General features: G+C 44.1%; 53 protein-coding genes, 3 pseudogenes and 1 riboswitch (2 of these 57 cut by a window edge). Of the genes and pseudogenes, 9 read left to right on the forward strand and 47 right to left on the reverse strand.

Features of this window, described 5'->3' with window-relative positions:
• The 26 genes from HMPREF9960_RS05090 to yycF form a co-directional block, all read right to left on the reverse strand.
• A protein-coding gene (locus tag HMPREF9960_RS05090) for a metallophosphoesterase (RefSeq protein ID WP_005589524.1) crosses the window boundary here: on the reverse strand, positions 1–724 show its 5' portion. Its footprint begins 5 nt before the window's first position; only the first 724 of its 729 coding nucleotides appear in the window; its start codon is at positions 722–724; its stop codon lies off the left edge, out of view.
• Positions 725–776: 52 nt separating this feature from the next.
• A complete protein-coding gene (gene recN / locus HMPREF9960_RS05095) occupies positions 777–2,435 on the reverse strand; it encodes a DNA repair protein RecN (protein WP_005589523.1) in 1,659 nt (552 codons plus the stop codon).
• An 8-nt stretch (positions 2,436–2,443) separates the two neighbouring features.
• A complete protein-coding gene (locus tag HMPREF9960_RS05100) occupies positions 2,444–2,875 on the reverse strand; it encodes an arginine repressor (RefSeq protein WP_005589521.1) in 432 nt (143 codons plus the stop codon).
• Positions 2,859–3,683 carry a TlyA family RNA methyltransferase gene (locus HMPREF9960_RS05105; protein ID WP_005589519.1) on the reverse strand — a complete coding sequence of 275 codons (825 nt, stop codon included), beginning with the start codon at positions 3,681–3,683 and terminating at the stop codon, positions 2,859–2,861. Before HMPREF9960_RS05105 ends, HMPREF9960_RS05100 begins: the two co-directional genes overlap by 17 nt.
• Positions 3,676–4,551: a polyprenyl synthetase family protein gene (locus tag HMPREF9960_RS05110; protein ID WP_005589517.1), complete on the reverse strand. Its 876-nt coding sequence runs from the start codon at positions 4,549–4,551 to the stop codon at positions 3,676–3,678. The genes HMPREF9960_RS05105 and HMPREF9960_RS05110 overlap by 8 nt, the downstream gene beginning before the upstream one ends.
• Complete coding sequence (locus HMPREF9960_RS05115) at positions 4,548–4,760, reverse strand: exodeoxyribonuclease VII small subunit (RefSeq protein WP_005589516.1); 213 nt, start codon at positions 4,758–4,760, stop codon at positions 4,548–4,550. Before HMPREF9960_RS05115 ends, HMPREF9960_RS05110 begins: the two co-directional genes overlap by 4 nt.
• Complete coding sequence (gene xseA, locus HMPREF9960_RS05120) at positions 4,738–6,078, reverse strand: exodeoxyribonuclease VII large subunit (protein ID WP_005589515.1); 1,341 nt, start codon at positions 6,076–6,078, stop codon at positions 4,738–4,740. The genes HMPREF9960_RS05115 and xseA overlap by 23 nt, the downstream gene beginning before the upstream one ends.
• 101 nt (positions 6,079–6,179) lie before the next feature.
• The gene (locus HMPREF9960_RS05125; protein WP_005589514.1) at positions 6,180–6,404 is read right to left on the reverse strand and encodes a helix-turn-helix domain-containing protein; all 225 of its coding nucleotides are present in this window, start codon (positions 6,402–6,404) and stop codon (positions 6,180–6,182) included.
• A 221-nt stretch (positions 6,405–6,625) separates the two neighbouring features.
• Positions 6,626–7,468, reverse strand: a complete 843-nt coding sequence (locus HMPREF9960_RS05130) for an NAD(P)H-hydrate dehydratase (protein WP_005589513.1) — start codon at positions 7,466–7,468, stop codon at positions 6,626–6,628.
• A gap of 701 nt (positions 7,469–8,169) precedes the next feature.
• Positions 8,170–8,880 (reverse strand): ABC transporter ATP-binding protein, encoded by a 711-nt coding sequence (locus tag HMPREF9960_RS05135; RefSeq protein WP_005589511.1) that lies wholly within the window; start codon positions 8,878–8,880, stop codon positions 8,170–8,172.
• Positions 8,880–9,644 carry an ABC transporter ATP-binding protein gene (locus HMPREF9960_RS05140; RefSeq protein WP_005589509.1) on the reverse strand — a complete coding sequence of 255 codons (765 nt, stop codon included), beginning with the start codon at positions 9,642–9,644 and terminating at the stop codon, positions 8,880–8,882. Before HMPREF9960_RS05140 ends, HMPREF9960_RS05135 begins: the two co-directional genes overlap by 1 nt.
• Complete coding sequence (locus HMPREF9960_RS05145) at positions 9,644–10,597, reverse strand: branched-chain amino acid ABC transporter permease (protein WP_005589507.1); 954 nt, start codon at positions 10,595–10,597, stop codon at positions 9,644–9,646. Before HMPREF9960_RS05145 ends, HMPREF9960_RS05140 begins: the two co-directional genes overlap by 1 nt.
• Positions 10,598–10,600: 3 nt before the next feature.
• A complete protein-coding gene (locus tag HMPREF9960_RS05150; RefSeq protein WP_005589506.1) occupies positions 10,601–11,482 on the reverse strand; it encodes a branched-chain amino acid ABC transporter permease in 882 nt (293 codons plus the stop codon).
• 139 nt (positions 11,483–11,621) lie between these two features.
• Entirely contained in the window at positions 11,622–12,782 is a 1,161-nt protein-coding gene (locus tag HMPREF9960_RS05155; protein ID WP_005589505.1) for an ABC transporter substrate-binding protein, read from the reverse strand.
• A gap of 99 nt (positions 12,783–12,881) precedes the next feature.
• Positions 12,882–13,151 (reverse strand): DUF2129 domain-containing protein, encoded by a 270-nt coding sequence (locus HMPREF9960_RS05160; RefSeq protein WP_005589504.1) that lies wholly within the window; start codon positions 13,149–13,151, stop codon positions 12,882–12,884.
• An 86-nt stretch (positions 13,152–13,237) separates the two neighbouring features.
• Positions 13,238–13,828 (reverse strand): ATP-dependent Clp protease proteolytic subunit, encoded by a 591-nt coding sequence (locus HMPREF9960_RS05165; protein WP_005592197.1) that lies wholly within the window; start codon positions 13,826–13,828, stop codon positions 13,238–13,240.
• Positions 13,829–13,999: 171 nt separating this feature from the next.
• A complete protein-coding gene (gene upp / locus HMPREF9960_RS05170; RefSeq protein WP_015605186.1) occupies positions 14,000–14,629 on the reverse strand; it encodes a uracil phosphoribosyltransferase in 630 nt (209 codons plus the stop codon).
• A 144-nt stretch (positions 14,630–14,773) separates the two neighbouring features.
• A complete protein-coding gene (gene ftsY / locus HMPREF9960_RS05175; RefSeq protein WP_005589501.1) occupies positions 14,774–16,270 on the reverse strand; it encodes a signal recognition particle-docking protein FtsY in 1,497 nt (498 codons plus the stop codon).
• A gap of 3 nt (positions 16,271–16,273) precedes the next feature.
• Complete coding sequence (locus HMPREF9960_RS05180; protein WP_005589500.1) at positions 16,274–17,092, reverse strand: Cof-type HAD-IIB family hydrolase; 819 nt, start codon at positions 17,090–17,092, stop codon at positions 16,274–16,276.
• Complete coding sequence (locus HMPREF9960_RS05185; protein ID WP_005589497.1) at positions 17,092–17,886, reverse strand: Cof-type HAD-IIB family hydrolase; 795 nt, start codon at positions 17,884–17,886, stop codon at positions 17,092–17,094. The genes HMPREF9960_RS05180 and HMPREF9960_RS05185 overlap by 1 nt, the downstream gene beginning before the upstream one ends.
• Position 17,887: 1 nt before the next feature.
• Positions 17,888–21,424, reverse strand: coding sequence for a chromosome segregation protein SMC (gene smc / locus HMPREF9960_RS05190; RefSeq protein ID WP_005589495.1), 3,537 nt, complete (start codon positions 21,422–21,424; stop codon positions 17,888–17,890).
• Complete coding sequence (rnc, locus tag HMPREF9960_RS05195; protein WP_005589493.1) at positions 21,424–22,113, reverse strand: ribonuclease III; 690 nt, start codon at positions 22,111–22,113, stop codon at positions 21,424–21,426. Before rnc ends, smc begins: the two co-directional genes overlap by 1 nt.
• Before the next feature lie 145 nt (positions 22,114–22,258).
• Positions 22,259–22,618, reverse strand: coding sequence for a YbaN family protein (locus HMPREF9960_RS05200; protein ID WP_005589492.1), 360 nt, complete (start codon positions 22,616–22,618; stop codon positions 22,259–22,261).
• Between the two features lie 312 nt (positions 22,619–22,930).
• Positions 22,931–23,731 carry an exodeoxyribonuclease WalJ gene (locus tag HMPREF9960_RS05205; RefSeq protein ID WP_037586201.1) on the reverse strand — a complete coding sequence of 267 codons (801 nt, stop codon included), beginning with the start codon at positions 23,729–23,731 and terminating at the stop codon, positions 22,931–22,933.
• Positions 23,724–25,088: a cell wall metabolism sensor histidine kinase VicK gene (vicK, locus tag HMPREF9960_RS05210; protein ID WP_005589490.1), complete on the reverse strand. Its 1,365-nt coding sequence runs from the start codon at positions 25,086–25,088 to the stop codon at positions 23,724–23,726. The genes HMPREF9960_RS05205 and vicK overlap by 8 nt, the downstream gene beginning before the upstream one ends.
• Positions 25,081–25,794 carry a response regulator YycF gene (yycF, locus tag HMPREF9960_RS05215; RefSeq protein ID WP_005592222.1) on the reverse strand — a complete coding sequence of 238 codons (714 nt, stop codon included), beginning with the start codon at positions 25,792–25,794 and terminating at the stop codon, positions 25,081–25,083. The genes vicK and yycF overlap by 8 nt, the downstream gene beginning before the upstream one ends.
• Positions 25,795–26,043: 249 nt before the next feature.
• On the opposite strand from yycF, the gene HMPREF9960_RS05220 reads away from it, so the two are divergent.
• A complete protein-coding gene (locus tag HMPREF9960_RS05220; RefSeq protein WP_005589486.1) occupies positions 26,044–27,126 on the forward strand; it encodes a M24 family metallopeptidase in 1,083 nt (360 codons plus the stop codon).
• A 51-nt stretch (positions 27,127–27,177) separates the two neighbouring features.
• On the opposite strand, the pseudogene HMPREF9960_RS10055 reads toward HMPREF9960_RS05220, so the two are convergent.
• The 6 genes and pseudogenes from HMPREF9960_RS10055 to HMPREF9960_RS05255 all read right to left on the reverse strand — a co-directional run bounded on the left by HMPREF9960_RS10055 (position 27,178) and on the right by HMPREF9960_RS05255 (position 33,680).
• A pseudogene (locus HMPREF9960_RS10055) lies at positions 27,178–27,685 on the reverse strand (methylated-DNA--[protein]-cysteine S-methyltransferase).
• Between the two features lie 35 nt (positions 27,686–27,720).
• Entirely contained in the window at positions 27,721–28,578 is an 858-nt protein-coding gene (locus HMPREF9960_RS05235) for a VOC family protein (protein WP_005589479.1), read from the reverse strand.
• A 229-nt stretch (positions 28,579–28,807) separates the two neighbouring features.
• Positions 28,808–29,256 (reverse strand): annotated as a pseudogene (locus HMPREF9960_RS05240) (Rrf2 family transcriptional regulator).
• A 55-nt stretch (positions 29,257–29,311) separates the two neighbouring features.
• Positions 29,312–30,160 carry a metallophosphoesterase family protein gene (locus HMPREF9960_RS05245; protein WP_005589476.1) on the reverse strand — a complete coding sequence of 283 codons (849 nt, stop codon included), beginning with the start codon at positions 30,158–30,160 and terminating at the stop codon, positions 29,312–29,314.
• A 93-nt stretch (positions 30,161–30,253) separates the two neighbouring features.
• A complete protein-coding gene (locus HMPREF9960_RS05250) occupies positions 30,254–32,977 on the reverse strand; it encodes an FtsX-like permease family protein (protein WP_005589474.1) in 2,724 nt (907 codons plus the stop codon).
• A gap of 1 nt (position 32,978) precedes the next feature.
• Entirely contained in the window at positions 32,979–33,680 is a 702-nt protein-coding gene (locus HMPREF9960_RS05255) for an ABC transporter ATP-binding protein (protein ID WP_005589472.1), read from the reverse strand.
• Between the two features lie 143 nt (positions 33,681–33,823).
• On the opposite strand from HMPREF9960_RS05255, the gene HMPREF9960_RS05260 reads away from it, so the two are divergent.
• Complete coding sequence (locus HMPREF9960_RS05260) at positions 33,824–34,387, forward strand: TetR/AcrR family transcriptional regulator (RefSeq protein WP_005589470.1); 564 nt, start codon at positions 33,824–33,826, stop codon at positions 34,385–34,387.
• A gap of 130 nt (positions 34,388–34,517) precedes the next feature.
• On the opposite strand, the gene HMPREF9960_RS05265 is transcribed toward HMPREF9960_RS05260, so the two are convergent.
• Entirely contained in the window at positions 34,518–35,447 is a 930-nt protein-coding gene (locus HMPREF9960_RS05265) for a peptidase U32 family protein (RefSeq protein ID WP_005589468.1), read from the reverse strand.
• Positions 35,448–35,576: 129 nt separating this feature from the next.
• Here HMPREF9960_RS05265 and HMPREF9960_RS05270 point away from each other — a divergent pair, with 129 nt between their 5' ends.
• Positions 35,577–35,864: a DUF3270 family protein gene (locus HMPREF9960_RS05270; RefSeq protein WP_005589467.1), complete on the forward strand. Its 288-nt coding sequence runs from the start codon at positions 35,577–35,579 to the stop codon at positions 35,862–35,864.
• A 52-nt stretch (positions 35,865–35,916) separates the two neighbouring features.
• On the opposite strand, the gene HMPREF9960_RS05275 is transcribed toward HMPREF9960_RS05270, so the two are convergent.
• The 9 genes from HMPREF9960_RS05275 to HMPREF9960_RS05315 form a co-directional block, all read right to left on the reverse strand.
• Entirely contained in the window at positions 35,917–36,759 is an 843-nt protein-coding gene (locus HMPREF9960_RS05275; protein ID WP_005589466.1) for a C39 family peptidase, read from the reverse strand.
• A 182-nt stretch (positions 36,760–36,941) separates the two neighbouring features.
• Positions 36,942–37,373 carry a YtxH domain-containing protein gene (locus tag HMPREF9960_RS05280; protein ID WP_005589465.1) on the reverse strand — a complete coding sequence of 144 codons (432 nt, stop codon included), beginning with the start codon at positions 37,371–37,373 and terminating at the stop codon, positions 36,942–36,944.
• A gap of 15 nt (positions 37,374–37,388) precedes the next feature.
• On the reverse strand, positions 37,389–37,784 hold the full coding sequence (locus tag HMPREF9960_RS05285; RefSeq protein WP_005589464.1) for a DUF948 domain-containing protein: 396 nt from the start codon (positions 37,782–37,784) through the stop codon (positions 37,389–37,391).
• The gene (gene lgt, locus HMPREF9960_RS05290; protein ID WP_005592186.1) at positions 37,760–38,575 is read right to left on the reverse strand and encodes a prolipoprotein diacylglyceryl transferase; all 816 of its coding nucleotides are present in this window, start codon (positions 38,573–38,575) and stop codon (positions 37,760–37,762) included. The genes HMPREF9960_RS05285 and lgt overlap by 25 nt, the downstream gene beginning before the upstream one ends.
• The gene (gene hprK / locus HMPREF9960_RS05295) at positions 38,568–39,503 is read right to left on the reverse strand and encodes an HPr(Ser) kinase/phosphatase (protein WP_005589460.1); all 936 of its coding nucleotides are present in this window, start codon (positions 39,501–39,503) and stop codon (positions 38,568–38,570) included. The genes lgt and hprK overlap by 8 nt, the downstream gene beginning before the upstream one ends.
• Positions 39,504–39,646: 143 nt before the next feature.
• Positions 39,647–40,138 (reverse strand): NUDIX hydrolase, encoded by a 492-nt coding sequence (locus HMPREF9960_RS05300; protein ID WP_005592248.1) that lies wholly within the window; start codon positions 40,136–40,138, stop codon positions 39,647–39,649.
• Positions 40,139–40,286: 148 nt separating this feature from the next.
• Positions 40,287–40,559 carry a PspC domain-containing protein gene (locus tag HMPREF9960_RS05305; protein ID WP_037586216.1) on the reverse strand — a complete coding sequence of 91 codons (273 nt, stop codon included), beginning with the start codon at positions 40,557–40,559 and terminating at the stop codon, positions 40,287–40,289.
• A gap of 102 nt (positions 40,560–40,661) precedes the next feature.
• A complete protein-coding gene (locus tag HMPREF9960_RS05310) occupies positions 40,662–41,111 on the reverse strand; it encodes a SprT family protein (protein WP_005589455.1) in 450 nt (149 codons plus the stop codon).
• On the reverse strand, positions 41,098–43,230 hold the full coding sequence (locus tag HMPREF9960_RS05315; protein WP_005589454.1) for a Tex family protein: 2,133 nt from the start codon (positions 43,228–43,230) through the stop codon (positions 41,098–41,100). The genes HMPREF9960_RS05310 and HMPREF9960_RS05315 overlap by 14 nt, the downstream gene beginning before the upstream one ends.
• 171 nt (positions 43,231–43,401) lie before the next feature.
• On the opposite strand from HMPREF9960_RS05315, the pseudogene HMPREF9960_RS10805 reads away from it, so the two are divergent.
• The 5 genes and pseudogenes from HMPREF9960_RS10805 to zwf all read left to right on the forward strand — a co-directional run.
• Positions 43,402–43,533: pseudogene (locus HMPREF9960_RS10805) on the forward strand (SPJ_0845 family protein); the annotation flags it as partial.
• A gap of 1 nt (position 43,534) precedes the next feature.
• On the forward strand, positions 43,535–44,440 hold the full coding sequence (locus HMPREF9960_RS05320; protein ID WP_005589452.1) for a permease: 906 nt from the start codon (positions 43,535–43,537) through the stop codon (positions 44,438–44,440).
• A complete protein-coding gene (locus tag HMPREF9960_RS05325) occupies positions 44,437–45,252 on the forward strand; it encodes a TIGR03943 family putative permease subunit (RefSeq protein ID WP_005589451.1) in 816 nt (271 codons plus the stop codon). Before HMPREF9960_RS05320 ends, HMPREF9960_RS05325 begins: the two co-directional genes overlap by 4 nt.
• 195 nt (positions 45,253–45,447) lie before the next feature.
• Positions 45,448–46,812 carry an MFS transporter gene (locus tag HMPREF9960_RS05330; protein WP_005589450.1) on the forward strand — a complete coding sequence of 455 codons (1,365 nt, stop codon included), beginning with the start codon at positions 45,448–45,450 and terminating at the stop codon, positions 46,810–46,812.
• Positions 46,813–46,933: 121 nt separating this feature from the next.
• On the forward strand, positions 46,934–48,397 hold the full coding sequence (gene zwf / locus HMPREF9960_RS05335; RefSeq protein ID WP_005589449.1) for a glucose-6-phosphate dehydrogenase: 1,464 nt from the start codon (positions 46,934–46,936) through the stop codon (positions 48,395–48,397).
• Positions 48,398–48,465: 68 nt separating this feature from the next.
• Here the strand turns inward: zwf and mgtA are convergent, their stop codons facing one another.
• The 5 genes from mgtA to HMPREF9960_RS05360 form a co-directional block, all read right to left on the reverse strand.
• Positions 48,466–51,126, reverse strand: a complete 2,661-nt coding sequence (gene mgtA, locus HMPREF9960_RS05340; RefSeq protein ID WP_005589447.1) for a magnesium-translocating P-type ATPase — start codon at positions 51,124–51,126, stop codon at positions 48,466–48,468.
• Between the two features lie 157 nt (positions 51,127–51,283).
• On the reverse strand, positions 51,284–51,895 hold the full coding sequence (locus tag HMPREF9960_RS05345) for a glutathione S-transferase family protein (RefSeq protein ID WP_005592160.1): 612 nt from the start codon (positions 51,893–51,895) through the stop codon (positions 51,284–51,286).
• Between the two features lie 146 nt (positions 51,896–52,041).
• A riboswitch (M-box (ykoK) riboswitch) is annotated at positions 52,042–52,197 on the reverse strand.
• 52 nt (positions 52,198–52,249) lie between these two features.
• Positions 52,250–53,416 (reverse strand): MalY/PatB family protein, encoded by a 1,167-nt coding sequence (locus tag HMPREF9960_RS05350; protein ID WP_005589443.1) that lies wholly within the window; start codon positions 53,414–53,416, stop codon positions 52,250–52,252.
• 1 nt (position 53,417) lies between these two features.
• The gene (locus tag HMPREF9960_RS05355) at positions 53,418–54,512 is read right to left on the reverse strand and encodes a cystathionine gamma-synthase (protein ID WP_005589441.1); all 1,095 of its coding nucleotides are present in this window, start codon (positions 54,510–54,512) and stop codon (positions 53,418–53,420) included.
• A gap of 151 nt (positions 54,513–54,663) precedes the next feature.
• A complete protein-coding gene (locus HMPREF9960_RS05360; protein WP_005589439.1) occupies positions 54,664–56,292 on the reverse strand; it encodes a putative polysaccharide biosynthesis protein in 1,629 nt (542 codons plus the stop codon).
• Positions 56,293–56,378: 86 nt separating this feature from the next.
• Here HMPREF9960_RS05360 and HMPREF9960_RS05365 point away from each other — a divergent pair, with 86 nt between their 5' ends.
• A protein-coding gene (locus tag HMPREF9960_RS05365) for a UDP-N-acetylmuramoyl-L-alanyl-D-glutamate--L-lysine ligase (protein WP_005589437.1) crosses the window boundary here: on the forward strand, positions 56,379–57,671 show its 5' portion. Its footprint extends 153 nt past the window's final position; the window shows 1,293 of its 1,446 coding nt (coding positions 1–1,293); its start codon is at positions 56,379–56,381; its stop codon lies off the right edge, out of view.

Here is a 57,671-nt window from a genome sequence, read left to right on the forward strand (position 1 = left end):
CCTCCGCCGCAAAACCATCTTTTTTGATGGCATACTGCTCTATGATGCCATTATGGCCAAAGAGAACTCCGTGGAGGACTCCGCCATAAACAGCTCCGCCATCCATGCCAATCTTGCCATCCTCAGTCATCCATAGCTGGTCAGTTCCCGGTGCCTCATGCAAGAGGTAAAATGTCGGTGTATGACCAAAGACAATCGTTTTGCCAGTCTGATTGCTGCCTTCATGAAATGGCGCGCGAATCCAAACTTTTTGATAATCACTAGTCTCTCGCCAGTCTTTCAGTTCCAAATCTAGGCCAGCATGGACAAAAATGTACTGCTCCGTCTCCAACAGGAAAGGCATCTGACGAATAAAATCTACCAAATCGGTCGCCTCCGTCTTGACGCCTTCCGCATCTGCTAGTCCATCGACAGTAGCATTGAGTGGTCGGCCTAAAAGCGAATTAATCGTCGTATCTCCACCGTTACGCCGGTAGTGGTCATAGGACTTCTCAGGATTGTCCAGCCAACTCAGAAACATATACTCATGATTGCCAGAAAGACAGACAGCTCCTTCTTGCTCCACCAGAGCTTTGACCCGCTCCAAAACTGCTCGGCTGTCCTCGCCACGATCGATCAAGTCGCCTAGAAAAACAAGTTGGCTACGACCGTCCCAATGCTGGAGCAGCTCATCAAGCATACCAGCCTTGCCATGGACATCACCGATTGCAAAATATTTTGTCATAGTCGCCACTTTCTAAAGAAGACCGAAACACTAGTGTCTCAGCCTCGCTTGTTTATTTTTTTAATAATTCTCTAGCCTGCGTCAAAGCAGCCTCTGTCACATCTTCGCCAGCCAGCATCTTAGCGACTTCCTGAACACGCTCGTCAGCCGTCAGCAGACGAACCGTTGAGACGGTCGAATTCTCATCCGAAATCTTCTCAATAAAGAACTGATAATCGGCAATCGCAATGACCTGCGGCAAGTGGGAAATAGCTAAGACTTGGCCGTTGGAGCCAATCTTGTAAATCTTCTGAGCGATGGCTTGAGCCACACGACCAGAAACACCCGTATCCACTTCGTCAAAGACAATGCTGGTCTTGCCTTCCTTACGAGAAAAGGCAGACTTGATAGCCAACATGAGACGGGAGAGCTCCCCGCCAGACGCAACTTTCACCAAAGGTTTGAAATCCTCGCCCGGATTTGCCGAGATGTAGAATTCTACTTGTTCATTGCCTTCACGGTTGAACTTGCCCTTACTGAACTGCACTTTAAAGCGCGCCTTTTCCATGTAGAGATCCTGCAGCTCTTGCTTGATTTCTGCTTCCAGCTGGGCTGCTAGGCCATGACGAGCCTGACTCAGCTCCTGGGCCAGCTCTACCAGCTCTCTCTCCAAGGCTTTCAGCTCTCGGTCCATATCCTCTGAGGACAAGTTGCTGCCAGTTAAAAGGCTGTATTCTTTGGAAATCTGCGCAAAGTATTCCAGCACATCATCTACTTGGCCACCGTATTTACGTGTGATGCTGTTAATCAAGTCTAAGCGACTCTCCACCTGCAGCAGCCGATCTCCGTCAAAATCCAGTCCATCTAAAATGTCTTCTAGGCGCTTGCTGACATCCTCTAAAACATAATAAGTCTCTGACAAGCTGCCTGAAAGCTCCTTGTAGGCTGGATCGTAATCCTCGATAGACTCAAGGTCATTCATAGCTGAGCGGACATTGGTCAGACTGGAAAAATCTTCATTATCCAGCATGGTATAGGCGTTGGTCAGCGTATCGGCAATGAGCTTGTGGTTGAGCAATCGATCCCGCTCCTGATGCAGGGCAATATCTTCACCGCTTTTGAGGGCTGCGCTCTCAATCTCCGCCATCTGAAACTCCAGCATCTCAATTCTGGCCTTATGCTCCTGCTGGTTTTTCTGCAAAGTCAGGACTTGCTTGCGCAGGCTTCGATAGCGGTCAAAGGTTTCCTGATAGCGGCCTTTGAGATGCAAAAAGTCTGCTGATCCAAACTCATCTAGCATGGCAATATGAAGCTGAGATCTCATCAGCTCTTCTTGATCGTGCTGACCATGAATATCCACCAAATGCTGACCGACAGCCTTTAGAACAGATAAATTGATCATCTGACCATTGATACGGCTGACACTGCGGCCGTTTTGTAGAATTTCCCGACGGATAATCAACTCATCGGTCAGCTCCCAGCCTTGCTCCTCAAAAATCTCTCGCAAAGCTCTGCTATTTTCTAGCGAAAAAAGTCCCTCTATCTCAGCTTTAGGTGCCCCATGACGAATAACATCCGTCGTAGCACGGCTGCCCAGCATCATATTCATCGCATCAATAATAATAGACTTGCCAGCTCCAGTTTCCCCGGTCAAAACCGTCATACCTTGCTCAAAATTAAGGGAAATCTCCTCAATAATGGCAAAATTTTTAATCGAAATTTCTAATAACATAGGCTTTCCTACCAATTATTGATTTCAGCCGTGACTTTTTGGGCTGCACTTTCACTCACTGCAACGATTAGGATACTGTCGTTATCCGCAATGATGCTGAAAATTTCCTCAGCAAATTCTTTACTCAGATGACGCTTGACTACCGCCGCACTTCCTGGTATTAGGTTAAGATTGAGCATATTTCCTAGATTTTGACATGCCAAAATATTATTTTCAGCCAACTTCAGACTATTACTAGCTGTTTTAGGAAGCTCATAGATATAGGTATTATCTTTAAAAGGGATTTTTACAATCCCTAGCTCCTTGATATCTCGTGAAACCGTTGCCTGTGTCGCTGTAATACCAGACTCCCTGAGATGTTCTACAATTTCCTCTTGGGTGCCAATCTCAAACTCGCTGACAAATCGTCTGATTTTCTCTAATCTATCCTTCTTCTTCATCTTTAAATTCCTTGTGGGCTGCCTCTACGACAGCAACTAAGTCTTGCTCCAGCTCATTTTTCGGCTGTTCACTTTTCTCCAGAAAGGCTAGAAATTCAACATTGCCATGTCCGCCTTGAATCGGAGAAAAATCCAAACCTTTGACTGAAAAACCTGCTTCCAGCATAAAGGTTGTCACGGTTTCCAACACCGCCAAATGAACTTTCTTGTCCTTGATAATTCCCTTCTTGCCAATCTGCTCGCGGCCAGCCTCAAACTGAGGCTTGATCAAAGCCACGACCTGACCGCCCTCTTCTAAAATCTGATAGAGGGCCGGCAAAATCAAGCTGAGCGAGATAAAGCTAACGTCAATGCTGGCAAAGCTGGGCCGAAAGTCAAAATCAGCTGGCTCCGCATAACGAAAATTGAACTGCTCCATGCTGATAACCCGTTCATCTTGGCGAAGTTTCCATGCCAACTGGTTAGTCCCGACATCAACAGCATAGACCAGCTTAGCTCCATTCTGCAACATAACATCGGTAAAGCCACCGGTCGAAGCACCGATATCCAAGGCCACTCGGTCTACCACTGAAAGGTCAAACACTTGCAAAGCCTTTTCTAATTTCAGGCCGCCCCGACTGACATACTTGAGCTTTTCTCCCTTGAGCTTGAGCTCTGTTGCATCATCGATTTTTTCACCTGGTTTGTCAAAACGCTCTCCATTCGCAAGTGACACAACCAGACCAGCCATTACTCCACGCTTGGCCTGTTCTCGAGTCTCAAAGAGCCCTTGTCGATAGGCCAATACATCCACTCTTTCCTTAGCCATCCAGTCTCAAACTTTCTATTATTTTTTGAATTTCTTTAGCTGAAAAATCACTTTCTTTTTCTAGTTGCTCCAGTAGACTTTTCGCTTGTTCCAGTGTTTCATCGAAAAAGGCTCTGGCTCCATCCAAGCCTAGCAAGGCTGGATAGGTTGATTTCTCAGCCGCCAGATCCTTCTGCGGTGTCTTACCGATCTGATCAAAACTGGCTGTCACATCTAAAATATCATCCCGCACCTGAAAAGCCAAACCCAAGAGCTCTCCCGCTTGACGGAGCTTCCCTAGGACTGATTGACTAGTCTGAGCAATGATCCCCGCTGCTACAAAAGGATAGGCCAAGAGCTTGCCTGTCTTATTGGCATGGATAGTCTGGAGCTGGTCCATGGTCAACTTGCGGCCTTCTCCCTGCATATCCAAAACCTGCCCAGCCACCATACCAAAGGAACCAGCCGCCAAAGACAGCTCTGCTATCAGATCCACCTTGACCTGACTAGGGAGCTCTACCATTGCCACTAAACCATAAGGATCCAAAAAGAGAGAATCTCCCGCCAAAATGGCCATATCCTCCCCGAATTTCTTGTGGCTGGTCAGACGGCCTCGGCGGTAGTCATCATTATCCATAGCTGGCAAATCATCATGGATCAGGCTACCGGTGTGAATCATCTCTAGAGCTGCTGCCACCTGAAAATGAGCAGGAGTTAATTCCAGACCAAAACCTTCCAGCAATTCCAAAAGCAAGAGAGGGCGGATCCGCTTGCCACCAGCCTCGACAGAATAGAGGATGGTCTCAGTCAAATCCGCTGACACTTCCTTGCTCTGATAAAATTCTTGAATCGTCAGACCAATTTGCCTGATTTTATTCTCTCTTGTCATTCCATATCCGTTTCTGTGCCATCCGCCTGCATGACCTTGACCAAGGTCTTTTCTGCCTGATCTAACGTCTTTTGCAAGTCTTTAGACAACTGCATGCCCTTCTGGAATTCAGCGATAGCCTCTTCCAAGGCCACGTCTCCATTTTCCAGCTTCTGGACAATAGCTTCCAAATCAGCTAAGTTTTCTTCAAATTTCTTGTCTTTTGACATCTTTTACCTCAACTTGGACCTGACCATCCCGCATGAGAATGGTCAGCTGGTCCTTCTTCTTGATATCCTGACTGGACTCGATTACTGTTTCATTTTTTTGGATAATAGCATAGCCCCGCGCCACAATGCGACTGGTATCCAGCATGAGTAGCGCATCTGACAATCGCTTGGCTTCAGCCACCTTATGGTCATAGATCACCGCCATATTGCTACGCAACAAGCGCTCCTGCTGGTGCACCTGCTCCTGATAGCGCTGCACCTGCCGCAGAGGTGACAGAGATTCCAAGCGATGTTGGAGAATATTGACCTGCTGGACTTCTTCATTATAATATTCGCGAATTTTTTGCTTTAATCGTAGATTGAGCTGGTCTAACTTTTGCAGATAGCCATCATAAAGCCGTTCTGGCTGCCGAAAAATAACAGAGGAAGCCAGCTTGTGCAATCGTTCCCGCTGGTAAGCCAGACGATTTGAAGCTGCATTAGACAGACGATTTTGCTGCTGACTCAAATGCCCCAGAAGATCCAGCTTGGTGACTGGCGTCGCCAATTCCGCTGCTGCTGTAGGGGTTGCTGCTCGTCGATCTGCCACAAAGTCAGCCAGAGTCGTGTCCGTTTCGTGCCCCACACTGGAAATAATCGGAATCTGAGACTCAAATATGGCTCGCACGACGATTTCCTCATTAAAAGCCCAAAGATCCTCGATGGAACCGCCGCCCCGACCAATAATCAAAACATCCAAATCTTCTCGCTCATTGGCTCGACGGATATTAGCCGCCACCTCGGCGGCAGCTCCTTCGCCCTGAACCTTGGTCGGATAAAGCAGGATGTCCACGCCTGGGAAACGGCGGCTGACTGTCGTGATAATATCTCGAATGACAGCCCCGCTAGGACTGGTCACTACCCCAATCTTCTTAGGAAACTGAGGCAGGGCTTGTTTAAACTTATCTTGGAAAAGACCTTCTTCTCCCAGTTTTTTCTTGAGCTGCTCAAACTGAACAGCCAAGGCACCAATGCCGTCTGGCTCGGCCTTTTCAATGACAATCGAATAGGACCCACTTGGCTCATAGAGCTGCACACGGCCAATGACATTGACCTTCATGCCCTCTTCTAGTTCAAAACCAAGCTTTTTATAAACACCTGACCAGATAGTTGCCTGAATAACTGCCTTCTCATCCTTGAGGGAAAAATACTGGTGATTGGGGCGCTTGCGAAAATTGGAGACCTGACCTGTCAGATAAACCCGTTCCAAATAAGGATCACGGTCAAACTTCATCTTCAGATAACGGGTCAAAGTAGAAACCGATAAATAATCTGGCATGTCGCTCCCTTTCTATTTTCTAGTATTTGCGTAACTTTTATTATACCAAAAAATGTAGGAAGTCAGTGCTTCCAAGTTCCCAATTTTCATGATAAAAATCACTAAGATTTTGTACTTTCCTTGATAATTTGATACATTTCAATGCGCAACTGTTGCGCAATGAATTCTAAGGTTAGCAAACTAGGAATCGAATCGCCTGCCTCAATACGAGCAAGCTGTCTGACTGTCAAACGAGTCTCATCCTCACACAGCAATTCCCTTGTCATTTTACGTTGTTCCCGCAGTTCTCGAATTTTTTTCCCAATTGCTACTTTTAGCTCTGACATGGCACTTTCCGCACTTATCCTTTTCTACTAGTTTTTATACTTTTAACTCTCATACTTTATTTTTATTATAGCACAAAAAAGTTTTCTATCGTATTAACTTTTTTCTATAAATTAAAAAAGTAATTATGTGAGAAAGTTGGTGAATCTTAGACTTTTCCTAACTAAGACAAGATTTCCTAATCCACAAAAAGAGGCTCGGATTTTTCCAAGCCTCCCAAGATTTATTGACTAAAATTTTTCATCCAAGTTGGAATTCGTTGACTCAATTCTGTCGGTAATACCACATAAACCTCTTTGGCTAATTCATCCGCAATAGCTGAATGCAAGTAGGTCGCAGCTGTCACTCTTTCAAAAAGTGAAACCTGCTGAAATTGACCTGCAAAGCCAGCAATCATCCCTGCCAAGGTATCTCCCATACCACCAGTTGCTTGATAGGGACCACCAACCTGCAACTGATAAATATCCTTTTCTCCACTCTGAAAAACTCGCGTTCCATTCCTTTTCTGTACAACTAGAGTTCCCTTAGGAAATTGGTCAACAGCCTTTTGGCTAGATTTTTCGTCCTGCGACTCGATGGGCAAGCCAGACAAGCTTTCCCATTCTTTCTGGTGAGGGGTAAAAATTGTCTGGGAGTTCGGAAAAGGCAGAGCTTGCTTGGCAAAAAGCGAGATAGCGCCCCCATCCATAATCAAGATTTGTTGCTTGTTTACAAGCTGTAAAACCAACTGCAGCAACGATTTCTCTAAAGAATTTTCAGCCAAACCCGGTCCGATTAAAATAACAGTAGCCTTGCGGATCTGCTCCATCAGTCGCTCTTGCTCCCACAAATCAAAGGCCATAGCCTCTGGCAAATGAGCATGGAGGGCGAAAATATTTTCCCGTTCAGTTGCAACTGTCACCAGACCAGCTCCGCTCCTTACTGCGGCCAAGGCAGCCATGATAATGGCCCCGCCATAGGGATAAGTCCCGCCAATCAATAGCAGGCGACCATAGTCGCCTTTATGGCTGTCTGGCGATCGATTTATAATAACCTTTTTCAAAAGCCTGTCACTGACTAGTTTCATATTTCATCCTCTATAATTATTTAAATGTTTTCAAAAACTAATATTACCCGCTCAAGCACATCAAACAAAGAAACTCGACTGCCATTTTCTATCCCTGATAGGCATATCTCTATTGAATTCTAGTTGCGTAAGAGAATTGTGTAGAGACGAACAGAAAAAAGCTTCTTTCTTCACTTCAAAATCAAAAGCTAAACTTACTCTCCATCTCGCCAGTTACCACCAATAAGCAAATCCTATACTTTGATAAATTATTTCCGAAATTTCCAATCTTTATTTCGACCCGAGCAATTTTCTTCTCCCATATTTTACCATATTTTCGCTCGATATTTAAAATGAAGAAATAAATTCAGAGAAAGGGCCGTGTGAAATTATTACATCGCTTACTACCACAGCACCTAAAAAATGGAGACTTTCATCAAAGAAAACTCTACCACGAAACCCTAGCCTCATCTAAAAAAGCCCCAGCGAATTTTTTTTAAAAAATATGCAGTTGCCAATACAACTCTTTGCTTGTAAGCAAAAACAGCTATCGGCTCATCCAAACAAATAAATTTATCTTGAAAACAAAAAAGGTCCATTGGACCTTAATAAGCGAAAACTCGCTGCCGCGAGTTCCCATCTGCAACCTGAAACAATCTCCCAGATCTTGACGAAAACTCTGTTTTCTTTATCTGCAACTTAAAAAGGTCCACTGGACCTTTTTAACCACCTAGATATGCTTTGCGGACTTCGTCAGAAGCGAGAAGCTCTTGACCTGTTCCAGATAGAACAATTTTTCCTGTTTCAAGAACATAACCACGGTCTGCGATAGATAGTGCTTTATTGGCATTTTGCTCAATCAAAAGCACAGTTGTACCCTGCTTTTGGATATCTTGAATGATATCAAAGATTTCTTGAATGAAGATTGGCGCTAGCCCCATTGATGGCTCATCCAAGAGCAAGAGCTTAGGAGTAGACATGAGCGCTCGACCCATAGCCAACATCTGCTGCTCACCACCTGAAAGAGTTGCAGCATCTTGGTTTTTACGCTCTTCCAAGCGTGGGAAACGAGAGAAGACCTTTTTGAGATTTGCTTGATTTTCTTCACGATTTTTCTTAAGAAAAGCTCCCATTTCAAGGTTCTCCAAGACAGTCAAACCTGGGAAAATATGGCGCCCTTCTGGAACCTGTGAAAGCCCCGCAGCCACAATCTTTTGAGCAGGCACTTTTTGAATTTCATTACCTAAAAATTCAATCTTCCCAGCACTTGGGCGAACCAAACCAGAGATCGTGCGGAGGATGGTCGTTTTACCAGCACCATTGGCACCGATAAGGGAAACTACTTCTCCTTCGTTGACTTCAAAGCTGACATCACGGACAGCCTGAATCATGCCATAGTGGACAGATAGATTTTCAACTTTGAGCATGGACATTAGGCTTCACCTCCTAGATAAGCTTCAATAACGCGTTTGTCATTCTTAATCTCATCTGGTGTGCCGTGGGCAATCAAGCGACCGTACTCTAGTACGTAGATGCGCTCAGTTACTTCCATAACCAGACTCATATCATGCTCAATCAGCATGATAGTAATGTTAAATTCATTTTTAATCCGACGGATCAGGGCAGTCAGCTCAGCTGTTTCCTGTGGATTCATCCCAGCAGCTGGCTCATCCAAGAAGAGAATCTTTGGCTCTGTAGCAAGCGCTCGGACAATCTCCAGACGACGCTGTTGACCATAAGCCAAATTTTTAGCCAAGGTTTCTGCTTCCTTATCCAAGTCAAAGATAGCCAGCAATTCCAGAGCCTTTGCTTTCAATTCCTCTTCATTTTTATAAAATGCTGGAAGACGGAAGAAAGAGGCCAACACGTGAGGTTTATGGTGATTCCCGAAAGCAATCAATACATTGTCCAACACAGTCAAATCTTTAAAAAGGCGGATATTTTGGAAAGTCCGGCTGAGACCCAGAGTTGCAATCTTGTAAGGTGTTTTACCATTCAGCAAATGGCCATCCAAAGTAACCGTTCCCTCACTCGGTTCATAAACACCCGTCAAAAGGTTGAAAAGAGTTGTCTTTCCAGCACCGTTAGGACCGATAAGACCGACCAGTTCCCCTTCGTTCAATTCCAGAGTCACGTCACTAACAGCTGTTAGTCCTCCAAAATTTTTGGTTAATTTTTTTACATCAAGAAGTGCCATTATTCTTTGACCTCCTTATTCTTTTTAAAGAGCTTAGCCAAGCTAAATTCCCAAGTACCAAGCAAGCCGCCTGGACGGAAAATCATCACCAAGATTAGGGCAAGCGAATAAACAATCATCCGAACACTTGAGATATCTTGTAAAAGCATATTGAGGATACCCAATACCACTGCCGCAACGATTGCTCCAGTCATTGATCCCAGACCGCCAAAAACGACGATAATCAAGACATTGATTGTATTGATAAAGGAATAGTCTTTTGGTACAACAGAACCGACAAATCCAGCCTGCAAAGAACCTGCAATAGAAGCTGTAATGGCTCCAAAAACGAAAGCAATGACTTTAATTTTTGTTGTATTGACACCGACAGACTCTGCCGCAATCTCGTCCTCGCGAACAGACAAGGTGCTGCGTCCGATAGGACTGCGGAGGAAGTTAAGAGTCAAAATAGTTGTAATTACGACAAAAACATAAACCAATTGCCAAGAGGTAAAGTTAGGAATGGATAGGATACCTGCCGCACCATTAGTCAGGTCGCCTCCATTTACAATCAAAATCCGGATAATTTCAGAAACACCCAGCGTCGCAATTGCCAAATAGTCTCCCTTTAAGCGCAAGGTCGGAATACCAACAAGCAGAGCTACTGCACCTGCAATCACAGCGCCAACCAACATAGCAATAAAGAAAGTCCCATAGTTTGGAGATTTAGAGCCCATGATAGCTACTGCATAGGCACCAATGGCCATAAAGCCAGCATGCCCAAGCGAGAATTGCCCAGAAAAACCAACGATAAGATTGAGGCCAACAGCCAAGATAATATTAATCCCAATCTGCTCAAAGATTTGCAGATAGAAAGGATTGAGAATACCTGTGCTAGCAAGCACTGTCATCAATAGATAGCCAAAGAGGATCAGAGCAAGCCATAACGCATTTACTTTTAAATTATTTTTCATACATTACACCTTCTCTTTCACATTTTTACCTAGAATACCAGCTGGACGGACCAATAGAATGATAATCAAGATCGCATACACAATCGCATCACGGAAATCTGACAGTCCAACTGCTGTTGCAAAAGTTTCCAAGAGGCCGATTACAAAACCACCCAAAGCTGCCCCTGGGATGATACCAATTCCTCCCAAAACTGCCGCAACAAAGGACTTGATACCTGGTGTCATTCCCATCAGTGGCTCAAGCGAGTTGTAGTAAAGGGCAATCAGTACCCCTGCTGCTCCTGCCAAGGCTGAACCCAAAGCAAAAGTAAAACTGATCGTACGATTGACATTAATCCCCATCAGCTGGGCAGCATCACTATCCACGGAAACAGCCCGCATGGCTTTACCCATTTTCGTCTTTTGCACAATAAACTGCAAACCAACCATGAGTAAAATAGAAATTCCCAAAATCATCAGTTGAATATTGGAAATCGAAATTGGCCCAAGCGTATAACGCACTGTTTTAATCACTTGAGGGAAGGAACGAGTATTGGCACCTACAAAGAAGACCATCCCGTACTCCAAGAGGAAAGAAACCCCAATTGCTGTGATCAAGGCTGCAATCCGCGTTGAATTGCGCAAAGGGCGATAGGCTAAGAACTCAATCACTACACCAAGGATCGCTGTTCCAACCATAGATAAAATAAGGGCTACAAAGAAGTTTAGGTGAAGGGTGTTAATCAGGTAATATCCCATAAAAGCACCAATCATATAAATGTCTCCATGCGCGAAATTAATCAGTTTGATAATTCCATAAACCATGGTATAACCCAAGGCCAGAAGCGCATAAACACTCCCCAAAATCAATCCATTAGCCAATTGCTGAAGAAATTGTTCGAGCATTCCACACCACTCTTTCTAATATAAAATAAGAGCAGAAACAACAATCTCAGACGAAGCCTTGTCTTGCCGTCTCTACTCAAACATCATAAGCAAGTAAGAAACAAGTCAAAGACTGGGTTTGTCCCCAGCCTCAGACCCTTTATTCAGGTTTAACTGTTTCAACAGTTTCTACTTTACCATCTTTCAAACCAATCATCAAGGCTGTCTTCACAGGATTGTGATCTTTATCGATGGTAATAGATCCAGTAACTCCTTCAAAGTCTTTTAACTTAGCAAGGTTATCTTTAATATCTACAGATGTTTTTGCACCCTTAGATGCTTCTGCTGCCATATAAACTGCATCATATGAAAGGGCTGCAAACATTGAAGGTTCTTCGTTATATTTAGCTTTGTAAGCTGCAACGAATTTCTTCGCTTTATCTGTCATGTCACCTGAAGTTGAGAAACCAGATACATAATAAACATTAGTTGCTGCTGCTGGAGTTGCTTGCTCAACGAACTTGGCATCGCTAAATCCATCAGGTCCAACGATTGTTTGGCTAATTCCCATACCACGCGCTTGGTTCACCAATTTACCAGCTTCTGTGTAGTAACCTAGTACAACCAGTGAATCAAATTCTTTGCCTTTGATCTTTGTCAAAGCAGCTTGGAAATCTGAGTCACCAGAAGCAAAGGTTTCTGTCGTAACGATTTCACCCTTGTATTCTTTCTTGAAGGCTTCGGCCATTCCTTTAGCATAGTCGCTTGAGTTGTCATAATAGAGTACAACTTTCTTAGCTTTCAAGTTTTCTGTTACATATTTAGAGATGACTTTACCTTGGTAACTATCAGTAAAGGTTGCACGATACAGATAGTCTTGATTTTTTGTCAAATCATCCTGTGTAGCACTTGGTGTTACCAAAGGCACACCAGCTTTACCTGCATTGGCAATTGCAGCCGCAACCCCACCTGAAGTCGCAGGACCGATGATTGTATTCACCTTATCTTGAGTCGCCAAGCTTGTAGAAATAGTAGCTGCTTCTGCTGTTTCTGATTTGTTGTCTTTATCAGTTACTTCGATCTTCTTGCCGTCTACACCACCAGCTGCGTTGATTTCATCAACAGCAAGTTGAGCACCGTGTTGTTCTGCAGTACCGTAAGCCGCTACAGCGCCAGTTTCTTCAAAGTTGAAACCGAACTTAAGTGTTTTACCGATTTCTGTTCCAGTAGCAGATGAGTTGTTTGTAGAAACTTCTCCACAGGCTGCTAGAAGCGCAGCACTAGCAAAAGCTACAAGCGAAAGTGCAAATTTTTTCTTCATGAATAATCTCCTCTATTTTGTTTTTTGCTTTGTTTGCAAATGATATAGTAAGAATATACCGAATTATCTGACAATTGTCAACCCAAAGAAGCTATTTTTTTAAATAATAGCGTTTTCTTGGTTTCTAAATAAACTTCCAACAAAATTCGTATCCAGATTTTGAATCTCGCAAGTCTGGATTTTTTTGATATAGGACTCTTTTGACAGGCTCTCCTTCAGAGAATCCACCTGATCTTTTGCCACATAAAGCTGCAAATAACGGTGTTTTTTAGAATGATAAATAATATCTCCAACATGAGCCAGCTTCTTTGCATCTCGATTATAGTATAGATGAATAATGAAGCCCATTCGTTCCTCTTTTTTAAACATGACAATCCTCTCTGGTCATTTGTACTCTATTGATTATATCAAAAAAAGCCCGCAAATGGGGCATTTTTCCTAGTTATAAATGAAAACTAGCTAAGATTATTATTAGCCATGATTTCATCGATAAAACCATATTCCAAGGTTTCTTGGGCACTCATCCAGTAATCACGTTCTGCATCTGCGTGAATCTGCTCAACCGATTTACCAGAATTGTCGGCAAGAATTTGCTCCAAGGTCCTACGAGTCTTAAGCAAATGCTCTGCTGCAATGGCCATATCTGTTTGCTGAGTACCGCCACCAGTACCACCCATCGGCTGGTGAATCATATACTCTGCATTTGGAAGCATGAATCGTTTGCCCTTAGCACCGCTAGAAGCAATGATAGTTCCCATGCTAGCTGCCATTCCCATGACAATCGTCTGCACATCAGACTTAATAAAGTTCATGGTATCTACAATCGCCAATCCCGCTGACACAGAGCCACCAGGAGTATTAACATAAAGATAGATGTCCTTGGTGCTGTCTTGTGCATCTAGGAAAAGCAGTTGCGCAATAACAGAATTAGCCATATTGTCCTCAACAGGACCCGTCAGCATGATAATACGGTCTTTTAAAAGGCGTGAGTAAATGTCATAAGAACGCTCACCACGGCTGGTTTGTTCAATAACTACAGGAATCATGAATATTTTCTCCTTCATTCGATCTATTCATTATTATATCTTTTTGGTCAAAAAAGGTCAAATATTTGCTTTCTCTGTCGGATGACAGAAAGCAGCGCTGAGATTATCTTTGGTTTAGAAAGCACAAATCCACCGATTTAGCAGAACTTTCCTTTTTACAGTTTCTAGCTATTATTTTGTACCAAAGAGGCGGTCACCAGCATCTCCGAGACCTGGAACGATGTAGCCGTGCTCATTAAGATGATCATCAAGGGCAGCAGTGAAGATATCTACATCAGGATGAGCATCCTGCAAGGCTTTGACACCTTCTGGAGCAGACACTAAGCAGACAAAGGTGATGTTGCTTGCACCACGTTTTTTAAGTGAATCTACAGCCAAAATAGCAGATCCACCCGTAGCCAACATTGGATCGACAACAAAGATTTGACGTTGGTCAATGTCTTCTGGCAATTTTACCAAATATTCAACTGGCTTCAAGGTCTCTTCATCACGGTACATTCCGATGTGGCCGACTTTAGCAGCAGGAACCAAGCTCAGGAGACCATCCACCATACCGATACCAGCCCGCAAGATTGGGACAATAGCCAATTTTTTCCCTGCAATCTGCTTTTGAACTGTTTTCGTAATTGGTGTTTCAATTTCTACATCTTCAAGTGGTAAATCGCGCAAAACTTCGTATCCCATCAGCATTGCGATTTCATCTACCAATTCACGAAAAGCTTTAGTAGAGGTATCTGTACGACGCAAGATAGATAATTTATGCTGAATGAGTGGATGAGCGATAACTTCAAGTTTTCCCATGATTGGATTTCCTTCTTTCAATTTATTCTTCTTATTATATCAAAAAAGAAGAAAAAAGGCTTGCAACAAGCAAACCTTTTCATCTATTTTGATTACTTTTTGATAGAAGAGTTTGATTTCAATTTAGGCTTTATTGATAGACTATTACACCAAACCTTCTAAGAGGCCTCTCATAAAGTTCTCAGAATTAAACTCGCCGATGTCGTCAATTTTCTCGCCAAAACCAATCAGTTTCACTGGAATATCCAGTTCCTGACGAATGGCAAGAACAACCCCACCGCGCGCAGTTCCGTCAATCTTAGTCAGGACAATACCTGTCACAGGTGTGATTTTTGAAAATTCCTTGGCTTGAACCAGCGCATTTTGACCCGTAGAGGCATCCAAGGCCAAGAAAGTTTCATGTGGCGCTGCTGGATCTACCCGCTTGATAATGCGACCGATTTTTTCCAGCTCTGCCATGAGATTGTCTTTATTTTGCAAGCGACCAGCTGTATCGATCATGAGAATATCAACATTTTCAGCCTTGGCTCTTTCCAAACCGTCAAACACGACACTGGCAGGATCGCTCTTTTCTGGACCAGTCACAACGGGCACATCGACTCGACGCCCCCACTCAGCCAACTGGGCAACAGCTCCAGCCCGGAAGGTATCTGCTGCCACCAGCATCACTTTTTTACCTTCTTGCTTGTATTTATAGGCCAATTTGCCTATTGAGGTCGTCTTCCCTACTCCATTTACACCGACAAAGAGCATGACAGTCAAACCGTTTTGGAAATTGATTTTTTCATTAAAGCGGCCATCTTTCTCATAAATGTCCACCAATTTTTCAATAATCAGCTGGCGCAAGGCGTCTGGTTTCTTAGCATTTTCTAGACGTGCTTCATAGCGCAAGTCCTCAGTTAGGTTGGAAGCTACCTGCACACCGACATCACTGGTAATCAGCAGTTCTTCCAAGTCTTCAAAGAAATCTTCGTCAACTGAGCGGAAATTTGCAAAGAAGGCATTGAGACGAGCACCAAATCCAGTCCGCGTCTTTTTGAGACTGCGGTCATACTTTTCTTGGACGCTCTCTTCCTGGTATTCAGCCGTTTCTGCTTGAGGTAGTTCTTCCTCTGCCTCTTCTCCATACTCGGTCGAAGCTACTTGTGACGAAGCGCTTGCTTCCTGCTCACTTGATACTTCTTGCTCTGGTTCGTGGCTGATTTGCTCTCTAGCTGCAGCCAAACGCTCCTGCAATTCTTGGTAATAATCTCTGCTTTCAGTCGCCGCTTCTGATTCGCTATTACTTTCCAAAGCTTGATTTTCTGAAGTTTCAGACTGCTCTTCTGCTTCAGCCAAAACTTGTTCAGGAATTTCCTGATCTTCAAGCACTGGTTCAGATAAGTCAGCTTGTTGACTAGTTGGGGCAAATTCCTGCTCAGAAATTGCTGAAACTGCAGGCTCTGTATTCTCTTCTGGCACAGATTCTACTATCGGAGTTTCCGCTGTTTCTTCACTAGAAGCAGCAAGGGGCTGGGGTTTTGCCTCAGCTGGAACTTCAGTCTCTGTAGTCTGATAACTCTCCTCTGCCTGTTCCTCTATCTGGGGCTTTTCTTCAAGTTCCTCTTTTTTACGTCCAAAAAGACGGTCAAATAATCCCATTCTTTAGTTCTCCTTCAATACATATTTCCGAATTGCCCAAGCAACTGCATCTTCATCATTGGTCATCGGGGTGACAACTTCTGCGACTTCCTTGACTTCTGGCACGGCATTTTGCATGGCTACTCCTAGACCAGCCCAAGCAATCATTGACAAATCATTGGCTTCGTCACCGCAGGCCATAACTTGGCTTTTATCAATTCCCAAGTGGGCAATCAGTTTCTCCAAACCAGTCGCCTTGTGGACATTTTTCGGTGACCATTCCAGCAACATTTCTCGTGATTTGAAAATTTCATACTGGTCAAACAGTTCGGGCGAAATGTGAGGAATGGCTACGTCCAGCGGTTCCTGAGCAAAGGCTGTGACGCATTTATTGTAGGTAATCTGGCTAGAAAGGTCTTCAAAAGCAATGGATTCAAAGTTCAGAGCTGGATTAAACTCCGCATATAGCGATGCTTGGTCTGATTGAATCTGATAAACCAAGCCACCATCAATCGCATCCAGAGGCAGACCCAATTTCTCAGTCTCTTCATAAATTCTAGCTACATCATCGTAGGCAAAGACCGTTTTATCTAAAATTTCGCCAGTATTGCGCTGAACCAAACCACCATTAAAGGTAATGGTGTATTCATCTACCTGACCATCGGTGCCCAGTTCATGCAGAAAAAATTCCATAGCCTTAAGCGGACGCCCTGTGGTCAATACAATTTTGACACCCTGCTGTTGAGCCGCTTTGAGCGCTGCTAGATTCTCTTCAGAAATCTTTTTATCCGTGGTCAAAAGCGTCCCGTCCAAATCCAAAGCAATCAATTTAATATCAGCCATTACAAGCCCTCCATGTAGGTCATAACAGATTGGGCCGCATGGTGGCCAATCACTTCTTTCGCAACTGCCAAAATTTCCAGTCGCGCATTTTCCGGTGCAATCGGGTGTCCTACCACCTGCATCATATGCAGGTCATTGAGATTATCACCAAAAGCCATAACTTGATCCATCTCTAGACCTAGCTTCTTAGCCAGCTCGACAAGAGCCACCCCTTTATCCACGTAATCCAGCACGATATCAATCGACTTATAGCCCGTTGTCATCGCCTTGACACCTGCGACATTCTCATTGACCCAGGCTTCGCCATCGGCCACTGTTTCTTCGCTGAAATTGGTCGTAAATTTAAAGATCTCGTCTGTAATCTCACTAAAATCAGCAACTTTTTGGATATTTTCATTATAATTAGCGCTGAAAGAGAGATAAGTCGGATCTACTGTCTCTAGGACATAACAGCCTTTTTTCCCTGTTAGGAGCAACTCGTTGATATTGACAAAGGGCGACTCCTTGAGCTTGTCAAATACCTTGAGATAAAATTCTCTTGGCATGGTTGCTTCGTATAGATCTTTTCCTCGGAACTCTACAAGGCTGCCATTTTCCGCGATAAAGATAATATCATCCCGAACTTCATGAAAGAGCTTTTCAAGAGAAAGAATTCCTCGACCGCTGGCAACAGCAAAGTAGATGCCCTTTTCTCGAAACTGAGCTAGCAGGTGCTTGAGCCGCTCCATATCAAACTGGCCCTTGTCATCTAAAAAAGTACCGTCCATATCTGTTGCTACTAATTTTATGCTCATACTATAAACTTTCTAAATCTTTTAACTTGACCGATACAATCTTGGAAACTCCTGACTCCTGCATGGTTACTCCATAGATAGAGTCTGCTGCAGACATGGTTCCCTTGCGGTGGGTCACAACGATAAACTGGCTTTCTTTGTCAAAGCGATTGAGATAATCCCCAAAGCGCTTAACATTGGCCTCATCCAGAGCTGCTTCTACTTCATCCAAGATGACAAAAGGAATAGTCTTGACGCGGATAATGGAGAAGAGTAAGGCTAAGGCTGATAGGGCTTTTTCTCCCCCACTCATAAGATTGAGAGATTGGATTTTCTTGCCTGGAGGCTGAACTGAAATCTCTACCCCAGCTGTCAGCAGATCGCCTTCTGTCAAGATCAGGTCAGCTGAACCGCCGCCAAACATCTGGCTAAAGGTCAGCTTGAAGCTTTCACGAATGGCTTCAAAAGTTGTTTGGAAACGTTCCTTGACCTCGTCATTCATCTCTTCAATGGTTTCCAAGAGGAGATTTTTGGCCGAGAGTACGTCATTCCGCTGACTATTGAGGAAGTTCAGGCGGCTGCTAACTTCTTCAAACTGCTCTACTGCATCCAAATTGACCGGTCCCAAAGCACGAATAGCCTTTTCTAAGTCTTTGACTTGAGCTTCCGCAGCTGCAAGATTTTCCAAAGAGCGGGCTCTTTGATCAGCCTCTTCAAAGCTGATCTGGTAATTATCCGTCAGATTGGTCAGCAGACGACGCAAGACATCTGAAAACTTCTCTTTTTCTGCCTCTGCCTTGGCCTGACGACGAATCAGACTTTCGTTCTGCTGACGGGCTTGGTCTAAATGCCCTAGAATATCCTCAGACTGCCCCTCTAAGTCGTCCAACTCAAATTTAAGTCGGATGAGGTTCTGATCCAAGTCTGTCTTCTTTTCTTGAGCAGTCTTGAGCTGTTCTTCCAAGACAGAAATATCCACCTTCTGGCTGACCGCTTCTTCCTTTTGCTCTATCAAAAGTTGCAAAGTAGCGACTTCCTTGTCCAGAGCAGCCTTCTCCTCTAGCAAACGCGACAAATCATTCTTCTCAAAGCGCTGGCTAGAAGTCAGCTCTGTGCTCTTCAATTTCAGTTCAGACAAGTTAGCCGATAGCTGATCGAAACGATCCTGAACAGCGTTTTTATTCGACTTGACTTGCTCAATTTCTGTAGTAATAGCTGTTTTTGCAGCCTCAATAGCCGACAGCCGCTCTTCCATTTTTTTCTTTTCAGCCAGGCCTGCTGTTTCAGTCTGGCTAGCCAAATCCTGCTCCTGTAGATGCTCCAGCTGGCTGAGTTCTGCAACCCGCTCCGCAATCTGTTCGTAGGCCAGCTTGACCCTTTGCTCCGTCAAGCGAGCTTGCTCACCCTCAGACTTGATAGCTTCCAAGGCTTGCTTAGCCTCTGAGAGCTGAGATTGCAAGCTTTCGACTTGCCGCTCCTGAGCTTTCAGCTTCTGGGACTGCTGCTCCATTTCTCCAAGCAGGCTGTCCAGTTCAGGCTTGATAAAGATTGTGTTATTATTGCGATTAGCTCCTCCAGCGTAAGAGCCGCCTGTGCGCAGTTCCGTGCCGTCCAGCGTTACAATTCTGACTTGGTAACGAACCTGACGGGCAGCTGTACGCGCATGTTCAATCGTATCAAAGATTGCGGTTGTTCCCAGCAGATTTTGGAAAATATTCTCCAAATCTGCCTCATAAGTAACCAGCTCTGAAGCTATACCTAGGAAGCCCGGGCTGGCCTCAATTTTGGATCGATTTTGCTCGGGGAGTTGACGAGCCTTGATGGTCGTCAGAGGCAGGAAAGTAGCCCGACCAGCTCGATTTTTCTTGAGAAAATCAATGGCTCTGGTCGCTGCAGCCTCATCCTCAACGATGATATGCTGGCTGCTTGCCCCCAGCGCAATTTCCAAAGCAGTCTGGTACTGAGAATCGAAGCTTAATTTCTCGCTGACTGCCCCGACAATACCACCCAGACGATCAGCTTCCTGCAGGACACTTTTCACTCCCGCATAAAAATTACTGTGATTTTTAAGGATAGCTTCTAAACTGGCTGCACGGGCTTTTTTATTTTTCAAATCATCCAGCAGGGCAAACATGCTGGTCTGCTCATTTTGATAAGCAGTCGCCAACTTCTCGACCTGCCCCTGCTGCTCCTGATACTGTTCTAGCAAGGCTCTGAGGGCAGTCTGAGCTTCTTCTAATTCTGCCTGTCGAGCCGCTTCTTCTGCCCGACCAGCTTTTAAATCAGCCTGTAGTTTGCTAAACTTTGCCTGTTTACTGGCAGCTTGGCTCCGCTCATTCTCCAGACGATTTTCTAGCGAGGTCAAGTCGTTGGACAGATCTGCTTCTTCTTGCATGAGCTTGACGTAACGATCCCGCAGATTTTCAATCAACTGATCTGGGTCATCTGAAAAGTCTGCCAATTCTGCTTCCAACTGGCTCATAGCCTCTTGATTTTCTGTCAACTGGACTGCTAAATCAGCCAGATGAGCTTCCTTGGAGGAAATATCAGCCGTCAACTGCTGGCTTTTTTCTCTCAGTCCAGCCAAACGTTCTTCATTTTCCAAACGGCTGCTAGCTGCCTGACTCGATTCCAACTTGGCTAGGTCTATCTGGCGTTCCAAATCACTGATCAAACGAGTCAGTTCCAAAAGACTGGCCTGATCGTCAGATAGTCTTTGATTCACTTCCTGACGTTTAACCTTGATTTCTTGATTTTCACGCTCCAATTCGTCCCGTTTCGTATAATAGGCCGCTAGTTCCTGCTTGATACTCTCCAAATCAGCTTCTGCCGCCGTCAAATCAGTTTTATTCGCCTTAATCTGAGCCACCAAGACATCTAGATAAAGTTCCTGACGCTCTTGATCCAGTTCTAAAAAGCGCTTGGCCGTCTCAGCCTGCTTTTCCAGTGGCTTGACTTGACTATCCAGCTCGTAGATAATATCTTCCAAGCGATCCAGATTGTCTTGAGTCTGCGCCAGCTTGCTTTCTGTTTCCTTACGACGGGTCTTGTATTTGAGCACTCCAGCCGCTTCTTCAAAAATTGCCCGACGCTCTTCTGGTTTGCTGTTAAAGATTTCCTCTACCTTACCTTGGGAAATGATGGAGAAAGAATCCCGTCCTAGCCCTGTATCCATGAAAAGGTCATGGACATCGCGCAGACGGACCTTTTTGCCGTCAATCTTGTACTCGCTATCACCACTTCGATAGATATGGCGCTCGACACGAATTTCCTTGCCTGCTTGCTTGATAAACTGGTCCTGATTATCCAAAACCACAACGACCGAAGCATAGTTGAGGGGCTTGCGGTTCTCCGTCCCTGCAAAGATGACATCGGGCATCTTACCGCCCCGCAGACTCTTAACGCTCGACTCACCCAGAGCCCAGCGCAGGCTCTCCGTAATGTTGGACTTGCCTGAGCCATTGGGACCAACAACAGCAGTCACCCCTTGATCAAAAACCACCTTGGTCTTATCTGCAAATGACTTGAAGCCCTGAATTTCAATTTCCTTTAAAAACATTAGTGACTTTCCTTTTCAAATGCATCCTTGGCAGCTTCCTGCTCAGCCAATTTTTTAGAACGGCCCTGTCCCTGACCAGCTTTTTGACCATTGATCAACACAGCCACAGCAAAGTTCTTAGCATGGGCTGGCCCCGTCTCATCTGTAACCTGATAGACAATCTCCACATCGCCATTAACTTGAAGGAGTTCTTGCAACTTAGTCTTATAGTCTGTCACTTGCTCAAAGTCACCCGCTTCCACCTTGGGAATCATGACTTGATAAATAAAAGCCTTGACAGTCTCCACATCCTTATCCAAAAGAAGGGCACCCAAAAAGGCCTCAAATAAGTCCCCCAGAATGGTATCCCGATTACGGCCTCCTGACTTTTCCTCACCGCGACCCAGCTTGATAAATTGATCAAACTGACAATCCCGCGCAAAGCCAGCCAAACTCTCCTCCCGAACAATCATGGAGCGTAGTTTTGACAAATCTCCTTCTGGTTTTTTGGGGTATTTTTTATATAAATACTCAGAAATAATCAGCTGCAGAACAGCGTCTCCTAAAAATTCCAGGCGTTCATTGTGTGAAATTTTTAAGAGGCGGTGCTCATTGGCATAGCTGGTGTGAGTAAAAGCGGTCTCTAGCAGACTGCTGTCTTCAAACACCAGTCCAAACTGCTCCAGCAGTGCATCTTTTAATTGTTCCATAGTTTCTTTTTCATGCTAGGCCAAGGCAGAGCATGAGTCCAATCCATCCTTTCTAAAATGATGTTCTTTGTGAACTATCTACCATTATACCAAAAAACAAGTGCCAACGCACTTGTTTACTTGTCTTCTTAGCCTAATTCCCGGTCTATTCCTTATCTGGGATGACCTTGAAAAGATAATAGGTAATAAAGATTGTCAGGGCGAACAAGAAAATTTTCACCCAAATTATCGGTGCTAACGCAATAGAAATTCCCATCAAGATATAGATGGACACGATAATCTTTTTCTTTCGCTCCTTGGCAATCGAGCCGGTCTCCCTAAAATCTGCGACATAGGTCTGGTATATCTTGGTGTGATAAAGCCAATTTTCAATCCGCTTGGAACTGCGCGAAAAGCAAGCAATAGACAAAAGTAAAAAAGGAGTCGTAGGAAGAAGGGCCAGAAAAATCCCCAGCACTCCTAGAGCTAAAGATAGACAGGCAATCACAAAATAAATCAAGCGCATTTGGTTTCCTCACGTACGTTTTCATGGTCATTCTTTGGCTTCCTTTCTAGTATAAAAAACAAGCTAAAAAATATAAAACTAGTTTCCCATAAAAAATAATTCTTGTCAATCCTAAAAAAGAGGCTGGGACAAAAGTCCTAGCCTCTCAATTGTCTTTGGATTGTCGAGCAAGACGCAGTGGTTGAGTGGGCTCTACTACGCTGATTGCATCAGCTTTTACAGCCCTACTCAACTGTGCGGAGGTGGGACGACGAAATCGAATTCTAACGAATTACCGATTTCTGTCCCACTCTCTTTCTGAGCGACTGATGATTAGATATTTACCAAAGGCGTTGCAGTGTCGGGAGAGGTATCAAAGACTTGGAAATCATGACCCACTGGCAAGTCAGCTTGGGCCAGTTGATTGACCATGGTCATATGAGCCAGCTCCTTGATATTATTTTCCTTGCTCAAATGCCCCAGATAGATGCGCTTGGTGCGATTGCCAAGTGTGCGAATCATGGTTTCCGCACCATCTTCATTGGATAAATGTCCCAAGTCAGATAGGATGCGCTGTTTCAGGCTCCACGGGTAGGCACCGCTCCGGAGAATCTCAATATCATGATTGCTCTCAATCAAATAAGCATCTGCATTCTCAATCACTCCAGCCATACGGTCACTGACATAGCCCGTATCCGTCAGCATAACAAAGCTCTTACCATCCTTCATGAAGCGATAAAACTGGGGAGCAGCTGCATCGTGGCTCACTCCAAAACTTTCGACATCTAAGTCGCCGAAGGTTTTCATCTTACCCATTTCAAAGATATGCTTCTGACTGGCATCCAGCTTGCCCAAGTCCTTTTCCATCGCTCGCCAGGTTGCTTCGTTGGCATAAATATCTAGATTGTATTTACGCGCCAAAACCCCCACACCATGGATGTGATCCTTGTGCTCATGGGTGACCAAAATAGCATCTAAATCTTCTGGTTTGCGGTCAATTTCGCTCAGAAGGCTCGTAATTTTTTTCCCTGATAGACCAGCATCGACAAGTAGGCGTTTTTGGTCTGTTTCCAGATAAAAGCAATTACCACTCGAGCCTGATGCTAGAATACTATATTGAAATCCCTTAGTCATGTTCACTTTCTACATTCTCTTCATTTTCCCAGTCATCTACACGGACAGCATCGTTATCATATGGAAGGACAATGGTAAAGGTAGAGCCTTTGCCATACTCACTCTTAGCCCAGATAAAGCCATGATGCTGCTTGATAATTTCTTTAGCAATAGCCAGACCCAAGCCCGTTCCTCCCTGGGCTCGACTACGGGCCTTATCCACCCGATAGAAACGATCAAAAATCTTTGGCAGATCCTGTTTGGGAATGCCCAGACCTTCATCTGAAATCGAGAGAATCAACTGAACATCTGTTGTTCTCACAGAAACCGTAATCGTCCCACCATCAGGTGAATACTTGATGGCATTGTTCATGATATTATCAATCACCTGGGTCATCTTATCCGTATCAATCTCTACCCAAATCGGCGTAATTGAATAATCCCTGATAATTTCATATTTTTTGGTCTCATCCTGATTTTTTATCTTATCAAAACGGTTGAGGATATAGGTGATAAAGGCTGTAAAATTGGTCAGCTCAACGTCCAGATGACTGGTATTATTATCAATCCGCGATAAGCTAAGCAAGTCCGTCACCATCCGCATCATCCGGTTTGTCTCGGTTAGTGAAACCTTGACAAATTCTGGTGCAACAGGCTCTGACAGAGCGCCATCATCCAAGGCTTCCAGATAGGATTTTACACTGGTTAGAGGCGTCCGCAATTCATGGCTAACATTGGAAACGAAAAGCCGACGCTCCCGTTCTTCCTTGTCCTGCTCCGTTGTATCATGCAGCACTGCTACCAGCCCTGATATAAAGCCTGACTCCCGTCTGATCAAGGCAAATCGAACCCGCAGGCTTACATATTCACCATTTTCATCTTGAGAATCAATGGTCAATTCTGGAACCTTGGTGATCAATTCGCGTAGATCGTACTCATCAGCAATATCCAGCAAATCTAAAATACTGGTATTAAGGACATCATCACGTTTAACACCCAACTGCTTGGTTGCCATGTCATTGATGGTAATAATCTGCCCTCGACGATTGGTCGCAAGCACCCCATCCGTCATATAAGACAAAATACTGGATAGACGCTTGGTTTCTTGCTCCAAATTTTCATGCGTCAGGCGGATGACTTCAGAGAGATCATTGATGGAATTGGTCATGTCCGTGATTTCAGGACTGCCCTGCATATCTAAAACTTCTGAATAATCTCCTGCAATCAATCCTTTGATCTTTTGGTTTAACTGCACCAGCTTTTGAGTATCTCGTCGATTTTCCAGTAGCAAAAGAGCCACGACGATGATAAAGCCGACAACAATCAGTGAAAAGACAAAGTCAGGAGAAAGTACGAATTCTTTTAGCGTTTCAATCATTATTTCTTATGTAATAACCGACACCGCGGCGAGTCAGGATATACTCCGGACGGCTTGGAGTATCTTCGATTTTTTCGCGCAGACGGCGAATGGTTACATCGACTGTCCGCACATCTCCAAAGTAATCATAGCCCCAGACCGTTTCCAGCAAGTGCTCACGCGTCATGACTTGACCAACATGAGTCGCCAAATGGTGCAAAAGTTCAAATTCACGATGGGTTAATTCCAATTCTTTCCCATGTTTTTTCACCACAAAAGCATCTGGAAGAATCTGCAAATCCCCAATAAACAGTTCCTTTGGACTGCTCTCGTCCACGTGACTATCTGGGATTAGTTCAGAACGGCGCAACAAGGCCTTGACCCGAGCCAGCAATTCACGATTTGAAAAGGGCTTGGTCACATAGTCATCGGCACCGATTTCCAGACCAATTACCTTATCGAACTCGCTATCTTTGGCCGAAAGCACAATGATTGGCACATTGCTGGTCTTACGGATTGTCCGAGCAACATCCAGTCCGTCCACTTCTGGCAACATCAAATCCAGAATCAAGATATCCGGCTGCTCTGCTTCAAACATTTCTAGAGCTTCCTTACCATCAAAGGCAGTCAGCACTTCATAGCCTTCCTTAGCCATGTTAAACTTTATAATGTCCGAGATTGGCTTCTCGTCATCTACAACTAATATTTTTTCATTTTTTACCTTCATATCTATACAATTTTTAAGCTTAGACATCTATTGTTTTTGTACTTGTCCTACTGCTCCATAAGCACTATTATATCAAATTTTCCTTAAAAAATGCTATTTTCGCACACTATATTCCAACATTCTTATAGAAATTTCACCTCAACTCTCTTTCTCCCAAAAATCTCAGTCAAGGAGAAGGAATCCTCACTAAAATCCTTGATTTTTTTCACTTTTTCTGCAAAAATAGAGGCATAGAAAGAAGGTTGAACTATGACAAAAATCAATCAAATCATCACTTATCTTGAAAATGAAAAGCAGGATGTAGCTGTAATCTCCGATCCTGTAACCATTCATTATCTAACAGGCTTTTACAGCGACCCACATGAACGCCAGATGTTCCTATTCGTCTACACTGACCATGAGCCACTTCTTTTTGTACCAGCACTGGAAGTTGAGCGCGCTTCCTCTACCGTAGATTTTCAGGTTGTCGGCTATGTCGATTCTGAAAATCCTTGGGAAAAGATCAAGGCTTCCCTACCATCTCAAACCTTCAAGCAAGTAGCGGTCGAGTTTGACAATCTCATTTTAACCAAGTACCACGGCCTGCGTACTGTTTTTGATGGGGCTGAATTTGTCAATCTGACTCCTTACATCAACCGCTTGCGCTTGATCAAGTCAGCCGACGAAATCCAGAAAATGCTGGTAGCTGGCAAGTATGCTGACAAGGCTGTCAATATCGGTTTTGACAATATTTCACTAGAAAATACTGAAACAGACATCATCGCTCAAATCGACTTCGCCATCAAGCGAGAAGGTTATGAGATGAGTTTTGAAACTATGGTTCTGACAGGCAATAATGCAGCTAATCCGCACGGCATTCCCGGAGCCAATAAAATCGAAAACAATGCCCTTCTTCTCTTTGACCTTGGCTGCATGGTCAATGGCTACGCCAGCGATATGACACGGACCGTCGCTGTTGGCCAGCCAGACCAGTTCAAAAAAGATATCTACTATCTGACTCTGGAAGCCCAACAAGCTGCACTTGATTTTATCAAGCCAGGCGTCACAGCTCATGAAGTAGACCGCGCAGCTCGTGAGGTCATCGAAAAAGCTGGTTATGGCGAGTATTTCAACCACCGCCTTGGACACGGTATCGGTATGGATGTCCACGAATTTCCATCTATCATGGAAGGAAACGACATGGTCATCGAAGAAGGCATGTGCTTCTCTGTCGAGCCCGGCATTTACATTCCTGGCAAGGTCGGTGTCCGCATCGAGGACTGCGGCTATGTTACAAAGAATGGCTTTGAACTTTTCACTGAGACTAACAAGGACTTGTTGTATTTTGATTAGAATAACAGAAAAGCACCGTTCGGTGCTTTTTTAGCTTATCAATAGTTTTATTTATCCTGTTGTCTTCTCCCCAGCTTCCAACTCCAGTAGAAAGGCTTTTTTATCAAGGCCGCCAGCATAACCGGTTAGTTTGCCGTCGCTTCCGACAATCCGATGACAGGGAATCAGAAGGGAAATGGGATTATGACCGATGGCACCACCGACTGCTCTAGCAGAGCCAATCTTACCGTACTCAGCTTGTAATTCTCGTAGAATATCTGAATAGGTAGCCCGTTTGCCCATAGGGAACCTTCTGCAATACTGTCAGAACCTTGCTTCTAAACTCAGTCACTTGGGGTGCCAATGGAATCTCATCTGTCGCGGGATTTTCTCCCTTAAAATAAGCATCCAGCCAAGCAGAGACGCGTCGGCTGACTTCTGTCTCTTCCTCCTGTGCTTGCTCCAAATCATAGCCTGCCCCAAAATATTTCTGATTCTCCAGCCAAAGCCCCAACAAGGCATTTGCGTCCGTCAAGATAAGAATCCGGCCAATCGGCGATGCATAATAAGTCTTGTACATATTTTTTCTTTCTTTTTACTTCTTGATATGTCTTATTATACCACTCTTGTCTTAACTTTAGCCACAATCCCATCTGGGTCTGTGACTTCTAGCTCCTGGGAGCTAATCCATCGGACTGGCGCTTGCAAGTCCTGAGCATTTTCATAAATAGCAACTAGGTCTTCTTTCCCTTCTACTTGCGCTTCAAAATAGGCTAGTCCCATTTGCTTAGGTTGGCGATGATTCAAGTGAGAACCTCCCCATTCATTGACCGCTAAATGATGATGGTAGTTTCCGGATGCCAGCCAGCTAGCAGAAGGTACAGAAAATTTATCCTCTAAGCCTAGAAGCTTTTGGTAAAAATGACTAGCTGCTCTGCTATTTTTCACAGACAGGTGGACATGGCCCATACGAGTGCCTTCAGCAATACTAAACGGCTTGACTTCCTGACCCAGTTCATAGATTTCTTGAGCCGCTAGCGCTTCCGTCACTCCGATAATGCGACCGTCTTCCCGAATATCCCAATCAGCCTGAGGCTTGTCCCGATAAAGCTCAATGCCATTGCCTTCTGGATCCTCCAGATAAATGGCTTCACTATAACCGTGGTCCGCTCCTCCGACCATAGGGACTTTATTTTCTGATAAATGCTTCAGGATATCTGCCAAGGCTTGACGGCTTGGAAGCAAAAGTGCCAGATGATAAAGACCGTAAGCCGACTTGACTGTCTGACGGTCACTGGTCGCTAAGAGCCTAACCAGCACTTGCCCATCCCGACCCAAAGATACCTGTCCGTCCTGCTCTTCCAAAAGTTCCAGCCCTAAAACACGCTGATAAAAATCCTTTTGTCTTGCTAGGTCAGCCACATAAAGCGCCACCTCTCCTAGATAAATCTTGCTTTCATATTCAAAAGTCATGTTCTTTCTCCTCTCTTAAATTTAAAATTTCAGCAGTCCGCCTGCTCCATCTTTTTTTATTTCTCCAAAACAGAGATAGGTTCCTTGATATGGTTTTCCATATCTCCATTTGCTCCGAAAGATTATTTTAAATTGTAATTATTTATGTTACATCTATTAGTATAGCAGATATTAATGTAATGTCAATAATTACATCTCGGAAAATTCTTAACAAAAAACAATCTGCTCACTAGGAAACAGACTGTTCTTTAATTTCTTTTTCGGTTGCTGCGACGACCTCGTCAAGACTGGTTTGAGCCAATTCAGCTTCCATAGCTGCCTGAATAGCCGCCAAGCGGTCGTCTAAGACATTGTGAATGTTCTTGCCGATAGGACAGTCTGGATTGGGCTTGTCATGAAAGCTAAAGAGCTGGCCGCTCTTGCCAAGACACTCAACAGCGCTATAGACGTCCAACAGGCTAATGTCTTTCAAATCTTTGGTAATCTCTGCTCCTCCAGTCCCACGAGCAACGGTAATCATCCCGGCATTCTTGAGCTGGGACAGGGTCTTACGGATAATAACTGGATTGACGCCAACACTGCCAGCAAGGATATCACTTGTCAGTTTTTGTTTTTTCCCTCCAAAGCCAGTACAATCAGCATATGGGTGGCAATGGTAAAACGGCTAGAAATCTGCATTTTTCTCCTCCCTCATCATTTTCTCTCACTATTATATCTCAAAAATGGTGTAACTTCAAGAGTTACGACTGGACTTTAAGAAAGCCGCAATATCGTCTGCATAGCCTTCTCTCTCACTGATTTCCCGCAGCAGGTCGTGGTTGTGGGTATGGTGGATACCATTGACCAAACTTTCCTGATAAATCTCATAGTAAGGTAAGTGGAGCTCCCGAGCCAATCTCAGCTCCTGCTCCACATCGTAGGCCACGCGCCGCAGGTCGACATCAGCCAGCCCCGTCTCATCAATCTCTAAAATGGCATACTGGGCTCGCAAGTCCTGACGCAAAGCCGAATCTAGAAAGAATGGCTGACCAATAGAGCCGGGATTGATAATCAGCTGTCCCTTAGTCCCGTAGCGGAGAAACTGTTGGTGAATATGACCATAAACAGCGATAGCACAGTCATTCCCCTCAAAAAGGCGGTCGAAATCGCTCTGCTCGCCAATATGAATCAGCTCCCGCCCCCAATTCTTATCTGGCAGATGGTGGCTGACCGCAATCTTCAATCCCTCTACTTCTGTCAAGATTTGCAGAGGAAGTTCTTGCATGCGGTCAATCTCTTCTGGACGGATTTCCTCTAGGACAAAATGGCAGAGCCGAGTCAGGTAGAGATGGCTGGGACGTGTCAAGTCTAACTTTTGGTGCAGGGCATGCCAGAGACTGTCTTCCCAATTCCCTCTGACCTGGAGACTAACGGGCAATTGCTCCATCCTATCTAAGATATTTCTACGACCGGTTCCTGGCAGGAGCAAGTCCCCCAAAAACCAATAATCTGTCACTTGCTGGCTTTCCGCATCCGCCAGTACTGCTTCTAAGGCTGTGCTATTCCCATGCACATCGGATAATAAGGCAATTTTTCGTGTCATTGTGTGTCTTTCTCTTTCTTTACAAGGAATATTATATCAAAGTTCAAAAAAACTTCCACCCATCAAGTGAGTGAAAGCTTTGAAGTGTTTTTTTCAATCGGCAGACTTAAGTGCTTCCAGCATATCTACTCGTCTGAGACGGTAGTTAACAAAGAAGCCAAGCAAGGTCAGAATAAGAGTCACTGCAGTTAGAGGAAACAGATAGACTGAGGGACTTACTTGAGGGTTTAAGCTGATAATGCTAGGCGCAACCTTCTCAATCAAAAAACGATGCAGGAAGAAACCGCCTAGAAGCCCAACTGCCATCCCAATTACTGACAGAATAATGGTCTCTCGATAGATATAAAGGGTCACTTCCTTATTATGGAAGCCCAGAACCTTGATGGTGGACAACTCGCGAATCCGCTCAGCGACATTGATATTAGTCAGATTGTAGAGAATGACGACTGCTAAAAGAATGGAAATCAGCACCAAAACCAGCATTGTATTATTAAGAGAATCAGCTAGAACGTTGAACTGCTTCACCATGCTTGCATTTTGAGAAACACTCTTGACAGACTTGAGGCTCATAAATTCATTGGCCTTGTCAACAATATTTTTGCTAGAAGAGTCCTTGAGTCGCACTAGATAAGCATTTTTCTCGGGCTTTTTCCCGTAAATCTTCTGGTAGTCAGTTGCCTTCATAAAGGCAAAATGGCCAAAATGATTCTCATTGACTGCTGCGAGCTTGACAGGCTTGCCACCCAGCTCTATACTGCCACCGGGGCTAACTCCAGCTATGCGGGCCAATTTATCCGAAACCACTGCACCGTCCTTAAGAGTCAGCTTTTGCTGCTTGTCGGGACTTTCTAACGAGATGAAAGGTTCAAAATTTTCCCTGTCCGTAACCATCAAAGTGACTGATTCGGTCTCTTTTCTTCCTTTGTATTTCTCTGTCAAGGTTTCACTATAGATCTCCTGATAATCAACAATCGAGTCATCCGCCAGCATCTTTTTCAGCTTGTCCTGCTCAGCTTGATTCTCCCCAGGATTGACAGCGATAATCAAGTCGTATCGTAGAATCTCCTCAAACTGACGTTTTGGAATACCACCAATAGAAGATTGGAGCCCTAGGCCAGCAAAGAGCAGGGCAACAGAACCCGCTACTCCAAAGATGGTCATGAGCATTCGCTGCTTATAGCGAAAGATATTGCGAGCAGTGACCTTCTGAGTAAAGCTAAGGTGTCGCCAGATAAAGGACAGTCTTTCCAAAAAGATCTTAGAGCCTTTGACCGGTGGCTTGGGCAAAAGCAAGTGAGCTGCTTCTTCTGTCAACTCCCGCCTCGCCACTAAATAGGCAGGGAGAACACTTGATAGAAGGGAAAGTCCAAGGGCAAGTAAACTATAGGAAATATAAAAATAAGCATGAGGGGCAGAAAGCACCATCCCTCTGGTAATAATAGAAGAAATCACTCCAGATAAGAAATAATGCCCCAGCAGAATCCCTATGAGGGTACCTAGACTGCCTGCCACCAAACCGTAAAGAGCAAACTTGCGAATGATATCGCGGCTATGATAGCCTAAAGCCTTAAAGACACCTGCGTTTGTTCGCTCCTCGTCGACAAAGCGCATCATGGTGGTAAAGGTTACCATCGCTGCCACTAGATAGAGCACCACCGGGAAAATATTACCAATCGACGCAATACTATTCATGGAGTTTTTATACATATGATAGCCATTACCACCTGGCAGAGACTTGCGGTCATAGCTATGATAGGCAGGCTCTTTCAAACGACTCAGGTCTGCCTTAGCGTCAGCTAGCTTGTTCTTGCTAGCTGATAAGTCTTTCTCTGCCTGAGCCAGCTCAGATTTTTTCTGATTGAGCTGGGACTCAGCTTCCTGAATCTGTTGCTGGCTCTGGCTGATCTGTGCAGGAGGGAAGATAGAAGCGGCTTGGGCTGCTGCTAGCTGGCTTTTTTGCTGGTCCAGCTGATTTTGAGCTTGCTCTAACTGTTTTTTTCCTTGGCTCAGTTCACTCTCAGCCTGAGCAATCTGGTCTTGGCCCTTCTGAATGGTGCTTTTGGCATCCGTCTCTAATCGCTTAAACCGGGTCGCTCCATTATCTTCAAGGCTCTTATCCAAAGCAGTCTGGTGCTGCTCCAAACGCTCCTGATAACTTGCAGAAAAGGGAGCCAGTTTTTCTAAATCATGATAGCGCAGGCGGGCAATACTGTAAACATCTGTATCAAAGGCCTTGGGGCTGACTACAGCATAAGCTGATAAAGCCCCGCTGCCACTAGTCGCATTGCCCAAATTTCTATCAGACCAGAGCTCTGCCGAGTTGACAAAGCCCACGACCTTATAGGTCTTGTTTTTCAGAACTGACCGACTGCCTGCTTTCTCGGTCAGATCAATCTCCTGGCCAAGCTTGTATTTTTTAGACCAAAAACTAGCTAAGGAAATTTCTTGCTCATTCTTGGGAAGACGACCAGAGGTCACTTGAAAGTTTGAGATATCCTTGGTATCTGAGAATACTCGGAGAGCCTCCTCGTCTACGGTGACATCTGTCAGATAGCCAAACTCGACATCAGCTCCCTTGATAGCTTCCAGCTCTTTCTGATCCGCTGCATCCAAACCATAGTCCGCCATAACAGCCAAGTCCATGGTTCGTTGCTCTTTCAAGTAATCTGTTGCTGTTCTGCGCATATTGGGTGGAGCGACTTTGAGCCCCACGAGAGCTAAAGAGCCCAGCATCATGAGGATTAAAATAGATAGGAAACGTCCTTTAGAGCTAGTGAAGGAGAGCAGAATATCTTTCCAATAAATCTTTCTCTTCATATTAATACTCCAATGTACTTATGTCCTGAGGCGATTCATTGACCGTAACACTTTTGACTTTCGCATCGTGCATACGGATGACCCGATCAGCAATGGGAGCCAAGGCAGCATTGTGGGTCACGATAATCACCGTCGCTCCTTGATTGCGGGACATGTCCTGTAAGATTTGCAGCACTTGCTTACCGGTATTGTAGTCCAAAGCTCCCGTTGGCTCATCGCAGAGCAGAATCTTGGGATTTTTGGCCACCGCCCGAGCAATGGACACACGTTGCTGCTCTCCACCTGAAAGCTGAGCTGGAAAATTATTGAGACGATTTTCCAGTCCCACTGCAGTCAGAGCCGCTACTGGATCTTGAGCATCCTTGACGATTTCAGAAGCTAATTCGACATTTTCCTTGGCCGTCAGATTAGGCACCAAATTATAAAACTGAAAGACGAAGCCCACATCATTGCGCCGATAGTCTGTCAGCTGGTGGGAATTGTAGTGAGCAATATTCTGCCCGTCTATCAGGATATCTCCCTCATCATTGGTATCCATACCGCCTAGGATATTGAGCACCGTAGACTTACCGGCACCAGAAGCCCCTAGGATAATGACCAGTTCCCCCTTTTCAATCTCAAAAGAAATATCGTTATTAGCGACAATTTCTGTATCACCTACCTGATAACGTTTAAAGCTATGTTTCATTTCAATATAAGCCATATCGTTTCTCTCCTTTTCAAAGCTCGTTTCCTTAAATCAACAAACTGTTGATTCCAAATCACAGATATTATATAATGAGCTTAGATAAAAAGCAATAACCAAAAATCAACAAAGTGTTGATTTAAGCGAAAAGGGAAGAAAAAATGATCCAGAAACGAAAAACCAGCACTAAGGAAGACATCAAAGAAGCCTTGATTCAGCTACTATCTGAGGAAAGGTTTGATAATATCTCCATCAGCAAGCTCTGCAAGCGGGCTGGGATTAACCGTGGCACCTTCTACCTCCACTACGAGGACAAGTATCAGATGGTTGAAAGTCTAAAAAGCGACATCATTTCCCAACTTTATAGTTATAGTCTTTTTGAAGAAGAAGGCGAATATTCCAAACGGTTCATGATAGCCAAATTTCATATACTGCGTGCTAATGAACGTCTGATCAATGCCCTGACCAGAAGCCATTATATTGACTTTCGTGGAGCTATTCGGGAATTCATAACCAGTATCATTCTGAGCGACAATCAAAAAGCTGCTACCCAGCGTTTTTTAGAGGAGAACTTCCACATTCCTCAGAAATACGCCTTGGAAATCTTCCTATCCAGTGTTGAGGGGATTATTTCTCTTTGGATAGCCGGCGGAGCTCAGGAGGAGCCCGAAGAAATTACTCAAATGATCCTAGCTACCTACAATTATGATTATTGGAAATCATGACCAGCACTCCATTTTTATAGATGAAAACTCAAAAAGGCGCAGATTCATCTGTGCCTTTTCTTAAAACGTTTCTGGTGAGCAAATGGCTTTCTAAGGATTTCCACTTATATAAAGGTAGCAAAAACCTGTCCTATTTCACCATGTCTGGGTCGTAATCATAAAACCCTGTATCGAGGAAGCGATTCTTAGGATGCAATTTGTGAAGCAGCTCATCTAACAAGAAAGCTTGGTCATGACTAAATTCACCTTTTTCAATCAAGTCCCTCGCCTGAACAAAAAGCTTAGCAATCTCAACAAAATTCTGACCAGGAGTGTAGAGCCCTTCCAACTTCCAATGCGTAAAGCCGTGGTCAACCAATTCTGTCAACTTGGTCATCAAGTCCAAGTCATTATTGGCAAAAATGTGAGTCCCATGCTTGTCCTCAAAGATCGAATAATGGCTCTGAGGATCGCTCGGTTCCGCAAGAAAGAGGTCTCTCTCTCTTGATTTTTCATCATCAATGTGTGTAAAGTTATAATAATTTTGCAAAAGCGGACGTTTAGAGTGATGGATAACACTCGCACCATAAACTAGGACTTCTGCTGGAATTTCAAGGATTTCCGGCATTTTAAAGAGTTCTGCCGATGGAATTTCCCGCGCCAAAACAGCTTCCGATACTCCAGCATTCTTGCCCCAAAAATTAATCTGGCGGCTGCTGGTAACCATAGTCGAAGCATCATAAATCGTTTTTAGCTTGTAGCCATCCCGTTGCAAAACGTAGAATACACCTGCATCCCCAACGGTGATATAGTCCACCTCAATCTCCTGAAGAAAATCCAAATAAGGCTTGATCTGGTCCATCATATCCTGATGCATCAGAGCATTGACGGCAACAGTCATTTCTTTTCCTGCCTGATGAACCATTTGTGAGATACGATTTAATTCGTTGTAAGTGAAATTATGCGGCAAACGAAGACCGTATTTTTTCTCACCGACATAAATACGATCCACACCTGCTTCTAATAAGGCTTGAACTTGTTCTATACTTTCAGCTGTAGCTGTAATGATTATCTTTTTCATATCATTATTATACCAAAAAAATAGGATTTATGATTTCTTAATTCGATTTTATTCGTTTTGTAACTATCTTGTAATATATCTAATCATAGAAACATGATAGAATGATAAGGTACTACTAGGAGAGAGACAATGGCTGTAAGAGATTTTAAACAGTTTGAATCAGCGCCCCTGCATGATTCAACAGAACAAACTAAGGAAATATCCTATCAAGAATACCTGCCCCAAGCAGAATCAGCATCACAATTACGTGAGCTATTTTTCTTTATAAATATCGCTTTATTCTGTATTTTGACAGTCTTTTTTAGCTTTATCTTCTTATCTGCAAAAATGAGCACTTTTCTATCTTTCTCACTTGCTATTGTCCTAAGTCTTATGATTATTCAAGGATATCGCACTGTTCGAAGAAAGAAACATTGATTATATACGAATTAAATCAAACGAGATCAAAAGATCTCGTTTTTTCGTTTCTTTACCAAGCGTAATTTGGTTCCTGACAAGCACACATCGCTGCCAATAATTCTTCTGGAGTCACCTTTTTCAGCCCTCCATAGACTGGATCCTGAACGGTATAGGATGGATCAATGTAATAAACTGCAAGGACATCACTGCCATCTGCTGATAATTCATAGCCCGTACCCACAACATTGTGTTCACCCTTGTGGCCTGGGTAGATGGAGGCATTATCAATCGTATAGTAGAGCGGATAGCCATCATCAATATTCTTGCGCAGGCGCTCCTTAAAGAGCCGCATATCTTCAGAATTCGAGGCGCTACTAGTCACTGTCGCAAGATGATAGCCCGCTTGACCTACCGGCACTTCCGCATAACCAAATAAATATTGATTTAAGACACGGATTGCATTGACATTATGGGTGCCGAAAGTCTCATCGGTGCCCATCGCTCGTGCCAATTCTTCCTGACTAGCCTGAACGCCCCTGTAAGCTAGAATCATACTGACAGAGGTCGGTGCGCAAGTATTCCAAGCTCGCTGGATCTGCATGGGAACTTCCAGGCGCTTTCTGATTGGGGAAGATGCTTCTTTGCTAGAAGGCTGTGTCTCCTCTTCTCTGACCTTTTCACTGGTCTGACTAGAGCTTTTTGACTCCGCAGAAGCAGAACTCTGGCTAGGGCTGGATTGATTAGTACTGGATTGAGCACTACTAGCTGTTTTCGAGCGGGCTTGACTCGTGCTCGAAGCCTTAAAAGAAGAGTCAGAGCTTCCAGACTGAGGGGACTCTGAAGCTTTCTGCCGAGAACAGGCTAGTAAGTAGCAGCCTAAACCAAGCAAGGCAAGTACTTTTAAATATTTCATACCAACACCCCCTTTTTATTTATATAATAACGCTTTCTTTTTTGGAAATCAAGTTGGCTAAGGGGAAACTAAATAGTAGTAATTTTTGCTTCCTATACCACTGCGACAAAGGTGCAATTCTAATAAAAAACGAGGCTAGGACTCTTTTGTCCCAGCCTCATACTTGTTTATCAAGTTTGAACTTACTTATCTTCTAAATCAATGATGATTTCTTCTGAAGGGGCTTTTTCTCCTTCTTCCACCACGATATCAGAAATTTCTTCTTCAAGAATTTCCTCTTCTTTTTCAAACTTTTCTTTGATTTCTTGGAATTTATCCTGCGAATAGTCTACTACTGACTTGGTCGTATCCTTGACAGACTCCAATACTGTTTCAGCTGTAATTTCGCCATTTTCAACCTTTTCCTTGGTTTGGTTGATGGCCTTGACAGCCTGATCTGAAAAATCCTTTACTGATTGGACAACTGCTTCGTGAGTCTTGTCTGGATCTTCCCGATAGTCTACAACAAAGTCTTGAACTTTTTCAGTGATTTCTTTACCTTTTTTGCTAGTTAGAAAGTACGCTGCAGCTGCACCAGACACAGCACCTAATAAAAGTGATGAAATTTTTCCCATAATAAACCTACTTTCTTATTTTTTAAATAATTTGCCAACAAAACGAAGGGCCGTTAGACCTGCTGTTGTTTTGGCTGTCGTGCTTCCTGCTGCGACTGCTTTTTTTCCTAAAACACGCGCCTGATCGTTTAAATCAGAGACTGATTCGGATAGGTCTGCCACCGCATTGAAAAGCGGATCAATCGTTGCTACTTTGTGGTTAATATCATCTGTCAAGACATTGACTTTGGCAATCAAATCATTGGTTTGATGCAGGGTGACATTGACATCAGAAGTCAACACTTTGATCGTATTTTCGGTCTCATCCAGCATTTTTGCAGCCTTATCACCGAGAGTTTTGACGGTGATGGTCATGTAGACTAGAAAGACAATCAAAGCGACAGCAACTAAAGTATAAGCAATTTCAAGCATAATATTCTCCTCTCATTCTTGATAATAGGGGGCTTGTTTTTTCTTTGGTAAATCATAATGCAGATGCCTAGTAAAATCAGAGCTGCAGACAGCCACTGAGATACACGCACACCCAAGAACATGAGACTATCAGTCCGCATACCCTCGATAATCATTCGGCCAAATCCGTACCAAATCAGGTAAAAGGCTGCCAATTCTCCCTGACGGAAAAATTTAGATCGACGTCGTAAAATCATCAGTAGGGCAAAGCCAAGTAAATTCCAAAGGGATTCGTATAAGAAGGTTGGCTGGTGATAAGCGCCATCTATGTACATATTGTTGCGGATAAAGGACGGCAGATAATTAAGATTTTTGACCACTGCTCCATAGGCTTCTTGGTTAAAGAAATTGCCCCAACGACCGATACTCTGGGCAATCAAGACGCTAGGCGCTGCAATATCCAAGAAATCAACAGGATTGATTAGCCTTCTCTGTGAAAAGAAATAGAGGACAAGCGCACCGGTAATCAAACCACCATAAATAGCTAAACCACCATTCCAAATCTGAAAAATCTCAATCAGAGAATGCTTGCCATAATAAGACCATTCAAAAATCACATAGTAGAGTCGCGCTCCAAGGATAGCCAAGGGAAAGGCAATCAAAATGAAATCAAGAATATCATCGGGAATCATCTTCTTGCGTGGCGCTTCCTTCATGGCCAAGTAAACGGCTAAAATCAAGCCGCTGACAATGCAAATCGCATACCAACGAATACTAAAGGGACCGACTGTAAAAGCTACTGGATCAAGCATCTTTCACCTCATTCTGGCTAATCAAATTAGTCAGTCGTTCTTCAAAAATCTTGGTGGCATCAAAGCCCATTTCCTTAGCTCGATAGTTCATGGCTGCAGCCTCAATCACCACAGAGATGTTGCGTCCTGTCTTAACGGGGATGCGAATACGAGGAATTCTGACACCAGAAACTTCCAATTCTTCTGCATTATTACCCAGACGGTCAAAGGTCTTATTGGTATCATAATTTTCCAGATAGACGGCAATCTGTACCTGTGAAGAATCCTTAACTGCACTAGCTCCGTAAAGACTCATCACATCGATAATGCCGACACCACGAATTTCTAAGAGATGGCGAAGAATCTCAGCAGGCTCTCCCCAAAGGGTCATTTCATCCTTGGCAAAGATATCGACACGGTCATCCGCCACTAAACGATGGCCACGCTTGACTAACTCAAGGCCAGTTTCACTTTTACCAATACCGCTGTCCCCTTGAATCAGCACGCCCATTCCGTAGATGTCCATCAATACGCCATGAACACTGGTTCTGACTGCCAAACGTGAATCAAGGAAACTAGAAATTTCCCCTGATAGACGGCTGGTTGATGTGCGGTTGGTGAGAATCGCGATTTGCTTTTCTTCAGCTGCTCGCCGCATTTCTTCAGGAATCTCCAAATTGCGCGCCACAATGACAACTGGCGTTTCTGGTTGAAACATTTTCAGAAGGACTTGATGACGGTTGTGGGACGTCATCTTCATCAGATAAGACCACTCCTTCATCCCAATCAGCTGAATCCGTTCTGGTGTGTAGTAGTCAAAATAGCCGGTCATTTCAAGGCCCGGCCGCGAAATATCCGATGTCGAAATCTCCTTTTCTAAGAGGTCATCACTGCCGTAAACGATGTGTAAACGGACTTTTTCAATCAAATCTTTGACCTTTACAGACATTCCCTGCTCCCTTCAAATTTATCTTTCTCTATTATAGCAAATTTTTACCCTAAAAGAGTTTTTAAGATTGGAAATTAAGCAAGATTTTTCCCTAGATGCTTGTGAAAACATCTTCCAACCAGCAAAAAGGCCAGTCAAAACAACTAGCCAATCCATCTTTGGAGAATTCTTTTCTGATTTTGAAAACAAGGATGGCTCTCGATAAAGGCTGGTATTTCTCTTAGAGTCAGCCAGATATGAGCATCAGTTTCGCCTACCTGATAGCAAACCTGGCTCTTGTCCCCAGACACCACCGCTTCATAGAAATCAAAGTGGCACTGGTCTTCGACAGAGCACACCTGCTCCAACAGTCTGATACTGTCGGGAACTAGGCCTGTTTCTTCTTCCAATTCACGCAGGGCGGCTGTCTGACTATCCTCTCCTGCTAATACACTACCTCCCGCTCCAAACTCATAGTAGCCAGGATAGAGATTTTTATGAGCTGATCGTCGCATACAGAGAAAATCACCATCCTGATGGCGAACCAAGACATTGACACAAAGATGAAACTGCCCTTCAGGAATCTTTTCTCCTCGAACTAGGAGATGCGGGAGCAGATTTCGATTCAAGTCATAGGCATTCCAAACTTCTGTCATACTTCCTCCTTGGATGAAGTCATTCATCTTTCAGTAGCAGCTTCCAGATTCAGTCAGCTGCGCTTCCCTAGATTCTTTCTTTTTTCAATTCCTTTATATTGGGATCGAACAAAAATTCGGGAACACTACCCGAATCACTCTTTCATAATTACCAAAACCAGCCGTCATTGTCATTGATTGGCTCGGCATCTTTCATTTTACGAGGTCCCGTTCCATACATTTCCGCTTCCACATCTTCCTTGTAAGGCATCACGACAGCCAGCAAAATATAAATCAAAATACCTAAGCCAAAATTGGAAACTGTAAAAATGATGAATAAAAAGCGTAACAAACCAAGATCAAAGTTGAATTTATCGGCCAGTCCAGACAAAACCCCTGAAATCACTCGGTTTCTTCTTAATTTATAAAATTTAGTTTTCATGATGATGACCTCAACTCTCATTCTTTCCTTCATTTTATCATAGCGGGAGAACAAAAAAATCAGCCCCAAGGCTGATTCTATCTTTATCCGTTTTTCATTCGCTCAGTCTTTGTTAGGCTCATCTTTTAGGAATGCCAGTTGGCCTCTACAGCGTCCGCAACGGTATTTTTGAAGATTGACCCTGCGTCTACGACAGATAAGTGCTCCGCAACTCAGGCATTCATAGATGAGAAAGGCTTGCGAGTTGGTCAATGAAGGAGCGTAGCGCAGGCCATCCACCTGCTTGAGCAATTCTTTAAAGTCTCTATCCCCATGGCGGTAACCCTTGCCCTGATAATAAAGATGATAGTGGACCAACTCATGGCGGACAATTTTTCGGAAGATCTCCAGCCCAAAAGTCTCATAGATTTTTGGGTTAAAATCCAGATGGCCGTCTTTAGGAAAGAAGCGTCCTCCTGTAGTACGGAGACGCTTATTCCAAAAAGCTTGGTGGCTAAATTCCCAGCCAAAATCTTCCAGCGAAACTTGCTTAACGTAGTTAGTTAGATTCATTTGGTGCTATCAGAGAGAGGTTGATCTTCTCCCGCTCCACATCCAGTTTATCCACCCAGACAGTGACTAAATCGCCAACCGACAAGACTTGACTAGGGTGTTTAATGAAATTTTTGCTGATTTTAGAAATATGGACAAGGCCATCTTCGTGGATACCGATATCCACAAAGGCTCCGAAATCAACGACATTGCGGACAACACCCTCCAGTTTTTGACCGATGCGCAAATCCTTAATATCCAAGACATCCTGCCGCAGAACTGGCGCGTCAAAGGAATCACGCAAATCTCGACCAGGCTTGAGCAGATCGGCAATAATATCTTTGAGGGTTTCTTCTCCCAAACCTAGTTCTGCAGACAAACTAGCAGTCTGCACTGCTTTTAATTTGGCTTGGGCTGCTTCATCCAAACTACTGATTTCCAGGCGCTTAAAGAGCTCCTCCACCGCCTTATAAGACTCTGGGTGAACGCCTGTATTGTCTAGCAAGTTATCACTTTCGGGAATACGCAGGAAGCCAGCTGCCTGTTCAAAAGCCTTTGCGCCTAGACGCGGCACTTTCTTGATAGCCTCGCGAGACCGAATCAAGCCTTCCGTTTCTCGGTACTTGACAATATTTTCTGAAATCGTTTTATTAAGACCAGCTACATGGGCCAGCAGAGCAGGACTGGCGGTGTTAATATTGACCCCGACTTGGTTAACCACAGTATCAACGACAAAGTCCAAACTTTCAGACAGCTTTTTCTGGCTGACATCATGCTGGTACTGACCAACTCCGATGGACTTAGGATCAATCTTAACCAGCTCTGCCAAAGGATCCTGCAGACGGCGGGCAATGGAAATAGCTGAACGCTTTTCAACAGTCAAATCTGGAAACTCATGACGAGCCAGTTCACTAGCAGAGTATACAGATGCTCCGCTTTCATTGACGATAACATAGCTGACATTTGGATGGGATTTCAAAACTTCAGCTACAAAGGCTTCGCTTTCTCGGCTAGCCGTTCCATTTCCAATGGCAATGATTTCCACGCCAAACTGCTCAATCAGCTCTGACAGTTCCTTCTTAGAAGCTTCAATCTGAGCTGGCTTTGCTGGTGGAACGGGATAGATGACATGAGTCGTCAGCATTTTTCCCGTCGCATCAACAACAGCTAGCTTGGCTCCTGTCCGAAAGGCTGGGTCAAAGCCCAGTACTACACGACCTTTGAGAGGGGCAATCAGGAGGAGATTTCGGAGATTTTCTGAGAAGAGCTGAATTGCTCCATCCTCAGCGGCCTCAGTCAACTCAGTCCGAATACGGCGCTCCATAGCTGGAATGATTTTCTTTTTGACTGCTTGCTGGACAGCTTCAATAATATAGGCGTTTTTCACCTTGAAACGTACTTCAAAGAAGCGCAGGATCTTCTCAAGATTGTGCTCAAAACCGACCTTGAGGACTCCCATTTTCTCACCACGGTTAAGAGCCAGTGTACGATAGCCTTGCATGGTCGCTACTTTTTCAGAAAAATCATAATAAATCTGGAAGACCTGCTTTTCATCCAAATCACCATCTTTGAGACTAGATACGATAGAAGAATTGGTCTGAACCTCATGGTAGGTCCAAGCCCGCAGCTTGGTATCTTCAGAAATCGCCTCAGTCAGAATATCCACTGCTCCAGCTAGAGCAGCTTCTGCTGTCGGAAAGGCTTCACTAGTCAGTTTCTCAGCTTCTTCCTGCAGATTAGCCGCATCCTGTAAGATTAGGCGGGCCAAAGGAAAGAGACCTGCTTCACGCGCAATAGTAGCCTTGGTACGACGCTTCTCTTTGTAGGGCAGATAAAGTTCTTCCACATCAGCCAGCTTTTCAGCAGCCTCAATATCAGAGCGCAGTGCATCCGTTAGTTTTCCCTGCTCCTCAATCTTGGCCAAAACTGTCACTTTACGCTCTGCCAAAGCAGTCATGCTCTTATCTAAGTCAATTATTGCCTTAATCTCGACCTCATCCAGATTTCCTGTCATTTCTTTACGGTAACGAGCAATGAAAGGAATGGTATTTCCTTCAACAGTCAATTCTAAGACCTGTGATACTTGGCTTTCTTTAAGGCCCAATTTCTGGGCAATTTTTTCAATATTTATATTTTCCATAACGATTCTATTATATCATAATATGAAGCTGAACAATCTATAAAGACTAGTTTAATCCATCTTTTTATTACTAGGATAAATCTAGTGTCTCAGCTCCATCATGTCTGAAAATATCATTTTTTTTCTTTTGGTAGTATAATAGAATTATTATTTTAGAAATGAGGTGCTTTTATGGCTGTTAAATTTACTAAAACAGACGATTTAGACAAGATGTTCGAGGAGTTTGCCACTCTGCCCAAGCTGGAAAAAGTAGAATTTCCAGATAACAAAAAGAAAAAGAAGCTGAAGACAAGGCTAAAAAAGCATGAGCCTCTTTTCAAATCTTCCTTCCAGCGTTTTACAGGCTGGAGCTATTTTTCTCTCCATTATCATCGAGGCCCTGCCTTTTGTCTTAATCGGAAGTATCATTTCTGGCTTTATCGAGGTGTATGTCACGCCGGACAAAGTTTATCGTTTCCTGCCCAAGAACAAATGGGCTCGGATCTTCTTTGGAAGCTTGATTGGCATAGTCTTCCCTTCCTGCGAGTGCGGAATCGTTCCCATTATAAATCGGTTTCTAGAAAAGAAAGTTCCCAGTTACACAGCTGTGCCATTTCTGGTTACAGCTCCAGTCATCAACCCCATCGTACTCTTTGCGACCTACTCAGCCTTTGGAAATTCCTTCCGAATGGCTCTGCTTCGTGCTTTAGGTTCTATGGTCGTGGCTATTCTTTTAGGAATTTTTCTGGGCTTCTTTGCAGACAGTAATATTCAGAAAGAGAATCGCAAGGCTGTTCATGAGTATGACTTTTCACATCTCAGCAAAGGACAAAAGCTATTTCAAGTATTTGTGCAGGCCATTGATGAATTTTTCGATACAGGCCGCTATCTGGTCTTTGGCTGTCTCTTCGCCAGCATAGTACAAGTCTATGTCCCAACCAGAATCCTGACCTCTATCAGCTCAACACCAGCTATTGCTATTCTCCTGCTCATGCTGCTGTCCTTCCTGCTCTCACTTTGCAGCGAAGCTGATGCTTTCATCGGGAGCTCCTTGATCGCTAGCTTCGGCTTATCGCCAGTCTTAGCTTTCTTGGTCATTGGGCCTATGCTAGATGTTAAGAATCTGCTGATGATGAAAAACTACTTTAAGACACGCTTTATCTGGCAATTTATCAGTCTGGTTACTGTTGTCGTCTTTCTTTACTCTTGGCTTGTGGGGGTAGTGCTATGATTCGATTTCTAATCTTAGTTGGCTACTTTGAGATCACCATGTATCTGCAGCTGACGGGCAAGCTTAATCAATATATCAATCTCCACTATTCCTATCTGGCCTACTTGTCTATGATTCTATCTTTTATCTTGGCAGTTGTGCAGCTGATTATCTGGATGAAGAAGATGGAGGTCCACAGTCATTTAAGTACTCGCTGGGCCAAGTTAGGCAGCGTGCTGCTCCTTGTCATTCCGCTTTTTGTAGGAATTTTCTTTCCAACTGTCACCTTGGATTCGACAACCGTTTCGGCTAAAGGATTTCATTTCCCACTGGCTGAAGGAACTTCTGCAGCCGTCCAGCAGGACGAAGGCACTACCAGCCAATACCTGAAGCCGGACACCAGCACCTACTTCACAAAAGGTGCTTACGAAAAAGAAATGCGGGCAGCCGCTAAGAAATATGTCAAGCAAGATACCATTCAGGTCACGACTGAGAACTACATGGAAATCATGGAGGTCATCTATGATTATCCCGACGAGTTTGTAGGCAAAACGCTGGAGTTCACCGGGTTTGTCTACAATGACCCCAGCGACCAGAAGAGCCAATTTCTCTTTCGCTTTGGTATTATCCATTGTATCGCCGACTCAGGTGTCTATGGCCTCTTGACGACTGGAAATACCCAGCATTTCGAGAATAATACCTGGATTCATGCCAAGGGAAAAATTACCATGCACTACCATAAAAGTCTGGGGCAAAGCCTTCCAACTCTAGAAGTTGAAAGCTTTGATAGGGTAGAAAAACCGGACAATCCCTACGTCTATCGAGTCTTTTAAAGTCAAACACCTATGAAAATCTATTTTCATGGGTGTTTCTTTTATAAGCAAACCCTGCAATTCATTCTTTCCTCTTTACTAAGTTAGTCTGCTCGACTTTTATAAATTTGATTAAAGTTGCTATTTAACTTTTTTCTCTCCTCTCTCGGAAAATCGTGCTACAATAATACTATCTCATTTGAAAAGGAGTTTTTTATGGAGCAAGAACAAGCAAGGAAACAAGATTTGCTTTCTATTCTAGCTGTGGCCTTGGTCACCTTTGCTGGGATTCTTTCAGAGACTAGCATGAATGTGACCTTTCCCCACCTCAGCAAGGTCTTTGGCCTGAGCCTAGGAGTGCTGCAATGGATTACAACTGGCTATCTGCTGGCCGTCGCCATCACTATAACTTTAGGTGCAACTCTAGCCCACAACTGGACGGAGCGTCGCATCCTCTTTACCTCGCTTTTCATCTTTACCCTTGGTAATCTGATTGCTATGATTGCCCCAGACTTTACTTTCCTTATGCTGGGACGAATCCTTCAGGGTGGAGCGACTGGGATTGCCATTCCACTTATGTTTAATCTCATCGTGGAGCGGGTCCCTCGGCAGAAAATCGGATTTTACATGGGGCTGAGTGGGCTAGTTATCAGTCTGGCACCAGCCATCGGTCCGACCTACGGAGGCTTCATGATTGGCTCCTTCGACTGGCACATGATCTACAGTTTTATCATGCCAGTTCCCATCCTCTCTTTTTTGCTGGCTTATGTTAACTTGGAAAATTCAGCAGGAAAAAGCAAGCGTCCCTTTGATGTACTGGGTTTTCTCTCGCTCGCAACGGCTCTTTCCTTTTCTCTGATGACCATCTCCAGTTTGGAAGGTGGCGATAGTGTCAATTGGCTCTATCTAGCTATTTTTCTCCTTTCCTTTGCCTTTTTTATCTGGCGGAGTCTGACAGTTCAAGATCCGTTTCTGGACATCCGTATCTTGAAAGAACCAACAATTTTCTTTGGAATTCTGCCCTTTTTAATTTTCCAATTCTCCAACCTATCTAGCAACTTTCTCATTCCCAACTTTCTCGTGCTGGTCAAGAATGTCTCCACCGCTCAAGCTGGATTTTCCCTCCTTCCCGGAACTATGATCGGGGCTTTTATGTCGCCTTTTCTGGGAAAATTGTACGATAGCAAAGGCCCAAAGCTGTCTCTGCTAGGCGGCAATTCCCTAGTCTTTCTGGTCATGATTGTCCTTAGCTTTTTTACAAGCTGGCTCAATCTTCCTTTAATCTTAGGATTTTATATCCTCTTTACTCTGGGACGCAACATGGCCTTCAACAATACCATGGCTTTATCGGCTTCTCAAGTCAGCAGAGATAAAACGGCGGATGTGACTGCCCTCTTTCAACTAGCGCAAACCTTTGCTGGTGCCTTGGGAACGGCAATCGCAGCCGTCCTGCTCAATCAAGCACCCGATACGACAAGCGGCGTCCACAATGTCTTCAGCCTACTGCTCCTTCTCGTGCTAGGCAACTTTATTTTCTACTATTTTCTGTTTCGAGCGATTCATCAGAAGAAAGAAGCCTAAATTTATATCCCGACTTTCCCTCGGGATATTTTCTTTGGTCAAATCCAGATTTTTCAAATACAATTTTTCTGAAAATTGTGATAAAATAGAGACAATCACATTTAGATAGGTAATAGATCTCATGTCTTCAAAAGTTATTATTACAATTTTCGGTGCCAGCGGAGATTTGGCTCAAAGAAAACTTTATCCTTCCCTCTTTCGACTTTATAAATCTGGCAATCTTTCGCAACATTTTGCAGTTATCGGAACCGCCCGCAGACCTTGGAGCAAGGAATATTTCGAGTCGGTCGTTGTCGAGTCAATCTCAGACCTAGCCGACAGTGCTGAGCAGGCTCAAGAGTTCGCTAGCCACTTTTATTATCAAAGCCATGATGTGCAAGATACCGAGCATTATATCGAATTGCGCAAGCTGCAAAACAAGCTCAACGAGCAATACCAGGCAGAAAATAACAAACTATTCTTCCTTTCTATGGCGCCACAATTTTTCGGAACCATTGCTAAGCATCTCAAGTCTGAGCAAATCGTTGATGGAAAAGGATTTGAACGCCTGATTGTCGAAAAACCCTTTGGGACAGATTTGGCAACTGCCAGCAAACTTAACGAAGATCTACTGGCCACTTTTGACGAAGAACAGATTTTCCGCATCGACCACTATCTGGGCAAGGAAATGATTCAAAAGATTTTTGCCATCCGCTTTGCTAATCTGCTGTTTGAAAATGTCTGGAACCGCCAATACATTGATAATGTGCAGATTACCTTTGCTGAAAAGTTGGGAGTTGAAGAACGCGGTGGCTACTATGATCAATCCGGTGCCCTCCGTGATATGGTGCAAAACCACACCTTGCAACTCCTCTCCTTATTAGCTATGGATAAGCCAAAAAGCTTTACAAAAGACGATATCCGAGCAGAAAAGGCCAAGGTATTTGAGCGCCTCGTTCAGCCAAGCGAGGAAGATTTGAAACGTTTCTTCATTCGCGGCCAGTACAAGTCTGGCAAAATCAACGGTCGAAAATATATTTCTTACCGTAGTGAGCCCAATGTCAATCCTGAGTCTACTACTGAAACCTTTGCTTCTGGGGCTTTCTTCATTGATAGCGACCGTTTCCGTGATGTTCCTTTCTTCTTCCGAACAGGGAAGCGCCTTACCAAAAAAGGCACCCATGTCAATATCGTCTTCAAGCAAATGGACTCCATCTTTGGTGAGCCTCTCAAACCAAATGTCCTAACCATCTATATCCAGCCAACTGAAGGCATCTCACTCAGCCTCAATGGCAAGGAAGTTGGAGAACTCTTTAATCTAGCTCCCATCTCATTGGATTATCGGACAGATGCTACAGCGTCAGGAGCTTCTCCAGATCCTTATGAAAAATTAATTTTTGATGTCCTTAATAACGACTCAACTAATTTCAGTCATTGGGACGAAGTAAAAGCCAGCTGGGAGCTCATCGATCGCATCGAAGAACTCTGGAGCCAAAATCAAGTGCCACTCCATGAATATCCTGTCGGATCTATGGGACCAGAAGCCTCCTTCGAGTTACTTGCCCAATTTGGAGCAAGCTGGCAATGGCAACCTGATAAAGAATAATACATGCAAAAAAGATTGGAGAATTTTCCAATCTTTTTTAAACTCTTAAAAATCTGCTAATCTTTCTATTACAGCCATTCCTTGTAACGCTTGATATAAAGGCCTTTCACAAGGGTTACGCTAACCATATAAAGCACGATAATCAAGAAAAGGCAGAAGAAATAGATGCCATTGAGCGGAGCTGTCTTCAGAACTGACGCAAAGAGGCTGTATGGCAAGGAAGTGACAAAGAGCGCTGCCGCCATGGTCGTCACAATGACGGAAAGGGCAGGACGGCTTTGCACAAAAGGCAGTTTAGGTGAGCGTAGCATGTAGATGACCATGGTCTGGGTCCACATAGACTCAATAAACCAGCCTGTTTGGAAAAGAGTGATAAAGGTCACTGCCTGTTCAGTACCAGCTTGATAGCTGCCTCCTGTGATCATAGGCACGATGATAAAGTAAAGCACCAGATAGGTCAAAACATCAAAAACAGATGAGATTGGCCCGATCCAAGCCATAAAACGGGTAATAGAGCTAGCTGACCAAATATGAGGTTTCTTGAGAAATTCACTATCTACATTATCAAAGGGCAGAGCGATACAAGACAAATCATAAACTAGATTGAGGACAATCAGATGAACTGGTGCCATAGGCAGAAAAGGCAGAAAAATGCTGGCAAAAAGAAGAGAAAAGATATTTCCAAAGTTGGAACTGACCGTCATCTTGATATACTTGGTCATGTTGGCATAGACCTTGCGACCTTCTACCAGCCCTTTCTCCAGAACCATGAGATCCTTGTCCAGCAAAATGACATCTGCCGTTTCCTTAGCAATATCGACAGCTGTATCAACAGAAATACCAACATCTGCTACCTTCATAGAAGGCGCATCATTGATGCCATCCCCCATGTAGCCAACCTTGTGACCATTAGCCTTGAGTTGGAGAATGATCCGTGCTTTTTGGTCAGGTGAGAGCTTGGCAAAGACTGTCGTGTTCTCCACTGCCTGACTCAATTCCTCATTAGATAAAGCATCTACCTCTACACCTAGCAAGATATTATCTACATCTAAGCCAACCTTTTCACAAACCGCCTGGGTTACCTTATCATTATCACCCGTCAAAATCTTAGTAGCAACGCCGTACTCAGCCAAAGTTTCAATAGCTGGTGCCGCAGATGACTTAGGTGGATCTAGAAAGGCTAGATAGCCCGTCAAAATCATATCGGACTCATCCTTCACTTCATACTCATAATCTTCTTCTAGGTCTGATTTGTAGCTAACACCAAGCACGCGCAATCCTTGCTCATTAAGTTGAGCCACTTCCGCAAGGATTTCCTGACGGATCTCCTCAGTCAGTTCTGTAATGCGATTCTTGTATTCTACATAGCTAGAGATGGCCAGCATTTCTTCCAAGGCCCCCTTGGTTACCATGCTGATAACGTCCTCATCATCCTTGACGATGACGCTCATGCGACGACGTTCAAAATCAAAGGGCAGTTCATCAATTTTCTTAAAAGTTTGATCTAAATCACGGACAATCTCATGCTTTTCTGCTTCTTTCTCCGTCCGGTTGATAATAGCCCGATCCATGAGATTTTTAAGGCCTGTTTGATAATAGGAATTGAGAAAGGCACGACGGAGCACTGCTAAGTCTAAATCACCGTGAATATCCAGCGGGTATTCTAAGACAATCTCATCTTGGGTCAGTGTGCCCGTCTTATCCGTACAAAGGATATCAATAGCTCCTAGATCTTGGATGGCATTCAGCTTCTTAATCACGACCTTTTCCTGAGCCATAATAATAGAACCTTTAGCCAAGCTCGCCGTGATAATCATGGGCAGCATTTCTGGGGTCAGGCCGACCCCAACACTGAGGGCAAAGACACCTGCTTCCAACCAGTCGCCGTCTGTCAGACCGTTGATGAAGAAGACAACTGGCACCATGACCAGCATCAGACGAATCAAGAGCCAGGAAATACTATTCATCTCGCGCTCAAAAGAGGTCGGCTCATCGTAGGTATTTAGCGTCTGCTCAATAGCTCCCATCATAGTCTCATCACCAACCACCAGCACCAGAGCCGTAGCTCTTCCGGAAATAACGTTAGTTCCCATGAAGGCCAATGATTCTGTCTCTAAAAGGCTATCGAGATTTTGCCCATCCGCCTTGGCCAGACAGATCTTTTCTACCGCATCACTTTCCCCTGTCAGTCCAGACTGCTGAACAAAGAAATCACGTGAATCCAGCAGCAAGACATCTGCGGGAATCATGTCTCCAGCACTAAGCTTGATGATGTCTCCTACAACAAGCTCATCAATCGGAAGTTCCTGCTCTGCTCCTTCTCGGATAACCGTAGCTGTGTTGACAATCAGTCGAGATAGATTGCTAGCAGCGCGGTCGCTCCGCAATTCCTGAACAAAACGAATGCCTCCAGAAATCAAGACCAGAACGACAATAATGATGGAAGTCGTCGGATCTTCCTCACCGGGCTTGGCCAGCCAGACATTGGTCACTAAGGACACCAGAGCAATCACTAATAGGATGACTGTAAAGGGGTTAATGATAGACTCGTAAATCTTCTTGAAAATAGAGTCTTCCTGACCCTTTGTGATGACATTTTCACCATAGAGGTCACGATTTTCTTCGACTTGCTCTTCTGTCAAGCCACGAAAGGAAGTCTTGTAAAATGCCAAAGTTTCTTTTACAGGAAGCTGCAAAGCTGCAACTAATCTTTCTTTTACTGTTTTCATTGGTTTCTCCTTTATGTATGATTGATAATTTTCATACACAGGGACCAATCACTTTATAAGGACAGAACGACACAAATCAGTGATTGGCTGTGTATGTGCGGTTCCGGATGATCGTCAATTTGCATCGTACTTCTCCTTTCTTAGCTTATAAATGTAGTTAATAATCCCAAGATGCCTGCAAGACATCAAAAGCAGCATTCATCTTCTGGGTCCATTCTTGCAAGTCAGGAAAATTGTCTCTCAAAGAAAATCCAATGACTTCTTCACGTAAATTCCACCAATCTACAAGAGCAACTACTTGGATTGTTGCAATATTTAAAGAAAGTCCCTGCTCAGTAGCCAATTTCTCTAATAAGGCCAGACTCCGGACATTTCTCTCTTCAATTTGCTGATGTCTGTCTTTCCACCAATGCTCTTTTTCATGAAAAATTTTTTCCGCAACCATCGGCATTGTGTTTTCCAAAATCCCTTCAGCAACGGACAGTATGTTTAAAACGTGCCACTTCTCTATCCCATTAGGAAAAAGAGGAGTTTCCTGACCTAGCTCGTCTAAATATTGAGAAATTAAATCGCTACCATATAGCCATTCTCCATTGGAAGCTTGAAAAGCAGGAATTCTACCCAAAGGATTATCTTGATTATGCGGTGAATTTTTGTCGAAAGCCACCTGAACTTTCTGAATATCCACTTGCTCCTCTAAATGATGATGTAAAATTGTGGCATAGACTTTACGCGCAAAAGGACTGGTACTAGAATACCATAATTTCATTACTATTCCTCCTTCTTTTTTAAGAGGTGAGCTATTAACTATTTGCATTCTTAAAATGCATTCAGGCAAAAAGAAGACCCTGCCAATTCTAGGCAGGGTTGTTTGCATGTCAGGTTATTCGCTTCATTGTTTTAAACACAGATAAAACAAGCATTCACCGTTCAAGCTTTAACTCCATAAGGCGATGAAATGAGCTTAGTCTTGACCTTTGCGATCAGGACTGTTGACCAACGAGTAGTGTCTCCACTGCTTTGCGGTAGTCATCCGTATCCCTATGGTAGCCTCACCTACCGATTGACACTATTACTATACTCCTCTTTAGAAAGATTGTCAATAAAGAGAGCTATTTTTATTTTATTTTGGTAAAACTTCCGCAATTCGTCGACAAAGCTCTTTAATCATGGCCTTCGGCGCAGCTGTATTGAGACGAGCATGTCCTTTGCCCTCTTGACCAAAATCACTTCCCCGATTCAGGACAACCTTAGCCTCTTCTCGAATCAAGTGGAAAAGCTGGTCATCTGTCAGCCCATAAGCTGAAAAGTCCAGCCAAACCAGATAAGTTCCTTGAGGTTTCATGACCCGCAGTTCTGGTGCTTCCTTAGTAAAATAATCAACAACAAAATCAATATTTTCTTCCAAGACAGCCTTGAGCTCCGTCAACCAAGCTTTACCATAACGATAGGCAGCTTCCGTCGCTAAAAATCCAAGACCCGAAATTTCATGCTGGTTATTGGCCAGTTGGCGCTTTTGAAACTGCTGCCGCAGACTAGGATTCTCAATCACTGCATAGGAATTTTTAGTTCCAGCAATATTAAAAGTTTTAGTCGCACTGGCTAGAATCAGGCTAAAGTCCTTAAAGTCAGGTGAAACAGTATTGAAAGACTGGTGTTTATGTCCAAACAGCGTCAAATCTTGGTGAATCTCATCTGAAACTACGAGAACACCGTACTTTTGGCAGAGACGACCAATCTTCTCTAAAACGTCCTCTTCCCAAACTCGACCGCCAGGATTATGCGGATTGCAAAGCACGTAAATCTTAACTTCATTGTTTACGATGTCCTGCTCCAGCTGCTCAAAGTCAATCTGAAAGAGACCGTCCTGTTCTATCAAGGAATTAGTAATCAACCGACGATTATTGAGCTTGACACTGCGAGCAAAAGGCGGGTAAACAGGGGTATTGATCAGAACGGCATCGCCTTCATCTGTAAAGGCTTGGATAGCCGTCGAAATAGCAGGAACAACTCCCTCGATAAAGACCAAGGCTTCCTGGTCAAATGTGTAGCCATGCTCATCCCGCTCCCAAGCTAGAACGGCATTGATCAACTCCTCACTAGCATAGGTATAGCCATAGACTAACTGATCAGCGTAATCATGAACAGCTTGCTGGATTTCAGGCAGGACTTCAAAATCCATGTCCGCAATCCAGGCTGGCAGGACTTGACTGTCTTTCTCCGCCTCTTTCCATTTATAAGTATGCTGACCAATCCGATTGGGCGCTGTTTCAAAGTTATAATTTCCCATATTAGTCCTCCAAGGCTGCGCGTAAATCGTCTACCAAATCTCGACTATCTTCGATCCCAATCGACAGACGCAGCAAATCATCAGTCAAGCCATAAGAATGGCGCACTTCAACAGGAATATCTGCGTGAGTCTGGGTCGTCGGATAGGTAATCAAACTCTCTACTCCACCCAAACTTTCCGCAAAGGTAAAGACTTTCAGGCTATTTAAGAGATGAGGAATCTTGCTTTCATCGACAACTTTAAAGGAAATCATGCCGCCCTTACCTGGATAGAGGACCTCTTTTACCGCAGGAGATTTTTTCAGAAAAGCAACTACTTCTTGTGCATTCTGAGTAGAGCGCTCCATACGGAGAGCCAATGTCTTGAGTCCACGCAAAAGCAGATAGCTGTCAAAAGGAGACAGGACTGCTCCAGTTGTATTGAGATTATAGAAAAGCTTATCATAGATGGCAGCATCATTGGTCATGATGGCTCCAGCCAAGACATCATTGTGCCCGCCCAGATACTTAGTTGCAGAGTGTAGGACAAGATCAGCTCCATCCTCCAGCGGTCTTTGGTAAATAGGACTGTAGAAGGTATTATCCACAATGACAGCTGCTCCTCGCTCGTGCGCCGCTTGGGAAATACGGGCAATATCAAACTCCACCATCAGAGGATTGGTCGGTGTCTCGATATAGACAATATCTATATCCTCTGTCAGATTATTCAGAAGATCTTCTTCCGTATTGGCATAGGTAAAGGCAAAGCGCCCTTCTGCTTCAGCCTGAGCAAACCAACGGAAAGATCCACCATAGAGATCCCGAACAGCCAAAACCTTACTGCCGACTGGAAAGGCACTAAAGGCTAGGACAATAGCCGACATACCTGAGCTAGTCGCTAAGGCATAGTCTGCACTTTCGATAGCAGCTAGAGTCTCTTCCAAGCTAGCCCGTGTAGGGTTTTTGGTTCGAGTATAGTCATATCCTGTGGACTGGCCAAACTCTGGATGCTGGTAAGTCGTTGAAAAATGCAAGGGGGTTGTTAAGGCACCTGTTGTTGTGTCTGATTTTACTCCCGCTTGGGCTAACAAGGTATTTAATTTCCGTTCTCTCTCCATTTAACCGTTCCTCTTTTTTTAAAATATTCTACCTTTCTATTGTAACATCTTAAGAAAGTCTTGAGCTTTTTTCTTTTCAAGAGCTAGCTATAGTCTGAAACTATAGAGTAATAATTCATAAAAAAAGAGTCGCTGAACGACTCTTCGTTTCTTATTTCATTCTTAATCGTTGGCGTAAACTATCTGCCTTTTGTCCGATAAAACGGTCTATGAGCCGAACTTTGAGAGACAGTACGATATAGACGAGCATTCCGACTCCTCCAACGGCAGCGACATAGATAAAGCTGTACATCCGATTAGTTGGCTGGAAGATAAAGCTTAGTAGATACTCGACAAGCAGAACCAAGATCACCATGGCAATTGTGAGAATCATACTCAACAGCAGGCGCTTCAATAGATTCTTAGGATTCAAACCAACAACCTTGCGAATTTCTCTAAACATGAAGAAGATTGGCAGTAAAAGACCGACGGTCGTTGAAATCAAAGGACCATAAGCATGGAAGAGATTGATCATCGGCACCTGCAGACTAAGCTTGACAAGAACTCCATAGAAGAAGTAGAGAATGGCTTTCTTGTTTTGGAACAGAGCTTGAATCATCGGAGCCAGAACTGTATAAGTGCTGAGAATGATCGTCTGCAACATAGCGCAGATAAAGAGCCCCAGTGCTAGACTATCTGGCTTACCATAGAAAACGGTATAGAGCGGACTAGCCACCATAACTGCTCCCACTGTTGACGGAAAGATGAAGAAGAGCAACATACTAAGATTATCTTGCACTAGGCGAGCAGCCGAGCGAAAGTCACCCTTGACATAATTCTCGGTCAAGAGAGGAATCCCGACACCACCGATAGAAGTTGCTACCGCAATTAAAATCATGGTGATTTTATTCGGATTAGCTGAGAAGTAGGCGAATTGCACTAGGAGCTCTGATTTTGTATAATCGCTAATCTGGGTCATAATGTTGATAAAGGTCGCCTGGTCAATGATCTGGAAAAGCTGAATGGCAGAGCCCGTAATGATGAAAGGAATGGCTTCTCGTATGGTATCCCAGAGAAGAGAACGACCACTAATTCCCGCAGACTTTTTAGGCTTTCTCAGGATAGAGCGCAGCATACCCGTTTTTGCTAGATAGAAAAGTAAGACGAGCATACTTGCCAGCATCCCGACAAAGGCAGCAAAAGTAGACTGGGTCACAGCTTCAACATAGTCACCTGAACCGATTTTCATAATGAAATAAGCCGTCAGTAGCATCCAGATAACCCGAATCACCTGCTCCGAAATCTGGCTAATCGCATACGGTTTCAGATTATTAAATCCTTGGAAAAATCCCCGAATGACACTCATAGACGGAAAAATGAGCACGGCCCAAGACAAACTCTGCATGACTGGAATCAGGTCAGCCCCGCCACCAGACATTGAGGCAAAAACCGGTGCCATCAAGTACATGATGATTGCAAAGATCAGTCCCAAGGCCAGCATGAACTTGAGGAACTCTCGAATGAGGGCAAAGCTGTGTTCCTCCTTGTCAATCGTATTGTACTTAGCAACTTGCTTGGCAACAGCTACCGGTACTCCTGCTGTGGAAACCAAAAGGAACCAAGCATAGATATTGTACCCCATAGTAAAGAGACCGTTCGCTTCCGCCCCATGCTGGCCCATCCAGATGTACCAAGGGATGATATAAACAGCCCCAAGAAGGCGGCTGATAAAATTACTAGCAGTCAGCCAGGCAGTCCCTCTTAGCATTTTCTGCTGCTGGCTTGTTGTTTCTTGGCTCATAGAAAACCTCTTCTATTTGTTCTTCTTTTATTATAAACTTTTCCTTGCCTCTTGTAAAACATAGCCTTTCGGTTTACAATAGAGATATGATAAAAATTGAAACAATACTAGATATTTTAAAAAAAGACCAAAATTTTCGTGAAATCATCGCTGATGGAGACTACTACTTCAACTATCAGGACTTGACCTTTGATAAGATTAGCTATGATAGTCGCAAGGCAGATAGTAGAACTCTCTTCTTTGTCAAGGGCGAGCATTTCAAGCGGGAATTTTTAGAGAAGGCTGTAGCAGCTGGACTAGGGTTTTACCTGAGTGAGACTGACCTCGAAGTCGGAATTCCAGTGCTTCTGGTCAATGATATTAAACAAGCTATGAGTCTCATTGCTATGGAATTTTACGGTCACCCAGAGCAAAAACTTAAACTTTTGGCCTTCACTGGTACCAAGGGCAAGACCACAGCGGCTTATTTCGCTTATAATATTTTAAAACAAAGCCACAAACCAGCCCTGCTTTCTACTATGAATACCACTCTGGACGGTGAAACTTTCTTTAAATCAACCCTGACCACTCCTGAGAGCTTAGACCTCTTTGAGATGATGGCTCAAGCTGTAGCCAATGCTCGTACCCATCTCATCATGGAAGTCTCCAGCCAGGCCTATCTTAAAAAGCGAGTCTACGGCCTAACCTTTGATGTGGGGGTCTTCCTCAATATCAGCCCTGACCATATCGGCCCGATTGAGCATCCGACGTTTGAAGACTACTTCTACCACAAACGACTCCTGATGGACAATAGCCGAGCTGTTGTCGTCAATAGTGGCATGGATCATTTTCAAGTTTTAGCTGAGCAAGTGGCCAACTACGGCCACGACTTCTATGGACCAGACTCCGCCAATAGTATCCTGCAATCGCAAGCCTTCTCCTTTGAAGCACAAGGAAAGTTAGCTGGTTCCTACGATATCCAGCTGATTGGTCGCTTCAATCAGGAAAATGCCATTGCTGCTGGCCTAGCCTGCCTACGACTTGGAGCTTCATTGGAAGATATTCAAGCTGGTATTGCCCAGACACGAGTGCCAGGACGCATGGAGGTCTTGACCCAGTCAAACGGCGCCAAGGTCTTCGTGGACTATGCCCACAACGGCGACAGTTTGGCTAAGTTGCTGTCCGTCGTTCAAGAGCATCAAAAAGGACAGACTGTACTTGTACTAGGGGCTACTGGCAATAAGGGAGAAAGTCGACGCAAGGACTTTGGTCTCCTACTCAACCAGCATCCTGAAATCAAAGTCATTTTAACCGCAGATGATCCAAATCGTGAAGATCCGATTGCCATCGCAAAAGAAATTGCTAGCTACATCTCCTTTGAGGTGGACATGATTGCTGAC

It is taken from the genome of Streptococcus cristatus ATCC 51100, assembly GCF_000222765.1.
GTDB lineage: Bacteria > Bacillota > Bacilli > Lactobacillales > Streptococcaceae > Streptococcus > Streptococcus cristatus.

Coding starts and splice junctions, on each gene's coding strand:
- recN (WP_005589523.1), bottom strand. CDS start 2,435: ATGTTATTAGAAATTTCGATTAAAAATTTTGCCATTATTGAGGAGATT.
- HMPREF9960_RS05100 (WP_005589521.1), bottom strand. CDS start 2,875: ATGAAGAAGAAGGATAGATTAGAGAAAATCAGACGATTTGTCAGCGAG.
- HMPREF9960_RS05105 (WP_005589519.1), bottom strand. CDS start 3,683: ATGGCTAAGGAAAGAGTGGATGTATTGGCCTATCGACAAGGGCTCTTT.
- HMPREF9960_RS05110 (WP_005589517.1), bottom strand. CDS start 4,551: ATGACAAGAGAGAATAAAATCAGGCAAATTGGTCTGACGATTCAAGAA.
- HMPREF9960_RS05115 (WP_005589516.1), bottom strand. CDS start 4,760: ATGTCAAAAGACAAGAAATTTGAAGAAAACTTAGCTGATTTGGAAGCT.
- xseA (WP_005589515.1), bottom strand. CDS start 6,078: ATGCCAGATTATTTATCGGTTTCTACTTTGACCCGTTATCTGAAGATG.
- HMPREF9960_RS05125 (WP_005589514.1), bottom strand. CDS start 6,404: ATGTCAGAGCTAAAAGTAGCAATTGGGAAAAAAATTCGAGAACTGCGG.
- HMPREF9960_RS05130 (WP_005589513.1), bottom strand. CDS start 7,468: ATGAAACTAGTCAGTGACAGGCTTTTGAAAAAGGTTATTATAAATCGA.
- HMPREF9960_RS05135 (WP_005589511.1), bottom strand. CDS start 8,880: ATGTCCATGCTCAAAGTTGAAAATCTATCTGTCCACTATGGCATGATT.
- HMPREF9960_RS05140 (WP_005589509.1), bottom strand. CDS start 9,644: ATGGCACTTCTTGATGTAAAAAAATTAACCAAAAATTTTGGAGGACTA.
- HMPREF9960_RS05145 (WP_005589507.1), bottom strand. CDS start 10,597: ATGAAAAATAATTTAAAAGTAAATGCGTTATGGCTTGCTCTGATCCTC.
- HMPREF9960_RS05150 (WP_005589506.1), bottom strand. CDS start 11,482: ATGCTCGAACAATTTCTTCAGCAATTGGCTAATGGATTGATTTTGGGG.
- HMPREF9960_RS05155 (WP_005589505.1), bottom strand. CDS start 12,782: ATGAAGAAAAAATTTGCACTTTCGCTTGTAGCTTTTGCTAGTGCTGCG.
- HMPREF9960_RS05160 (WP_005589504.1), bottom strand. CDS start 13,151: ATGTTTAAAAAAGAGGAACGAATGGGCTTCATTATTCATCTATACTAT.
- HMPREF9960_RS05165 (WP_005592197.1), bottom strand. CDS start 13,828: ATGATTCCTGTAGTTATTGAACAAACCAGCCGTGGTGAGCGTTCTTAT.
- upp (WP_015605186.1), bottom strand. CDS start 14,629: ATGGGAAAACTTGAAGTTATCGCTCATCCACTCATTCAGCATAAATTA.
- ftsY (WP_005589501.1), bottom strand. CDS start 16,270: ATGGGATTATTTGACCGTCTTTTTGGACGTAAAAAAGAGGAACTTGAA.
- HMPREF9960_RS05180 (WP_005589500.1), bottom strand. CDS start 17,092: ATGGCTGATATTAAATTGATTGCTTTGGATTTGGACGGGACGCTTTTG.
- HMPREF9960_RS05185 (WP_005589497.1), bottom strand. CDS start 17,886: ATGAGCATAAAATTAGTAGCAACAGATATGGACGGTACTTTTTTAGAT.
- smc (WP_005589495.1), bottom strand. CDS start 21,424: ATGTTTTTAAAGGAAATTGAAATTCAGGGCTTCAAGTCATTTGCAGAT.
- rnc (WP_005589493.1), bottom strand. CDS start 22,113: ATGGAACAATTAAAAGATGCACTGCTGGAGCAGTTTGGACTGGTGTTT.
- HMPREF9960_RS05200 (WP_005589492.1), bottom strand. CDS start 22,618: ATGCGCTTGATTTATTTTGTGATTGCCTGTCTATCTTTAGCTCTAGGA.
- HMPREF9960_RS05205 (WP_037586201.1), bottom strand. CDS start 23,731: ATGACTAAGGGATTTCAATATAGTATTCTAGCATCAGGCTCGAGTGGT.
- vicK (WP_005589490.1), bottom strand. CDS start 25,088: ATGATTGAAACGCTAAAAGAATTCGTACTTTCTCCTGACTTTGTCTTT.
- yycF (WP_005592222.1), bottom strand. CDS start 25,794: ATGAAGGTAAAAAATGAAAAAATATTAGTTGTAGATGACGAGAAGCCA.
- HMPREF9960_RS05220 (WP_005589486.1), top strand. CDS start 26,044: ATGACAAAAATCAATCAAATCATCACTTATCTTGAAAATGAAAAGCAG.
- HMPREF9960_RS05235 (WP_005589479.1), bottom strand. CDS start 28,578: ATGACTTTTGAATATGAAAGCAAGATTTATCTAGGAGAGGTGGCGCTT.
- HMPREF9960_RS05245 (WP_005589476.1), bottom strand. CDS start 30,160: ATGACACGAAAAATTGCCTTATTATCCGATGTGCATGGGAATAGCACA.
- HMPREF9960_RS05250 (WP_005589474.1), bottom strand. CDS start 32,977: ATGAAGAGAAAGATTTATTGGAAAGATATTCTGCTCTCCTTCACTAGC.
- HMPREF9960_RS05255 (WP_005589472.1), bottom strand. CDS start 33,680: ATGGCTTATATTGAAATGAAACATAGCTTTAAACGTTATCAGGTAGGT.
- HMPREF9960_RS05260 (WP_005589470.1), top strand. CDS start 33,824: ATGATCCAGAAACGAAAAACCAGCACTAAGGAAGACATCAAAGAAGCC.
- HMPREF9960_RS05265 (WP_005589468.1), bottom strand. CDS start 35,447: ATGAAAAAGATAATCATTACAGCTACAGCTGAAAGTATAGAACAAGTT.
- HMPREF9960_RS05270 (WP_005589467.1), top strand. CDS start 35,577: ATGGCTGTAAGAGATTTTAAACAGTTTGAATCAGCGCCCCTGCATGAT.
- HMPREF9960_RS05275 (WP_005589466.1), bottom strand. CDS start 36,759: ATGAAATATTTAAAAGTACTTGCCTTGCTTGGTTTAGGCTGCTACTTA.
- HMPREF9960_RS05280 (WP_005589465.1), bottom strand. CDS start 37,373: ATGGGAAAAATTTCATCACTTTTATTAGGTGCTGTGTCTGGTGCAGCT.
- HMPREF9960_RS05285 (WP_005589464.1), bottom strand. CDS start 37,784: ATGCTTGAAATTGCTTATACTTTAGTTGCTGTCGCTTTGATTGTCTTT.
- lgt (WP_005592186.1), bottom strand. CDS start 38,575: ATGCTTGATCCAGTAGCTTTTACAGTCGGTCCCTTTAGTATTCGTTGG.
- hprK (WP_005589460.1), bottom strand. CDS start 39,503: ATGTCTGTAAAGGTCAAAGATTTGATTGAAAAAGTCCGTTTACACATC.
- HMPREF9960_RS05300 (WP_005592248.1), bottom strand. CDS start 40,138: ATGACAGAAGTTTGGAATGCCTATGACTTGAATCGAAATCTGCTCCCG.
- HMPREF9960_RS05305 (WP_037586216.1), bottom strand. CDS start 40,559: ATGAAAACTAAATTTTATAAATTAAGAAGAAACCGAGTGATTTCAGGG.
- HMPREF9960_RS05310 (WP_005589455.1), bottom strand. CDS start 41,111: ATGAATCTAACTAACTACGTTAAGCAAGTTTCGCTGGAAGATTTTGGC.
- HMPREF9960_RS05315 (WP_005589454.1), bottom strand. CDS start 43,230: ATGGAAAATATAAATATTGAAAAAATTGCCCAGAAATTGGGCCTTAAA.
- HMPREF9960_RS05320 (WP_005589452.1), top strand. CDS start 43,535: ATGAGCCTCTTTTCAAATCTTCCTTCCAGCGTTTTACAGGCTGGAGCT.
- HMPREF9960_RS05325 (WP_005589451.1), top strand. CDS start 44,437: ATGATTCGATTTCTAATCTTAGTTGGCTACTTTGAGATCACCATGTAT.
- HMPREF9960_RS05330 (WP_005589450.1), top strand. CDS start 45,448: ATGGAGCAAGAACAAGCAAGGAAACAAGATTTGCTTTCTATTCTAGCT.
- zwf (WP_005589449.1), top strand. CDS start 46,934: ATGTCTTCAAAAGTTATTATTACAATTTTCGGTGCCAGCGGAGATTTG.
- mgtA (WP_005589447.1), bottom strand. CDS start 51,126: ATGAAAACAGTAAAAGAAAGATTAGTTGCAGCTTTGCAGCTTCCTGTA.
- HMPREF9960_RS05345 (WP_005592160.1), bottom strand. CDS start 51,895: ATGAAATTATGGTATTCTAGTACCAGTCCTTTTGCGCGTAAAGTCTAT.
- HMPREF9960_RS05350 (WP_005589443.1), bottom strand. CDS start 53,416: ATGGGAAATTATAACTTTGAAACAGCGCCCAATCGGATTGGTCAGCAT.
- HMPREF9960_RS05355 (WP_005589441.1), bottom strand. CDS start 54,512: ATGGAGAGAGAACGGAAATTAAATACCTTGTTAGCCCAAGCGGGAGTA.
- HMPREF9960_RS05360 (WP_005589439.1), bottom strand. CDS start 56,292: ATGAGCCAAGAAACAACAAGCCAGCAGCAGAAAATGCTAAGAGGGACT.